This window comes from Paenibacillus sp. FSL E2-0201 (genome assembly GCF_037963325.1).
Lineage (GTDB): Bacteria > Bacillota > Bacilli > Paenibacillales > Paenibacillaceae > Paenibacillus_AQ.
On record NZ_CP150154.1, the window covers coordinates 2,825,899 to 2,883,569 of the forward strand.

Here is a 57,671-nt window from a genome sequence, read left to right on the forward strand (position 1 = left end):
GTGCCTGATGCAGAATCGGCTCAAGCCTTTTTCAGACAGTGATTTTAACGCGTATTTAATTGACGATGACTCTGTAGTAATCGCTGAGTTCACGGAATTGACAGGAGAAAAAGATATTTCAGGTCAGCCATTATATTCTATGATCATCGTTTCGTTTCTTGGGAGAATCTCTTCAACACCACAATTGAGAGATTTAAAGACTTACTTTTCGCTGCTGCGCAATTCCCGCCGCACTAAGCTAACGAAGAAGAAGCGTAAACGCAAATAGTGTATAAAGATCGGACTGAAGGCATGCAGCGGTGGCTGCATGTCCTTTTTAAAAATATAAGAAAACATAAGTTTCATACCACCATACATAATCCTTAAGTTTCTTCTAAAGATAGCACAAGGAGTTGCAGCACATGAACTTTCATCAGTTACATATCTTTTATACGGTCTCAGAGCGAGGGAGCTTCTCAGCGGCGGCGCAGACACTACACATGACTCAACCAGCAGTGACCATGCAAGTACAGGCGCTAGAGGATTATTTTGGAACCAAGCTCTTTAATCGTTCTACCAAAAAAATCATGCTCTCCGAAGCAGGACATACCCTAATGCCATACGCGCTGCGCAGCATTCAATTGATGCGTGAGACAGATCAAGCGATGTCGGCGTTTACGCATATGCTGGAGGGACGTCTGCAGCTTGGGGCAAGCCTTACGATTGGGGAGTATGTGCTGCCGCGCCTGTTAGGTCCTTTTGGAAAGCAATATCCGAACATTTCAATTATGATGAAAGTCATGAATACCTCGCAAATTATGGAGGAAATCCTAAAGCATCAGTTGAATTTCGGTTTAATTGAAGCGCCGGTGACACATCCTGATATGGTGATTGAGCCGGTGATGGGGGATGAGCTGAAGTTGATTGTACCCCATGGTCATCCACTTGCGGAGCAGCAGGAGGTTACTCTGGAAGATGTGCTTCAGCACCCTTTCGTATTGCGTGAACAGGGCTCAGGAACGCGGCGTGTGATGGAAGAGCAGCTGTTCTCGAAGGGGCTTGATCCGGGAGCCATGAAAATAGTGATGGAGCTTGGTAGCACGGGTGCTGTGAAGTCGGCAGTGGAGGCTGGACTTGGAATTACAATTATCTCAACCTCTTCTGTTAAGCATGAGGTGGCGCTTGGACTTTTGAAAATCGTGAATATCTCGGATGCCTCCTTTAAAAGACAGTTCTACGCTATTCATTTAAAATCGACACTGCTGCCGATTTCTGCAGTGACATTCTTGACTTTTTTACGTGAGCATTCGAATGATAACTAAAGCTTGAATGGCTAAAAGACGGAAACTTAGAAACTAGCGTTAGAGGTGATAGAAATGGAGAATGAAACTAGACTGGATGAACTGAAGGGCGAAAGATCGGAGCGTGTTAACGTCGGTCGATGCGATCTCCACACGCATACTCAAGCCTCGGATGGCATGCAGCCACCGGATGAAAATGTACGTCTCGCTAAAGAGAAAGGCTTAACCGCTGTTGCCATTACGGATCATGACACGGTGGCCGGTGTGAAGGAAGCCTGCGAAGCTGGAGAGAAGTACGGAATTACTGTTGTACCGGGTGTAGAGATCAGCACTCGTGCTGGAGGTAAAGATATTCATGTTCTTGGTTACTACGTAGATCCAACAAATGAATTGTTTCTATCCCGCTTGGAAGGGCTAAGGGATACTCGGGCAGTAAGGAATGAAGCGATAATCTCTAAGCTACGTGGGCTAGGAATTAAGATAACACTAGAGGCAGTGGTCGCGGGGATTGGGCGGGAACTGAAGCCTGATGAGAGTATTGGCCGGCCACATATTGCTGATGAGCTGGTTCGTCTTGGAGTCGCTACAGATATGAGAGATGCCTTTAACAAATTTTTAGCCGAAGGTGCAGCAGCCTACGTGTCCCCTCCACGAATCACACCCGAGGAAGCCTGTGATTGGATTATCGAGGCCGGTGGGTCTCCAGTATTGGCGCATCCAGTACTATACGGTGACGACCAGTTGGTGCGTGAGATATTGAAGCAGGGTGCTTTTAAAGGGATTGAGGTCTATCATTCGGATCACAAGTCCGCTGATTCAGAGCGTTACCTAACCATGGCTGAAGAATATGGCTTGATTGTAACCGGTGGCTCGGATTTTCATGGTGCCCGTCAAGGTGTTATATTTCATGGAGATATCGGTAGTGTTACGGTTCCTGTAAGTGTGCTGGAACAGTTGAAGAACTTAATAAGTAATTAGAGATCATGCACTCTTGCAAAATAAAAAAATCGGCTGTCATCCATACAAGGACGACAACCGGTTTTTTTATGATTTAGCTTCTTAACGTATTAGGGAGACTCTTAATACGATCCTCATCCGGTGTGACAAACAACGTCTTCTGATGATCATAGATCACAAATCCGGGTTTGGAACCACTCGGTTTACGTACATGGCGGATCAGTGTGCAGTCGACAGGAACACTGCTTGATTGCTTCGCTTGACTGAAATAAGCGGCAAGCTGGGCGGCTTCTTCTAATGTGGCATCTCCAAACTCCTCACTTCGGATGACCACATGAGAACCAGGGATATCCTTGGTATGCAGCCAAGTGTCATTAGGCGAAGCTAGTCGATTGGTGACGTATTCGTTCTGTAAATTGTTTTTTCCGACATAAATGTCGATGCCTTCTGAAGAGGTGAAGACTTGCAATGTAGGTCTGGTTGCTTTTTTCTTCTTTTTACCCTTTTTGCTTCGGTCACGTAGGTATCCTTGGCTTACAAGTTCATCACGGATTTCCTCTATGTCATTCAATGAAGCATGGGCAAGCTGCTGGAGTAAACTTTCCATGTAGGAAATTTCCTCATGTGTCTTAATCAACTGCTCATTAATAACAAGAAGGCTGTTCTTATACTTGTTGTACTTTTTAAAATAACGTTGTGCGTTATCTGATGGGCTTAATAAAGGGTCAAGCGGGATGACCATTTCAGCCTGATTTTCGTCATAATAATTGACCAAAGAGGCTTCTTTATCTCCTTTGGACACGGCATGTAACGATGCGAATAACAATTCACCCCAAATGCGATAACGATCTGCGTCTTGGGCTTCGTCTAGATCCTTCTGAAGATTGGCGAGCTTCTTTACGTTTTTGCTTCGTTCGTTGCTTAGGAAGCGGATCAAATCACTTACCCGTTGCTTCACCGTATCACGTTCAGCTTTATCCCCGTAATAATCCTCCATACACTCGCTTATCGAGTTATATTGCTTCGCGTGTTCACCTAATAGGGTTAACGGAATCGCGGAAAAAATCATTTTCCCTTTTGCATTCGCACCTGAAACAGGTGAGAATTCGCAATTATGCACAGGTCCCATTACAGACTGGAAGGCGTCCCATAATTTTATTGGAAATTCTGCTGCAGACCCCTGTGTATCACCTATCGCAAGGTTATTTCTGAGACGAAGAGCGATCTCTCCTGCAACAAGTGGACTCATTCCACTGAAGGCATGCACCATCCAGCCAACGGGATCAGCAGATGGAGAGGGACCACCTGATCCGTCTGGTTTCTGCTCAACTTCTTCTTTTGTAATCAGATTAGCGAGCTCACCTTCTATGATTTCTTCTGGTTTGGTCTCCTTCTCATCTTCTTTCAGTAGAGCGGCTTCTTCAGCTGCTGGGATCAAATGTAGAAATTGCTCTTTGTCGATTTCCAGAGGGTTGAGCTTGTGTTGCTGAGGAGGCTCTGTGTAAGCGACTCCGGGCATTACGATCCGGTAGCTACTGATTGATGGAGTAACGTGATGAATGCCGTCTATGATCGTTCCAGTGCTGAGATCTGTAAGGATGATATTACTATGACGTCCCATGAGCTCTATGATGATCTTTTTGGCAGAGACGTCTCCAAGCTCATCTCTAGTCCTAACATTTATGTGAATAATTCGTTCCATGCCTACCTGAGCGATACTCTCGATCGTCCCACCTTCACAATGCTTACGCATGAGCATGCAGAACATAGGTGCTTCTGAAGGATTTATGCTGTTTCTTTCTGTAAGATGCAGACGGGGATATGTTGGATTAGCGGAGAGTAATAGCTTGCCACCGCCGCCGGCGCCCCGTAGGTTGAAGATAAGATCGTGGTTGTTCGGTTGATATATTTTGCCTATGCGTGCACCGATGAATGATTGCAGTTCGTGCACGATAGCTCGGGTAACAATGCCGTCTAATGCCATGATAAAGCTCTCCTGTCGACGTGAAATGAATTTCTGAAAATATAAGAAAGTATAAGTTGTACACCATACTTTAGGTCTTATATTCTTCGCTTAAACGCTTACCGCCCTTATTAGAACACCGAAGACGTTAAAGCTTACCTCTCTATGATGCCATACTTTGGGACATTCGCGCAAAAGGGGAATTAGATAGGCGGTGATATTATTGGACGACCTTGAATACACTTGGTCATGAACAGGTGGAAAAGCTGTGCGCCGCCGGAAGTCAAGAAACGACCGGGAGGGAAAGAAAAGTCATGGAACAAAACAGTTGGCACCGGCTTGGTGCAGAAGAGCTGCAGAAAATGTTCAATGTCCATCCGAGGACGGGCCTCAGTGGAGAGGATGCCGCGGAGCGACGGAAGCAAAATGGGTATAACGAGCTTTCCGAAGGAAAGACCGTATCCCCGTTTACCCTGCTGTTGAACCAGTTTAAGGATTTCATGGTGCTTGTGCTTATGGGTGCGACGCTCGTATCCGGTTTGCTTGGCGAATATTTGGATGCCATCACGATCATCGCGATTATCCTTTTAAACGGAGCCCTTGGGTTTGTTCAAGAGTTCCGCGCCGAACGTTCGCTAAGAGCTTTAAAGCAGCTCTCCGCACCTTCTGCCAAAGTTCTGCGTGGGGGGAACAGCGAGGTTATTCCAGCAAAGATGTTAGTACCAGGTGATATTGTCTTGCTGGAGAGTGGTGATCGAATACCCGCGGATATACGATGGCTGGATTGCAGTTCTCTATATGTGGAGGAATCCGCGCTAACTGGGGAATCGCTGCCTGTCTCGAAGCATTCGGATGTGATCCGCGCGGAGGAGATTCCGCTCGGTGATCAGAAGAATCTTGGATTCATGGGCACAATGGTAACCAGAGGTACTGGTAAAGCTATCGTAATTCGAACGGGTATGGACACAGAGATGGGTAAGATTGCAGACCTGATCCAGAATACAGAATCTCAGGAAACTCCGCTTCAGCATCGTCTCGAGCAGTTAGGGAAAATTTTAATCTATGTATCACTAGGTTTAACTATTGTAGTTGTAGCAGCCGGTATTTTACATGGACAGCCTGCCACAGCAATGTTCTTGGCCGGGGTAAGCTTGGCGGTCGCTGCGATTCCGGAAGGGCTTCCGGCCATTGTGACCATCGCACTTGCGCTGGGCGTGCAGAGGATGATCAAACGAAAGGCCATCGTTCGTAAATTACCTTCAGTGGAAACCTTGGGCTGCGCATCCGTCATCTGTTCGGACAAGACGGGTACATTGACTCAGAATAAAATGACGGTGACCAGATTATGGACGGGCGGACGTGGCCTTGAAGTAACAGGTGAAGGTTATGCTCCGAACGGACAGGTTCTGGAGAAAGGTAAACCGGTAGATCTCAAAAATGATCAAAGTTTAAGACGGATGCTACAGGTGGGTGCCTTGTGCAGTAATGCGGAGATCATCGAGACCTTTCCGACTGAAGTACGGGGTAAGCGTAAAGGGAAGGATAAGGACATCGTAGTTGATAAGTCATCTGACAGCTCATCCATCTGGGAGCTTAAAGGAGATCCGACCGAAGGAGCCCTCGTGGCACTTTCAGGGAAGATGGGTTTGACTGCCCAGACACTAGCAGTAACATATACCCGTGAGAAGGAATTTCCATTCGATTCTGAGCGGAAGTTAATGTCAGTTATCATTGGTCATCCCGGAGGACGGATGGTATGTACGAAAGGTGCGCCTGATATTCTGCTTAATCGCTGTTCATATATGCTCTGGGAGGGCGGTGTTGTGCCTTTAACGCCAACATTGCGGCAGAAAGTACTCGATGCTAATGAGCAAATGGCATCAGGTGCTCTTCGTGTCCTAGGTATGGCTTATCGTGATATTCGTCCAAGTGAAAATATGGACAGTGAAAAGGATGCGGAATCCCAGCTCGTCTTTATCGGATTGGCAGGGATGATTGATCCGCCAAGACGTGAAGTCCGCGATGCCATTAGCGTCACACGTAGAGCAGGAATTAAGACTGTAATGATTACTGGGGACCACGGAACGACTGCAGAGGCCATTGCGCATCAATTAGGAATTCTGCAACGTGGAGGCACGGTACTAACAGGGGCTCAACTAACTCGGATGGATGATGATGAGCTGGATAAAGTATCGGACAATGTGTATGTATTCGCCCGCGTATCTCCTGAGCATAAGCTTCGTATCGTGAAATCCTTGCAGCGCCGTGGTCATGTAGTGGCTATGACCGGGGACGGAGTCAATGACGCTCCAGCCATTAAAGCGGCAGATATAGGAATATCTATGGGGATCACTGGTACAGATGTGACCAAGGAAGCCTCTTCTCTAGTCCTAGGGGACGACAATTTCTCAACCATTGTTGCTGCCATTGAAGAAGGTAGAAACATTTATGAGAACATTCGTAAATTCATTCGTTATCTACTAGCATCAAATGTGGGAGAGATCTTGACCATGTTCTTCGCTATGATGCTTGGTCTGCCTCTGCCACTCGTGCCTATCCAGATCTTATGGGTGAATCTGGTGACAGACGGACTGCCAGCGATGGCGCTTGGTGTTGACCAACCCGAAAAGGATTTGATGGAGCATAAACCGCGTGGGGCGAAGGAAAATATTTTTGCCCGCCGTTTAGGGTGGAAGATCATAAGCCGTGGATTTTTAATCGGTTTATGTACGTTAGGTGCATTTTGGCTAACCTTACGTGTGGCACCAGAGAATCCAGCGCAGCTGATTCGAGCTCAGTCCGTAGCTTTTGCGACACTCGTTATGGCGCAGTTGATTCATGTCTTCGATTGCCGCAGTTCACGTTCGGTGTTCCATCGAAATCCGTTTCAGAATAAGTACCTAGTTCTTGCTGTATTGTCATCCGTGATTCTGATGCTGGCTGTAATGTATATTCCGTTTCTACAACCTGTCTTCAAAACAGTGCCGCTTAATTTCCGTGAGTGGTGCCTTGTATTTGTAACAGCGGGGATTCCGACCTTCCTGATGGGCGCTGGCAGTGTTTGGGGTGGAAAACGTAATCGTGGTCGTAGCGGAAGCAATTCGATGATAAAAAGTACAAAAATTTCGGCATAAAGTTAATAGTATTGCTCCATTCCTAAAGGTATACTTGTTGCAGTTAACAGCTCGTATACTTGTGAAGGGCTACATTACACAGAATATTAAGCTTAAGCGATTGCTAACATAACATAACCTTTAGGAGTGGACTTTCAATGGAATTCACAAAAATGCACGGGCTCGGCAATGACTTTATCGTAGTTTTTGGCGAGCAAGAACTACCAAGCAATGCAACAGAGCTTGCTGTAACCCTATGCAATCGGTTCTTCGGAATTGGCGCGGACGGACTTGTATACATCCTACCGTCTGAACGTGGTGATTACATGATGCGAATTATGAATTCTGATGGTTCGGAGGCGGAGCAGTGCGGAAATGCTATTCGCTGTGTATCTAAATATGTATATGATCATGGCCTGGTAAACTCCGAGCAGATTGTAATTGAAACGATTGGTGCCGGAGAGCAAAAGGTTACCTTGAATGTGAAAGACGGTGTGGTGGAAACTGTAACGGTTGATATGGGCGAACCTATATTGTCCGGTCTTCAAATTCCGGTAGCTATTGATGCAGAACCAGTACTCTCAGAATCGATAGAATCGGACGGAACCGAATTTAAGTTTACAGCAGTATCAATGGGTAATCCTCATTGCGTTATTTATGTAGACGATGCAGTATCCTTTGATCTTGCGACATGGGGACCTAAGTTAGAAGTACATCCGTTGTTCCCGAGAAAGGTAAACGTCGAGTTCGCAACGGTTCTAGATCGAGGTAGAGTAGATATGCGGGTATGGGAACGTGGGGCTGGACCCACACTTGCTTGTGGGACTGGAGCTTGCGCAACCTTAGTGTCTTCAGTGCTGAATGGCCTGACAGATCGAGCGGCTTGGATTAGTCTAAAGGGTGGCGATCTCTTCATTGAATGGAATGAAGATGATAACCACGTGTATATGACAGGTCCTGCTGAGGTTGCATTCACAGGTAGTGTAGTGCTATAAAAAATAATGATTCGAATCGTATTACTGAATAAAGGGCAATTCAAGAGCTCATTCTTGGATTGCTTTTTTTTGTTTCGATGTTGTGCTGCATTTCAATCCGAATAATGGAAGACCTAACCGAAAATAATAGTCTTAATTATGAGAAAGAGGTGAACTTGCTGAACATGAAAGGATGGAATAAAAGAAATAAGTCCGGCAATGGCCTGCAAGGGAATCCTTCACAGTCAGGCAGACTAACAATAAATCTTACGCAGTCGATAGAACATATAATTACTGAGCTAGGTGATAGTCCTGATCTCAAAATAAGACAGGTAAAGCTAGGTGAACACATTCCTGTCCATGCAGCGGCTCTTCATCTTAGTGGTTTGGTTCAACCGGAGGCCGTTGACGAATTTATTGTCGGTTCTTTGCTCGGTGTTACTAATGAGATGTTAAACGAGCAAATCCCTGCCACAGGAAATGTGATGGATTTTATACTGAATCGTACCCTAGAAATTGGTGATGCTAAGGTACAGGACGAATGGAAAGAAATTCTGCTGGCAATCCTTTCGGGAGATACGGTGATTTTAATTGAGGGATATGCCAGTGCGATTGTGTGTGATACCCAAGGCGGGGAGACACGTTCGGTCACTGAGCCTACTTCTCAGCTTGTTGTTCGGGGACCCAAGGACAGCTTTGTGGAATCGCTTGCCACGAATATTTCCTTAATCCGTCGAAGACTAAAAACTCCTAATTTAAGATTGGAGTATATGAGAATTGGTGAGGTATCTCAGACGATTGTGGCGTTGATGTTCATTAAAGGCATTGTTGACGAAAAGCTGGTCGATGAAGTGAGGAAACGGCTGGGAGAGATTAAGATCGATGCGATTCTGGAATCCGGTTATATCGAAGAGCTGATTCAGGATAAAACCTTCACTCCATTTCCAACAATCAATAACAGTGAGCGACCAGATGTCGCGGCGTCAAATCTTTTAGAGGGAAGAATAGTACTTGTTGTAGATGGAACTCCCTTTATTTTGATTTTGCCGGCCGTTTTCACACTTTTTTTTCAATCCTCATCGGATTATGCTGAAAGGTTCGATATCTCATTTTTTATGCTGCTTATCCGGTATATCAGCTTTATAGTTCTAATCTTGGGACCTTCTATCTATATAGCATTAACCACGTTTCACTATGAAATGATCCCAACAACCTTATTAATCAACCTGTTATCGCAACGAGAAAATGTTCCATTTCCGGCTTTTGTGGAGGCGATATTAATGGAGGGGGCGTTTGAAATTATCAGAGAAGCTGGAGTGCGAATGCCCCGTGCGGTGGGGCAAACCGTATCCGTTGTGGGTGCTTTGATTCTGGGGCAGGCTGTGGTAGAGGCTGGGATCATCACGCCGGTTATGGTTATTGTTGTGGCACTAACAGGTATTGCGAGTTTTGCAATTCCCTCCTATAACATGGCAATTTCAGGGCGGATTATTCGATTTGCTTTTTTGATACTTGCAGGTATGTTTGGATTTTACGGCATTACACTTGGCTTAATCGTACTGGTTGCACATATGAACAGTCTGCGTTCATTTGGTATCCCTTACTTGTCACCCGTAGTTCCTCTATCGGTCAAGAGGCAAAAAGATACCTTTTTAAGGTTACCTGTATGGATTCATAATAAGGGACGTTCTACTTCTCCCGGTGAACACGGGGATAGTCCGGCGGGTGAGAAAATTAACACTGGACATGAAGCTAACCTTTCACCTGTCATCAATGGGATAGACGATGGTGGGGGTTCTAATAAGAAAGGAGCTTCTGATGAAAGTTAAAGGGAATGTTCTAATTCGTTCTGCGTGGCCTCTTATACTGCTTCTCGTGCTCACTAGCTGCTGGGACAGCGTTGAATTAAACAGAAGAGCGATTGTTACAGGTGTGGCCGTTGATAGAGGCTCTACGGAGGAGGAAAAATATGTCCTTACCTTTCAAGTCATTATTGCAGACGAAATTTCAGGAGAAAATGCCAGAGGGACCTCACCTGTTGCAGTTTATACAGGAAAAGGTCGCAGCATGTTTGAAGCATTGGCTGACAGCTCCCGTCAGACCGCCCGCTTTTTGTCACTTGGTCATATTCGAGTAGTCGTAATTTCGGAAAAATTTGCCCGTGAAGGAATCAAGGACATTATGGATGTATTGGAAAGAGAAAGTGAAACGAGATTAACCAGTCTTCTCTTTATATCTAAGAGACAACCAGCAAGCGACAGTATGACTACGATGACTGTTTTCGGAAGAATTCCTGCGAATGATTTGGTGGAAAAGCTTGAGACGACCTCCAAACAGTTTGGCTACAATTACCGAATGGAGGTAGATGATGTCGTACGCGGGATTCAAATTCCTAGTGGGGGGCCGATGATTAATGGGGTCGAAGTTACTGGTGATGTGGAGCGAAGAGACTCGAATGAAAATATTAAAACGATCAAACCGAAGGCTGCGCTGCGGGTTACAGAGCTGGCTGTTTTTAAAAATGACAAGCTGATCGGGTGGCTACACGGAGATCAAGCCATTGGGTCCGCCCTGTTAAAAAATAAAATCACACAAATGCCTGCAGTGGTTGCTATCGGTAAGAACGAATATGTGTCTTTTAATGTGTATCTCTCGCAGGTTCAAGTCAAGGTGAACGCAAAAGATGCAGAGAACCCAATATTTACCATAAGTATTACTCAACAAGCGGGTTTAAAAGAGTCGCCCAATAATTTGAATCTGAGGGACCCCAATGTGTTAAATGATCTGTCCAGGCTTATGGAGAAGCATACACGAGATCAAGTATGGGAAGCGATAAATGAATCAAGAGCGCTAAAGAGTGACTATTTGGGTTTTGGAGAAGTGGTAGAACGTGAGAATCCTCGTGGATGGAAAAAAGTCAAAGATCATTGGGAGGATATATTTGCGACCTGTGAGATTAAGATTGATGAGGATGTCGTGATTAGGCATACCGATATGCGAAGCGATTCTTTTCAGGTCAATAAGAAATAACGTTTAAGGAGGAGCGGGTATGAATAAAGGCAGTATAAAAATTGGTGTACTCCAAATCTTCTCCTTAACATTGTTGTTCGAGCTTGGGACAGCTTTGGTGGTGAATCTAGGGATGGAAGCGGGAAAAGATGCATGGATTTCCATTATGATCGGTGATTTTATTGGAGTAGCTGTTTTCGCGGGATATACCTTTCTCTATCGAAAGTTTCCTGATTTACCGCTAACGGCTTATGTCCGAAAGGTACTAGGCAGATATTTGGGATCGGTAATAGCGTTAGGTTACATCATCCTATTTCTGAATTTAGCGGGAAGGGATTTGCGAGATGGCAGCACCATGCTTGTTATGGCAACCATGCATCGGACTCCGTTATTCATTATAGCCATGCTGATGGTCTTATCAAGCGCTTATGTATTGCATAAGGGAATAGAGGTATTAGCCAGAACTTCGATGGTTTTCTTAACGCTTGTATTAATGATAGGTCTTTTTAGCTCGATGATGCTGATGTTTTCGGGTTCAATTAATCTCCATTTTCTTCAGCCCGTTTTCGAGAATGGATTCGAGCCCATCCTCGCCTCTGTAGTCAAACAAAATTATATGTTTCCTTTTGGTGAAATGGTCTGTTTTACTATGCTGATGCCTTATCTTGATAACGCAAAAAAAGGGCCCTGGATCATTGCAACGGGTATATTTGTATCAGGCATACTATTGAGTCTGACTATGGTCTTAAACATATCTGTTCTTGGATCTGATATTGTTAAAAGATCGCTACTTCCGCTGATGCCTACGATTAGTAAGATTTCTATTTCTGATTTTGTTCAACGGCTAGATATTTTAGTTGTTATGGTGCTTATCATTGGTGTTTTTTTTAAAATGGCAGTTTTTTTTGCAGCGGCCCTGATCGGTATATCAGAGTTATTTAAAATTCCTTATCGGAGGATGGTCTATCCGACAGCTTTGATTATCTTGTTTAGTTCTATGCTGGATGCACGAAGCTTCACCGAGCATATAGATGAGAGTGGAAAACTGCTGTATACGGTGTATCCCTTCTTTATGGTGTTAATCCCGCTGATCCTTATCCTTGTTACAGCGTTAAAGAGTCACTTTTCAGCTCCGCGTTCAGGTTGACGTCCGGTCTTCCAGGCCAGAATATCAGGACCAAGCAGACATAAGAGCAAGATGATGGCCGCGGTTTTCTCAGAGGCAGTGTATAGTAAGTAATTTAGAATGTACTGGATGTTGCCCACTCCATAACCAAATAGCCAATCCCCCAAATACAGATATGATAAACACAAAATGCTTAAGAGTAGGATAATTGCGTATTTTCGGATCAGAAGTTTTCTAGTTTTTTTCTTCACTGGATTTGCTCCTTTTCGCTAATTTAACGTTAGTATGAAGCTTTTAATACCCGATCATGCATACCCGGACCGGGTGTCTGATTGCTTTTCTTTTGAAAGCTTATCATCCATACCGATTTATGATACATTAGTATGAAACTAATGAGTCAGGGGAGGATTTTGCAGTGAAGCCGGATCTACGTTCCGCATGGGGAAACAAAGTATTGGTCGGAGACGGAGCGATGGGTACCTATTTATATCAGAAGGGTTTCCCTGTCGGCATTTCCTACGAAGAATTAAATTTGACCTCTCCAGGGGTTATCGAAGATGTACATCGCAGCTATATAGATGCAGGGGCAGTGCTGCTAGAAAGCAACACCTTCTCAGCGAATTTTGACAGGCTGTCCAAATATGGTTTGGAGTCCAAGGTTGAAGAAATTAATCGTGCCGGAGTAAGAATCGCTCGTAAAGCTGCTGGAGATACTGGTTATGTATTAGGTGCTGTAGGCTCCATTCGCGCCGGTAAGCGTGCAAATCTCTCATCAACAGAGTTGAAGAAGTATTTTACGCAGCAGATCACAGCATTGTTAGAAGAAGAAGTAGACGGTATTATGCTAGAAACCTTCTACGATGTCGAGGAACTTCACCTTGCACTAAGAACTGTACGTAAACATAGTACTCTCCCAGTCATTTGCCAATTTGCTGTCGATGAATCAGCTCGTACGTTGGATGGACTGACGCTGCCAGAGGCTTTTCGCATTCTTGAAGGTGACGGAGCAGATATCATCGGATTTAACTGTAATACGGGTCCAAATGGAATTAAGAGAGCGCTGAAAGCTTTACAGGGCAATCTGGTTCTACCGACCTCGGTCTATCCCAATGCAGGTGTTGCCGATTATGTAGACGGAGAATACCGGTATGGGGCTTCACCGGAATATTTCGGGCAGATGGCAGTAACTTTTGCAGAAATGGGTTGCAGAATTATCGGCGGCTGCTGTGGTACTACACCGCAGCATATTGCTGAAATTTCTTCCGCATTAAAAGGTTACGAACCTCAGCCACTTCCAAAACCGTCGCTTGTGACGGTGGAACGTGTATCGCTGCAAGAGCATTTTGGCGAAGATGAGGGAAGAGATGGCAGAGAGCCGAACCTGGTTGATCTAGTAAAAGAACGCCATACGGTTATCGTTGAGCTGGATCCTCCCCGTGATTTGGATATCGCCAAGTTTATGCAGGGTGCAGAAGCGCTGAGAAGAGCGGGTGCGGATGCGTTGACACTCGCCGATAACTCACTGGCTGTTACACGGATGAGCAATATGGCTTTAGGCCATTTGGTGCACGCTAAAACTGGACTTCGTCCGCTGGTGCATGTTGCTTGTCGGGACCGTAATCTGATCGGTACTCAATCGCATTTGATGGGTTTTGATGCGCTTGGCATTGATCATGTGTTGGCGGTGACTGGAGACCCCGCAAAATTCGGAGATCTTCCTGGCTCAAGTTCGGTTTATGATTTAACCTCTTTTGAGATTATTCGAATGATTAAGCAATTGAATGATGGCATTTCCTTCTCGGGTAAACCTTTGAAGCAGAAAGCGAATTTTGTAATCGGTGCTGCCTTTAACCCGAATGTTAAACATTTAGATAAGGCTGTACAGCGACTGGAGAAGAAAATTGCCTCTGGTGCGGATTATATTATGACCCAGCCTGTCTATGATCAGGAACTTATCGTGAAGATCGCAGAGGCCACTGCACATCTGGAAATCCCCGTGTTTATTGGTGTGATGCCACTGGCTAGTGGACGTAATGCAGAGTTCCTTCATAATGAGGTTCCAGGCATCCAGCTTACCGATGAAGTCCGGAATCGTATGAAAGGACTTGAAGGGGAAGCAGGAAGAGCTGAAGGTGTCGCCATCGCTAAGGAGCTGTTAGATGTTGCTACAGCTCATTTCAATGGGATCTATTTGATGACACCGTTCATGTTCTATGATATGAGTGCACAGCTGATGGAGTATGTATGGGAGAAATCAGGACGTAAATTATCCCCCTTGTTTCGCTAGTAATAATCAATTACAATAGTGTAATGGATGTGATTCCGTTGTCATTTAGCATGACCGGATACGGTCAATCGTCCCTGCAATTCGGCGGCTACAAGATTATGTTCGAAGTGAAATCGGTGAATCACCGGTACTGCGAAGTTGTACTGCGGATGCCCCGGGATTGGACGGGTTATGAGGATGTGCTGAGAAGAAAGGTTCAACAGCACGTCAAACGGGGAAGGATAGATGTTACCATCAATAGAGAGCATGATGAGTCGTCTTCCGGACCGGTTCTGAATCGCTCTGCTGTCATGACTTATCTTAAGGCAGCAGATCAGCTTAAGAACGAGTATGGTTTGTCCGGTGAGTTGACTCTTCGTGATATACTTTCTATACCCGGTATTATGGAAAGCAAAGATGAGGCTGCGGGTGCCGTGTCCGCGGCCTTAGAAGACTACTCTGAAATGTTGGAGACGGGACTTGAGCAGAGTTTGCAGTCTCTGCTGGAGATGCGTGCCCGTGAAGGCAGTTTTCTAGTCGCTGATCTTGAACAGCGTCTCACCTATCTTGAGACCATGCATGCTGAAATGGTTGAACTTGCTCCTGTTGTAGTCATTGAATATCGTGACAAGCTACGTCACCGATTGAATGAGCTGAATGATGGGACGTTCGCTTTTGATGAGCATAAATTCGGGATGGAAATCGCTATTTTTGCTGATCGCTGTAATATTGATGAAGAGTTGACCCGGTTGTATAGTCATTTCGAACAATGCAGAACCCTCCTGAAGGGGAAAGGGCCGGTAGGACGCAAGCTGGATTTTCTCATTCAGGAGATGAACCGGGAGACGAATACAATCGGGTCGAAATGCAATCATTTAACTCTCGTGGGTCTTGTGCTAGACATGAAAGCAGAGCTAGAGAAGATTCGCGAACAAGCGGCAAACATAGAGTAACCGGGAACAGGTAATAGCATAGAACTTTATGGGGGGAACTACCGGAACATGGCAATTAAACTTATCAACATTGGCTTTGGGAATATTGTGTCCGCCAATCGCATTATTTCCATCGTCAGTCCGGAATCTGCACCAATCAAACGTATTATCCAGGAGGCTCGTGATCGACATATGTTGATCGACGCCACCTATGGCCGACGGACTCGTGCCGTAATCATTACAGATAGTGATCATGTCATTTTGTCGGCTGTACAGCCGGAGACTGTGGCGCATCGCTTATCCAGTAAAGATGACGACAACGACGAATAACAACTAAATGGAGTGTATTATGTCAAAAGGATTGCTCATCATATTATCCGGACCTTCCGGCGTAGGTAAAGGTACTGTATGTACTGCGCTACGTCCGAAGATGCCCGAACTTGTCTACTCAGTATCAGCTACTACTCGTAGTCCGCGTGCGGGTGAGGAAGACGGTGTGAACTATTTTTTCAAAAGCAAAGAGCAGTTTGCGGCTATGATAGAAGCCGATCAACTGCTTGAATATGCGGAGTACGTAGGTAATTTTTACGGTACTCCACGTGATTTTGTAGAGAGAACTCTCAATAGCGGCAAAGACATTATTCTCGAAATTGAGGTTCAGGGAGCTCTCAAAGTCAAAGAGAAATTTCCTGAAGGTATTTTTGTGTTCCTTCTTCCACCTTCTATGGACGAGTTGAAGGACCGCATACGCGGACGGGGTACGGAACATCCAGATGTGATCGATCACCGCATGACCGTAGCGGAGGATGAGATAAATCTAATGCAGCATTATGATTATGCTGTTGTGAATGATGAGATTGATCTGGCTTGTAAGAGAATAGAAAGCATTATTATCGCCGAACATTGTAAAGTCAGATAATGTATGCTGAAAGATTGAATGTATTACCAGTAAACTATGAAGAGGTGTCCCTGTGCTATATCCATCCATTGATGAAATGATGACCAAGGTTGACAGTAAGTATTCGCTCGTTGTAGCCGCAGCACGTCGTGCTAGACAATTGCGTGAGGGTGGTAAGACAGATGTGAAGAACCCTAGATCGCATAAATTCGTTGGTGTTGCTCTTGAAGAAATTTACGAAGATCGCATTACGCTTACCCGCGGTGAAGAGTAGTCGCAAGCCTATTTAGATATTCCCTTTTGTAGAAACGGATACCGCCTAGTTGTAATTAGGCGATGCCGTTTCTTCTTGGGTTATGGAGCATTTATGGATCTTTAATGAATGATGATAGCCCAAAACCGGGCTGTTTCTGACAACCGGAAGGTTGTTATTTTTTTCTCAAAATATAAGAAGTAAAGTAATAGATCATTCGTTGTAAGAGTAGGGAACAGGGGGGAGATCATGTTGAAGAGCTTGAAGGGGAAGACTATTTTACTTGGGATTACAGGAGGTATTGCGGCCTACAAAGCAGCGTCCCTGACCAGTAAGCTTGTCCAAAAAGGAGCCGAGGTTCATGTCATTATGACAGCTTCGGCAAAGCAGTTCATTACAGAATTAACTCTACAGTCACTGTCGAAGCAACGAGTATATAGTGATACATTCCAGGAACGTGACCCATCTTCCATCTCGCATATTGATTTGGCCGATTCAGCGGATCTTGTAATAGTAGCGCCAGCAACTGCGAATATGATTGCCAAGATGGCGCATGGAATTGCGGATGATATGTTATCTACAACGTTACTCGCTACTACTGCACCTGTAATGGTGGCACCAGCTATGAATGTCCATATGTATCAGCATCCCGCTGTACTTAGCAATTTGGACACCCTCGCTAAACGTGGTATTCAGTTTATTGAGCCTGGGGAAGGTCTGCTGGCATGCGGTTACGTAGGCAAAGGCCGTTTAGAGGAGCCTGAGACAATCGTAAGTTATGTGGAGGATTTTTTTGCATTGCAAGAAAGTGCGAAGTCTAGTCCACTCAAGGGTAAAAAGATTGTCATCACAGCTGGCGGTACAGTAGAACGGATTGATCCGGTACGCTATATCTCCAATGATTCCTCTGGTAAAATGGGGTTTGCTGTGGCACGTGCTGCACGTGCTATGGGGGCAGAGGTGACCTTGATTGCTGCGCGAACAGATGAAGCGCCTCCGCAGGACCCGGATATTTCTGTTATTCGTGTTCAATCCGCACAAGAAATGTATGAAGCAGTTACTGCCCAGTGGGATAGCTGCGATATCATGATTAAGGCAGCGGCTGTATCGGATTACCGTCCGAAGCATAGCGAGCAATCCAAAATTAAAAAAAGTGGAGATACGCTGACTCTTGAGCTTATAAAAACAACGGATATTCTCGAAACACTAGGTAAGAACAAGGATAAGCAGTTCTTGATCGGTTTTGCAGCGGAGACGGGAAACACTGAATTTTATGCAAAGGACAAGCTGGTCCGAAAAAACTGCGATCTCATCGTTGCTAACAACGTAGCGGCTGCAGGAGCCGGATTTGGATCGGATACGAATATTGTATCGATTTATGATGCAGATGGATTGGTGCTTGAATTGCCACAATTGTCTAAGGATGAGGTCGCACGCCGTTTGCTGACACTCGTGGCAGAGCGCATTTCTGGAGCTTCATTATAATGGATATTGCCAAGGTCATTGTGGATGTGCCTGTACGCAGCACTGACCGGCCATTTGATTATAGTATTCCAGAATCACTGAAATTATGGATTGAAGTGGGCAGCCGAGTAGCAGTCCCGTTTGGACACCGTACGGTGCAAGGGTTTGTTGTTTCGTTAGAGTCAGGAGAAACAGTAGTGAATCCTGCGCTTAAGCCTATTCAAGAAGTACTTGATCTGCTTCCACCGTTATCCCCTGAATTAGTTGAGTTAGCAGACTGGATGAGTAAAAGATATGCATGCAGACGAATTTCTGCCCTTCAAGCGATGCTGCCCACCGCTCTTAAGGGGAAGGCAGAACGACTGATTTCATTAGGAGTTGTGGAAGAAGAGACAGCATTCCCTGATGATGAATTATTCCCTATGTTTGCTGAGACAGAGAATGAGGAACGACTAATCACTGAATTTATTGGACGTAATGGCGAAGTTTCCATGAAGCAACTTACCCGTGCGTTTCCGGAGGCTGCGGAAACGGTGAAGTTCATGCTGCGGCGCGGAGTTCTTGTAGAGAGCCAATCAATCAAAGATAAAATGGGCAAGAAAAAGCTGAAAGCGGTAGATCTGGCGATAGGCATTACGGCTGCGCGTGAGGCGCTGAGTAAGTTTCCTAAAAAATCTGCGCGACAGAAGGAAGTGCTAAGCTTTCTAATCGAAAGAGAAGCTACACTCCCTATGGCGCTTAAGGAAGTCTTGTCAGCCCTTCAAGTTACGGCAAGTACGGTAAAGGGTTTAGAGGAAAAAGGCTTCATCGAAATCAGCGAGATTGAAGTCTATCGCGACCCTTATCAAGGACGTGACTTTAAGCCTACTACGCCTCTGCCACTTACAGCAGAGCAAGAGATTGTATACACTCGAATTTCACGAACACTAGAAGAACAACTACATGAAGTGTTTCTGGTACATGGCGTTACGGGTAGCGGTAAGACAGAAATCTACTTGCAATGTATCAAACGTTGCTTGGATCAGGGCAGACAGGCCGTAGTGCTCGTTCCAGAAATTGCATTAACACCCCAGATGGTGGAACGTTTTAAAGGGCGTTTTGGAAGTGGTGTTGCGGTAATGCATAGCCGATTGTCTGTAGGTGAGCGTTACGATGAGTGGCGCAAAATTCGCGAAGGAAAGGCTACGGTTGCCGTTGGTGCCCGATCAGCAGTGTTTGCTCCGTTCTCTAACTTGGGTTTGATTATTATGGATGAAGAACATGAGACCTCATATAAGCAGGAGGAAAATCCGAAATATCATGCCCGTGATGCTGCGATTCGCAGAGCCGAGCAGTGTGGGGCAGCTGTGATTTTAGGCTCCGCCACGCCTTCGTTAGAAAGCTATCATGCAGCCAGAGCACAGAGTGATATTCATTTTTCACCAGTACTTTTAGAAATGCCTACTCGCGCACTTGGCAACGAGCTTCCCAAGGTGAATGTAGTGGATATGCGGGAAGAGCTTAAAGAAGGTAATCGCTCCATGTTTAGTCGGAAGCTGCATTCTGCACTGGCTGAAAGACTGGAACGTGGAGAACAGACGGTATTATTGCTTAACCGCAGAGGGTTCTCAACGTTTGTCATGTGTCGAAGTTGCGGATATGTGGCAGGTTGCCCGGAGTGTGATATTTCGTTAACGTATCATAGCCGTAGTGACAATTTGCGTTGTCATTATTGTGGTCATGCCGAGCCAGCACCTAAGCTTTGTCCAGAGTGTGGAAGTGAGCATATCCGATTCTTCGGAACAGGAACTCAGCGAGTGGAAGAAGAGCTTGGCAAGTTGTTTCCTGGTATACGTGTGATTCGTATGGATGTGGATACAACGACAGAAAAGGGCTCGCATGAGAAATTACTCAACCAATTCAGAGACAAAAAAGCGGATGTTCTGCTAGGCACACAGATGGTAGCGAAGGGATTGGATTTTCCCGACGTAACTCTTGTTGGTGTAATAACTGCAGATTCAGCGTTAAACTTGCCCGATTTTCGTGCAGCGGAAAAGACCTTCCAATTGCTTACACAAGTTGCTGGAAGAGCAGGCCGGCATCAGCTTCCGGGTGAGGTAGTTGTTCAGTCCTATACACCGGAGCATTATTCTATTGTTCATGCTAGCGGGCATGACTATCTCTCTTTTGTAAGGGAGGAGTTAAAGCATCGCAGAGGGTTACATTATCCACCTTATTGCAGATTGATACTCGTTACATTATCCCATGAGCAATTACCGCTATTACTCCGGATGGCAGAGAATTACGCTATGAATCTTCAGGGGAAGGCCAGACAGCTTAGATGGTATGGGAGTCTGGATAAGTTAACTACCGATGTACTCGATCTGTTAGGTCCAGTAGCTTCACCAATCCCTCGCTTGAAGGGTAGATATAGATTCCAGTGTATGATAAAATGGCGCGGCGCCATCGATGTGATTGGGCTTGTTCGGCAAGTGGCTGAGGAGTTGGAGGATTCTGTTCGGGATACAGGGCTCCAAATCAGCATTGATGTAGATCCGCAAATGTTGATGTAAATCGTTATCATGTTACAATGTAAAAAAAGAGCTAGATCAATAAACTCTAAATATAGAGATGTACAGAACGGGAAGGTGTTTGTAATGGCGATACGTATGATCGTTAAGGAACCGGATGAAGTGTTGCACAAAATAGCAAAAGAAGTAACTGTAGTTACACCTAATGTCAAAAAATTGTTAGATGATATGGCTGATACGATGTATGACGCTGAAGGTGTAGGGCTGGCAGCTCCACAAGTTGGTATTTTGAAGCGCCTAATTGTGGTGGATGCAGATGAAGAGCACGGGCTGATCAAAATGATTAATCCGGAAATCATCGGTACAGAAGGGGAGCAGCTAGGACCTGAAGGATGTCTTAGTATTCCCGGATTGAATGGTGATGTACGCCGTGCAGAGACAGTCACCGTACGTGGTCTTAATCGTGAGGGAAAAGAAATTACCATTACCGGCAGTGGTTTACTTGCTCGGGCTTTTCAACATGAGATTGACCATCTGAACGGAGTACTGTTTACAGATATCGCTGAAAAAGTATACGAGATGACAGCTGAACGCAATGAGACTGAGGAGTGAGGATATGAAGATTGTATTCATGGGAACCCCAGCCTTTGCGGTACCAAGCTTGCAAATGCTGATGGATGAAGGCTACGAAGTTGTAGCAGTCGTCACCCAACCAGATCGACCGCAAGGACGTAAAAAGATCTTGGCTCCTTCACCAGTTAAAGAAGCCGCATTATCTCTTGGTTTACCTGTGCTCCAGCCTGAACGGATGCGCAAACCTGAGGCTGTTGCAGAGTTAGCTGCATATGAGCCTGACCTGATTGTTACAGCTGCTTATGGTCAAATTTTGCCTAAAGCTGTATTGGATTTGCCCCGTAATGGTTGTGTGAATGTTCATGGTTCATTGCTTCCTAAATACCGGGGGGGCGCACCGATTCAACGTAGTATCATTAACGGTGAGAAGGTTACCGGCGTTACTTTGATGTATATGGCTGAAGGACTTGACACTGGAGATATGATCTCGCGCGTCGAGGTGGCTATCGAGGATGAGGATACTTCCGGCACGATGTTCGAGAAGCTGAGCCTTGCTGGACGTGATCTCTTGAAGTCTGAAATGCCGCGATTAGTAAACGGTCGTGTTCAAGCTACCCCGCAAGACGATAGTCAAGCAACCTTCGCACCCAACCTAAATCGTGAGGATGAGCGTTTGGATTGGAACGCTGGTTCTCGTGATAGCTATAATAGAATCCGTGGGCTGGTTCCTTTTTCAGGTGCGTTTACACTCTGGAATGGAGAGACCTTTAAAGTTTGGTCTTCAAAAATTCCCGCTGAACAGAAATCAACTGACAGCGCGCCAGGAACGGTGCTTTCGGTTACTGAACAAGGTGTCGAGGTTAAGACTGGAGACGGAAGTCTGCTGCTAACTACTGTTCAGCCTGCTGGTAAGAAAGCTATGAGTGCTGCGGACTTTAGCCGTGGCGGTGTCATGAAACCAGGGACGGTGCTAGGTTGAGCGCGGGCGGTAAAAAGGGCGGTGCCGGAAACAAAGGTAAAGCTAATACAGCCTCTGCCCGGGATATCGCACTCGATATTCTGGTAAAGGTCGAACAGCAAGGTGCATACAGCAACCTACTCTTGAACAGCAGTCTGCAGAAGTCTGCTCTTAGCAGAGAAGATGCTGGACTAGTTACTGAGCTTGTCTATGGCACCATCTCTCGTATGAACACACTTGATTATGTGCTAGAGGAATTTGTTAGCAAAGGGATCGCTAAATTGCAGCCCTGGGTGCGTAATTTATTGCGACTAAGCTTATATCAAATTATGTATCTGGACCGCATACCGTCTCATGCAGCTGTAAACGAGGCTGTTAATATAGCTAAGAAAAAGGGCCATCAAGGAATCTCGGGTATGGTTAATGGCGTGCTTCGTAGTGTGCTTCGCGCTGGAGATCTACCGGTTATACCTGATGAATTGAGCCCGGCGAAACGGATATCCATTCAGTATTCCCATCCTTTATGGTTAGTGGAGCGCTGGATTACCGAGTATGGTGTTGATACTGCGGAAGCTATTTGCACTGCTAATAATGAGCCACCTGCTGTTAGTGTACGTGTAAATACAACGATGATTAGCCGTGAAGCGCTACTGAGTCAGATGGTTGAACAAGGTCTGCAAGCTTCTGCTTCTGAAGTTAGTCCATATGGTATTGTTGTAAAAGGCGGCGGTAATCTCGCTCTTTCTTCTTGGTATCGGGATGGATTTATATCTGTTCAGGATGAAAGCTCCATGCTTGTAGCTGAAGCTGTTGCACCTGAGCCTGGAATGCGAGTTCTTGATTGCTGTGCCGCACCTGGGGGCAAAACAGCGCATATGGGCGAGCTGATGAAAGATGAAGGGTCTATTCTTGCTAACGATCTGCATCCGCATAAAGCTAAGCTTATCTCGGATCAAGCTGCGCGACTAGGTCTCGAAAGTGTAGTAACAGGCAGTGCAGATGCGCTGGAGCTAGAGCATACCTTAGAGCATCATTCCTTCGATAGAATTCTATTGGACGCTCCTTGCTCTGGGCTTGGGGTAATCCGCCGTAAGCCAGATCTCAAATGGCGTAAGCAGCCTGAGGACGTTACAAGCGTAGCGTCACTACAAGGTCAGCTCCTGCAGTCGGTCTCCAAACTGTTGAAGCCGGGTGGGGTTCTGGTTTATAGTACCTGTACGACTGAACAAGCGGAAAACCGTGAAGTTGTAGCTGCCTTTTTGAAGCAGAATCCTGATTTCACTTCTATAACGTTTGCTTCCCCGTTATGGGATAGATTGGAAGGTACTGCACTGGCTGAAGGTGAGGGAATTCAATTATTGCCGCATCACTATGGCAGCGACGGATTCTATATCTCTAAGCTTCAAAGAGTCTTGTAATATAGTAAATTTACTGACAATTGTTGTATCTTTTGCCCGCCGGGCTACCGTACGGCGGGCTATTTCTTTTACCGTCTCTGAAATTTGTGTTAAAATAGGAAGAATGAGAAATAATACGCATATCCTTATGAAAGAACAGGTGCTAATAATAATGAAACCTTTAATATATGATTTTTCTTTAGAAGAGTTACAGCAGTGGGCGAAAGATAACGGTGAGCCTGCTTTTCGTGGTGGACAGATTTTTGATTGGTTGTATGTAAAACGTGTAAGTGACTTCGAAGCCATGAGCAATTTGTCTAAAGGACTTCGTCAGAAGCTTAATGATCAATTCTCCATTGCAGCGCTCACTGAGATTACTAAAATGGAATCGAAAGATGGAACAGTAAAATTCCTGTTTGGATTGCATGATGATCATGCGATTGAGACAGTTATCATGAAACATAATTACGGTAATAGCGTCTGTGTAACTACCCAAGTAGGCTGCCGAATCGGTTGTACATTCTGCGCCTCTACGCTTGGTGGGTTGAAGAGAGATTTGACTGCGGGTGAAATTGTAGCCCAAGTGGTACGTTCCCAACAGATCTTGGATGCGCGCGGTGAACGTGTCAGCAGTATTGTTATCATGGGTACTGGCGAGCCGTTTGAGAACTATGATGCAACCATGAGATTCTTGCGTCTTATGATTCATGAGAAAGGCTTGAATATCGGACAACGGCATATTACTGTTTCCACTAGCGGTATTGTGCCGAGCATTTATAAATTTGCAGAAGAAGATACACAGATAAATTTGGCGATTTCGATTCATGCACCTAACGATAAACTTCGTTCAAAGCTAATGCCGGTTAACCGCCGCTTTCCTTTTGATGATGTGATTGAATCTTTACGCTATTATCAAGCTAAGACGGGACGACGTGTCAGCTTTGAGTATGCTTTGATCGGTGGGGTGAATGATCAGCCGGAGCATGCTGAGGAATTAGCAGGTGTGCTTAAAAACATGCTGTGCCACGTCAATTTGATTCCAGTAAACCACGTGCCAGAGCGGAAATATGTACGTACTTCACGCAATGATATCTTTGAGTTTCAACGTATTTTGGCTGACAACGGTGTGAATGTTACCATTCGCCGTGAGCAAGGCCATGATATCGCGGCCGCATGCGGACAGCTGCGTGCCAAACATATGGAGTTGGGGTGAGGATATTTGATCAGAACAGTTCATGCCAGCGATATTGGCCGAGTGCGCTCTGTCAATGAGGATTCGGTCTGGATCGGCACGACGCGCCACGGTTATACACTCGGCATAATTGCCGATGGGATGGGTGGACATCAGGCTGGTGAAACCGCGAGCAGGCTCGCTTTGGAGACGATGAGGAATACCCTGGAGGGGCTCCTGCCTGAGCTTCAAGACGAAGCCCTGCGTGATGCGTTATCAGCTGCTATTTTGGAAGCTAACAGCACTGTTTTTAAGGAGGCTTCCAGCGACGATAAGTATCACAATATGGGTACCACTGTCGTTGCTGCCTTGATGAATGGCTCAAGTGGTTATATTGGCCATATCGGGGACAGCAGAGCCTATTTAATAAAGGACAGTGCAGCAGTTCAATTAACCGAGGATCACACGCTAGTCAATGAGCTGTTCAAGAACGGTCAGATCAGTGTGGAGGAATTAGATAATCATCCGCGACGTAATGTGCTGACGAGAGCACTTGGAACAGATGCGGAGGTGGTAGCTGATTTAACTCCTGTTACTCTGCTACCCGGGGAACTTTTGCTTCTGTGCAGTGATGGTTTAAGTAATTTTGTTACCAATGAGCATTTGGGCAAGGTAGCGGGTATACATGAGATACCGTTAGAGGAAAGAGCGGACCGCTTACTTCAGTTGGCACTGCTTGCTGGCGGCGGCGATAATATTAGCGTCGCTTTGTTAGAACATCATGGAGAGGCCGCTGTGCCCGAAACAAAGGAGTGGGATTGATGATCGGTCACGAACTGGGCGGCCGTTACCAAGTCATCGAACGGATCGGCGGAGGTGGAATGGCGCTCGTCTATAGAGCACATGACATTCTTTTAAACCGAAACGTCGCCATTAAAGTATTGCGCAATCAATTTGTACATGATGAGGAATTTATCCGCCGTTTTAGGCGGGAGGCGCAATCAGCTGCATCTTTGTCTCATCCGAATGTAGTTAGTATTTACGATGTAGGACAAGAAGACGAAATTCATTATATTGTCATGGAATATATTGAGGGCAAGAATCTTAATGAAATTATTAAAGAACGAGCGCCATTACAAGTTGACGAATCCGTACGGATCGCTTCACAAATCTGTGATGCCCTCGATCACGCTCATCAGAATCAAATTATTCATCGGGATATTAAACCACATAATATATTGATTGGGCGCAATGGCCGGGTGAAGGTAACGGATTTCGGTATTGCTCGTGCGGTTACATCTACAACCATTACTCAGACAGGATCTGTAGTGGGCTCCGTGCATTATTTCTCACCAGAGCATGCAAAAGGTGTCTCTACAGGAGAGAAGTCCGATCTCTATTCATTAGGGATTGTACTCTATCAAATGCTTACAGGGAGTCTTCCATTCTTAGGGGAGAGTCCGATTAGCGTAGCTCTAAAGCATCTTCAAGAAGAGTTTGAAGAGCCAAGGCTCTTGAATCCACTTATCCCGCAAAGTGTCGAGAATGTAATTCTGAGATCGATGCGTAAGAATCCGGAGGAGCGCTATCAGTCTGCAAAGCAAATGCTGCAGGATTTAGAAACCTGCTTGTTGCCTGAGCGGCGTAGTGAAGCCAAGGTTCTTTTTAACGATGAAGAAGACGAGGATCGAACGCGGGTGATACCGGCGATTAAACCGATCCAAAGAAGCAATGGAAATCGTAATCATCGCCACGACCGGATGGATAATGATGAAGATGATGATGACGATCCGGTGCCTGTGAAAAAAGGTAAGAAACAATGGACAAAACCTGCATTATGGATTGGTTTAACTTTAGTGTTACTGCTGGCTATGGCCAGTCTCGTGTGGTACGTTAAATCCCAATTAGTTGTTCCTGAAGTATCGGTTCCATACGTGGTCGGTAAACAGCTGGAACAAGCGAAGACTGAACTTGAGGATTTGGGGCTTGAGGTTGCTGATCCTATACTGTATGACTACAGTCCGAATTTCGAAGAGAATGTGGTCATGAAGCAAAGTAGGGAAAAGGACGCCAAAGTGAAAAAGGGCGCCTCCCTAATTCTAACTGTGAATACGGCGAAACCTTTAACTAAGATGCCAGATGTAACGAATTACACTTTCGACGAAGCGGTTAAAATGCTGATGGCAAAGGGTGTACCCCAGACTCAAATTAAGAATGAACCTCTCTTCGATGAAAATACGGCGGTGGGTAAGGTTGTAAAATCAGACCCAGCCCTTGACAGCGAGTTTGATCCTGAGACGGTTTCAATCATCCTCTACGTCAGCAAAGGGGAAGAAAGTGTCACGATGCCAGATCTCATCGGTATGACGGAGAGTGAAGCAAAGGCAGCCCTCGAAGCCGCTAAGCTGGTACTTGGTGATGTGAAAGAAGAATCCAGCTTCACGGTTGAAGAAGGTAAAGTAACGAAGACTTGGGCTTATGAAAAAGGTATCCCTGTTCCTCCTGGAACTGCGATTACGATTTACTTAAGTACAGGTTATCCACCTGAAGCCCTGAATTATACCTTTAATGTGCCGGTAGCTCCTGCACAGGACGGGAAAAAGAGCAAAATTCGGATTGAGTATGTAGATGCGCGGAATAATGGAGAGAAACAGGATTGGGGAACGCGTACCATTGGAAAGAGTCAAGTATTGTCCGTTAATTTGGTGCTTGCTCCGAATAAAGATGGTTCTGTTATTGTTACCCGGGACGGTGTGCTTTTAGACACTTATGTGATTCCATATATTGATGCGAAGAATGGCACGGTGCAAGAACCTGAACCACCAACGGTTCCCACTCCGCAGCCGACTGAGACACCAATAGAACCGACTCCTACTGCTGAACCGACCATTGAACCAGAGATCCTGCCTCCAAGTTCAGACAACGAAGGTTCTACTAATACTGGATCAGCCAACCAGACGGGATTCCTTACAAACAGTTCACTGAATAATGAATCGACCAATAATGGCAACAACAAGAACAATAATAAAAATAATGATAAGCACAATAATAAAAACAACAATAAATCTAAAGATAAAAGCGATAACTAATCAGGGGAGAAGTGCTTGAACAGTTGTAGCAGCGAAGTGACCCGGGGATTTCAAACTTGGGTCATTTTCGCAAAATCAGGAGAGGAAGGCTCACTATGTATGCCTGAAGGAATAATAGTAAAGGCGTTAAGCGGGTATTATTACGTAAAACCGCTTCGTGAAGGATTAATAGCGGCAGAGGAAGATTCTGTCCAATGCAGAGGAAGAGGCATACTTAAGAAAAAGGGGATCGCTCCCCTTGTGGGTGATCGCGTAATCTATATGCTGACTGAGCATGGAGAAGGGATGGTGGATGAGCTTCTTCCAAGAGAATCTGAGCTAATCCGTCCACCTGTAGCGAATGTAAGTCTTGCCGTTCTGCTATTTTCTGTGCGGGAGCCTGATATGAACCTGAACCTATTGGACAAGTTTCTGGTTCATATTGAGCATTCAGGACTAGAACCCTTAATTGTTCTGACCAAACAGGATTTGGCTAATGATGATGGTGAAGCTACTAAGTATGTTAAAGAGCTCTATGAGGACATTGGTTATGAAGTGATGGTTACAAGCTCGCTTACAGGAGCAGGCAGTGATGAACTAAGAAAGCGACTTACGGGCGGCATCAGTGTATTTGCGGGTCAATCTGGGGTAGGAAAGTCGACCTTATTGAATCGTATTGTTCCAGGTCTTAAGCTGGAGACAGGCGAGATCAGTCTACGGCTAGGCCGTGGCCGTCATACTACTCGCCATGTAGAATTGATGGATATTGGCGGGGGCGGCTTTGTGGCGGATACCCCTGGGTTTAGTCAGCTTGATTTTCTTGAGCTTGGTGTTGAAGAGCTCTCTACTTGTTTCCGTGAATTTTCCAACTACGCAGGAGATTGTAAATTCCGTGGTTGTAGTCATCAGCATGAACCAGGCTGTAGAGTCATCGAGGCATGGAAAGCTGGGAAAATCGCCGATAGCCGGTACGAGCATTACAAATTATTTTTTAATGAAATGAAAGATAAAAAGCGGAGGTACTAAGTCATGATACGAATAGCACCATCTATATTGTCAGCCGATTTCGCAAGTTTAGGCTCAGAGGTTGCAGAAGCTGAGATCAGTGGTGGAGATTGGATCCACGTGGATGTAATGGACGGTCATTTTGTTCCGAATATAACGCTTGGTCCACCCATCGTAAAAGCGGTCTCGGTACATACCAAGCTTCCACTTGATGTTCATTTGATGATTGAGTCTCCAGAACGATATATTTCTGATTTTGCTGCCGCAGGCGCTAGTGTAATCACTGTACATGCTGAGGCATGCGTTCATTTACACCGTGTGGTGCATCAGATCAAGGAATTGGGTCTTAAGGCAGGAGTAGCTATTAATCCTGGCACTCCGGCATCAGCGGTGCGTGAGGTGCTTGAGGATGTGGATATGGTTCTCGTGATGACCGTCAATCCAGGCTTTGGAGGTCAAGCATTCATTCCTAACACTTTGCGCAAAATCACTCAAATTAGAGAATGGGCAAATGAAGTCAATCCGAATTTGCTTATTGAAGTTGACGGTGGCGTTTCGGAAGCTACAGCGCCATTGGTTGTCAGTGCAGGGGCAGATGTTTTGGTTGCAGGAAATGCAGTTTTTGGCCGGAGTGATCGTGCTGCAGCCATCCTTGAAATTCGTGAAGCAGCGGAAGCGGCACTTCGTTAAAAAAAATAGGCTGTTACGACTAAAGGTATAGGCCAAGTCCTTGACGCATAAATATGGTTACATGAGCAGAAATCTCATGTAGCCTTTTTTTGTTTTGGCAGGGAGGACTGCAGTACGTTAACGATAGAACAAGAAGAAAGTCTCCTGCGTACGGCATGAATTGATGGGAGGGTAAACCATGAAATTTTACACGTTTAAGCTGCCTAGGTTTTTAGGAGGTTTTGTTAAAGCGATTTTGAACACATTTCAGAAGAGTTGAGCTTGAAACAGAACAGCAAACATGAAAAAAAGCACCTTACAAATGTAAAGGGTGCTTTTTGCTTCATATGAGTGATCGCTCGGTCTTTAAAATTGCAAAAGACTAAACGCGTTCAACTTTACCGGCTTTCAAAGCACGGGTGCTGACGTACACGCGTTTTGGTTTACCGTTCACGAGGATACGGACCTTCTGAACGTTAACTCCCCAAGAACGACGGTTGCGGTTATTGGCGTGAGACACGTGGTTGCCGCTGCTCGGTTTCTTGCCTGTTACTGCACATTTGCGGGACATAGATTACACCTCCTTATTCCTAACACCTGCATAAACAATACTTATCTATAATATCACAGCAAATTTTGCTACGTCAACCGATTCAAAAACATTTATTTCTTTTAATACTTATAGTACAATGTAAATTAGTGCATTATGTCCTGTTAATCATAGAATGATTAGGCATGAAGTTAGGAAGGGGAATTCTCAATTGAGTAAGCGTTCTATAAACGGAACAGATTTTACCGCTATGGTATTGGCTGGAGCGGATAAGCTGCAACAGCATGCAGAACACGTCAATTCCCTAAATGTTTTTCCGGTTCCAGACGGAGATACCGGAACAAACATGAATTTGACGATGACCGCAGGTGCGAATGAATTGAAGAAAAATAATACTACGTCTGTTGGTCAATGTGCAGGTGTACTCTCTAAGGGCTTATTAATGGGCGCTCGGGGGAACTCCGGTGTTATTTTGTCCCAGTTGTTCAGAGGTTTTAGCAGATCTGCAGCTCAACATGATGAGCTGAACACACAGCAATTCGCTGCTGCACTGCAAAACGGAGTGGACGCAGCCTATAAAGCGGTTGTGAAGCCTGTAGAGGGAACTATTCTTACAGTGGCTAAAGAGGCTGCAAGACATGCTGTCTACTTTGCTCGCCGAACCACGGATGTTACAGAGCTTATGACAGAGGTATTGGCCAAAGCAAAAGAAGCCTTAGCCTATACACCTGAACAATTGCCTGTCTTGAAGCAAGTCGGTGTAGTAGATTCAGGCGGTCAAGGTCTGGTCTACATTTATGAAGGGTTTCATCAGCATCTAACGAGCGGAAGCTCCAGTGTGTCTGAACCTGTAAAAGGACAACCTCAGGCACCAGTTGTGCCAGCATCTATACCGGTGTTAAAGAAACCTGAAAGTGAACTGTCTTCTGTACAGTCTTCTGCGCAATCTCAGCTTTCTACAGAGGACATAGAATTTCTATATGATATGGAGTTCTTCATTAATCGTCAGTTAGGCGGCAACGTGAGAACGGATTTTGATGAGGAAACCTTTAGGAAAGCGTTGTCAGTAAATGGTGATTCCATCATTGTAATTTCGGACGATGAAACGATTAAAGTGCATGTGCATTCCAAGTCTCCAGGTGAAGTCTTGAATCTGGCACTCCTCTATGGGGAGATTACGCAGATTCACATTCTTAACATGCGTGAGCAACACCGTGACTTGCTAACCGCAGGCATGGATATTGCACCTATGCCCGATGTTTTTGCTGATATGCCGGATGAGAAGAGTCGAGTGCATTCATCTCCAGCTGAACCACCAGCAGATGATTTAGCCCCTTACGGCTTCATCGCAGTATCATCAGGCGCTGGGATTGCCGATATTTTCAAGAGCCTCGGTGTGGACGTTGTCCTTGCTGGAGGTCAGACTATGAATCCTAGTACAGAGGATTTCGTGAACGCGATCTCTTCTATATCTGCAAAGCATGTTTACATTCTTCCGAATAACTCCAACATTGTGCTTGCCGCTCAGCAAGCTAAAGATCTCTTGGAGGGCGAACGTGAGATTACAGTTATTCCAAGTAAAAGCATTCCTCAAGGCATTGCTGCAGCCTTCGCATTCCAAGAAGAGGATTCCGTGGAGACTAATTCAGGGAATATGCTAGAAGCAATTACTCATGTTAAATCTGGACAAGTAACGAATGCTGTCCGTGACACAAGCTTCGATGATCTGGAGATTAAATCCGGACAATTTATCGGGATTTCTAACTCCAAAATTGTCGCGGCCGCAGATGATCTCTTGGCTGCAAGTCAGGCACTGCTGTCCAATATGCTTGAGAATGGTGATGAAATTGTTACGATCCTTATTGGAGCTGAGACCGATTCTGAGGTCACAGATTCATTAAGTGAGTGGCTGGAAGAGACTTACCCTAATGTGGAAGTAGAGATTCATGAGGGTGGCCAACCCCTTTATTATTATCTTTTCTCCGTAGAGCCATAGATAGTTACTGAGGGCTCTATAATTGATCAAGGGCAACCTGTTAATTACGTAGTTGGCAAAATTATAGTATGGGGGAGATAATCCATGAATCGTACCATCATCGTCACCGACAGCACATCTGATATCCCGCCAGCAATGGCGGAAACGTATGGCATTGAGGTCGTCCCTTTGACCTTAATGTTCGGCGAAGAGGCTTTCCGGGACAATCTGGATATGACTCCGGAGCAGTTCTATGAGCGCCTTCCCCGCTCGTCACAGTTGCCGACTACTTCTCAACCTTCACCGGTTGAATACATGAATGTGTACCGTGATATTCTGGTACGTTATCCGGGAAGTCCTATTCTTTCGTTTCATATTTCTTCAGGACTGAGCGGTACGTACCAATCTGCACTTTTAGCTAAATCGATGTTGGAGGAAGAGGGAGAAGGAATCACAGTGGTTGATTCTCTCTCCGCTTCTTACGGTTTTGGATTTATGGTGGTGGAAGCCGCCAGATTGGCTGCAGAGGACAAGAGTCCAGAAGAGATTCTTGAAGCTGTAGAGAGTTTACGCCAATCGCGCAAGCTTTACTTCTTGGTAGATACACTTGAATATTTACAAAAAGGCGGGAGAATTGGAAAAGCCTCGGCCATTCTGGGAACGCTTCTTAATATTAAACCGATCCTGTCTATTGATGCAGAAGGAATAATTTATGCAGTGGAGAAAGTTAGAGGCCGTAAGAAGGCAATTGCCCGTATGATTGAACTGTTCAAGAAGGATATTCAAGGCGTAGACAAAATCAATGTGGCCGTGGGTCATACGGCTGAACCGGCTTCCGGTGAAGAGTTCTTGCAAGAGCTGTCAGGACACTTCACATTAGAAGAGAAAGTGCTGACGAACGTTGGCCCTGTCGTGGGTAGCCATGTCGGAAACGGTACGTTAGCTGTATTCATTTGGCCTGCAAAATGAGGGATGGATATGACACTGTCATTAAATCAAATTGAAGTAAAAAACATAACTGGCGTGAGTGCTCAAAAGCAAAGCGAGCTTCACGCCTTTGGCGTCTTTACGGTAAAGGATTTATTAGAATATTATCCGTTCCGTTACGAGGATTATCGACCACGATCGCTGAGTGAAATCAAACATGGGGATAAAGTGACTACAGAGGCTAAAGTGATCGGTATTCCTGTGCTGCAGCGTTTTGGAGGCAAATCACGACTAAGTTGTAAAATGGTTGCGGAGCCTTGGATGTTCACAGCAACATGGTTTAATCGTCATTACGTACGAGAGCAGCTTACTGTGGGGAGAGAAATTGTACTCACAGGTAAATGGGACCAGAAGCGAAATCAAATTACAGTGACGGATTATGAATTCCCCGATCGCGGGGAAGGGAAGACAGGAACACTGCAGCCTGTTTATTCTGTCGGTGGCAAGATCACGCAGTCTTGGATCCGGAAAAGCATTAATCAGGCACTTCAGCAATATGGAGATCTAATTCCCGAAATACTACCGCATTCTATTATGCGACAATATGATTTTATGCCCCGTAAACGGGCGATTGCTACCATTCATAGGCCAGAGGACACACGTGAAGGCCAGCAGGGACGCCGCAGGATGGTGTATGAGGAGTTATTTCTGTTCCAGTTGAAGATGCAGGCGTTCCGGGTACTCAATCGCGGTAGGATGGATGGTGTAGTTCATACTGTGGATAACGCAACCGTTCGTCAGTTTGTTCGCAGTTTACCTTTTGAGCTTACAGATGCTCAGAAACGTGTGGAGCTGGAGATTTTACATGACCTGCGATCGCCATATTGTATGAATCGTCTGCTTCAAGGTGATGTGGGTTCTGGTAAAACGGTGCTAGCGGCCGTGGCGCTTTTTGCTACCGTACGATCCGGTTTTCAGGGGGCGCTTATGGTGCCTACTGAGATATTAGCGGAGCAGCATATGCGCTCTCTCACAAAGATGTTTGAGCCGTTTGGGATTACGGTTGGGCTCTTGACGGGTAGTGTAACTGGACGGAAACGTAAAGAATTGCTAGCTTCTCTACAAATGGGGATGCTCGATATCGTTGTAGGTACGCATGCTTTGATTCAGGAGGATGTATTTTTCCGTGATCTGGGTCTCGTAGTAACGGACGAGCAGCATCGGTTTGGTGTAAACCAGAGAGGTGTATTGCGGCGTAAAGGATATAATCCGGACGTACTTACGATGACTGCAACGCCTATTCCGCGTACACTTGCGATCTCAGTTTTTGGAGATATGGATGTTTCTACTCTATCGGAAAGACCGAAAGGCCGAGTGCCAATAACCAGTTATTGGGTCAAGCATGATCTCATGGATCGTGTCTTGAATCTGATTAAGCGTGAAATAGAGCTGGGACGCCAAGCTTATCTAATCTGTCCGCTCATTGAAGAATCGGAAAAACTGGATGTGCAAAATGCAATTGATTTGCATATTCAGATGAGCCAAGCTTTTCCTAACTATAAAGTTGGTCTCTTGCATGGGAAAATGTCTCCTGCTGAAAAAGATGAAGTGATGAGAGCATTCTATAACAATGAATTGCAGCTCCTAGTGTCTACAACAGTTGTAGAGGTGGGCGTAGACGTCCCTAATGCCACGCTGATGATTATTATGGATGCAGACCGGTTCGGATTATCTCAGCTACACCAGCTGCGTGGACGGGTTGGTAGAGGGCAGCATGCCTCTTATTGCGTACTGGTAGCTGATCCGAAATCTGAAATCGGGCGTGAACGAATGACTGCGATGACCGATACAGATGATGGATTTGAGATTTCTCGGAGAGATTTGGAGCTGCGAGGTCCTGGTGACTTTTTTGGAACTAAGCAGAGTGGATTACCAGAGTTCCGCCTTGCGGATATGACGGCTGATTTTGAAGTGCTGGAGCAGGCGCGTGATGATGTGGCTGAACTGCTTAAGGATGAGAAGTTCTGGACATCTCCTGAATATGCTCCGCTACGGCTTTATTTACAAGGTGAGCAAATATTCCAAGGGGAATTAATTGACTAAGTAGGCACATCTAGCACCTCAGCCTCATATACTGTGAAAGATTGGATATGACGGGAGGTGCTACACTTGGGTTATCAACAATTCGGAATTAGCCCTCAGCTCGTGGAACGCATCAAGCTGAAGATGAAAAATTCGACTGTCAAAGATCGTATCAAAAATATGATTAACGGCATCTCGAAACAGGAGTTACAGGACCCGGCGGTTGTCCGCAGGCTGGTACGGAATGCGTCAGGTGTACTGAGCGAGAAATTGACCTCGACGCAGGAAGACCAAATTGTGAAATTTATAATCGCTCAGAAAATTGATCCGAACAACACCTTCCATTTGATCCGTTTGTGGGGAATGTTCCGTTAGGAAAGTCACTAACGAGTATAGGGTGGATTTGAGGTTGATCCCCAGCTTACTAAAGGAGGAGAAGCTGTCTCAAAAGTAGTGAATGCTACTTATGGGCAGTTTCTTTTTTTGCTGCTAAAGTCTTGAGAGTAATTAGGGAAAAGCTCCCTGAAATTAGCCGATAATTGCTCAAAATGAATTAAATCAGGGAATTTCTCCCTATAAATCGGAGTAATATCTATAAATATCACCAAATTAGGTGAATTATAGGGAGGAATTCCCTAATTATTGATCTGGTGAGCAATAATGGCTGAATTATAGGGAGATTTTCCCTAATTGTATATGAGAACCCGATCCGGTATCCAACCCAGCCTAAAACATAAAAAGAAGCGCTTCTCAGGTTATTGGGAAGCGCTTCTTCACTTACGCGGCTCTTAGAATAATAAAGGCTGTCTTCGAACAAAGAAGATAAACTTATCGAATAGCTCTATATGTTATTAGTGCTGGTTAACCTGTCTTTGATCAACAGTAGCTGATTTGAATACAATTTGGCTGTCGGGATCACAATCAAGGACGATCGTCCGCAACTGATGTTCTTCCATTCTGTTGATCAGACAGAATAATGTACTAAACTCTCCATTTTCCCCTGAGCCTTCAGCAAGCCCAACTTCTCGACCTAGTGAAGCTTCGAGCGCTTCTTGGATATCCATACAACGACTGCTGGTAATCCATGCAGCGCGAGAAGCGGATAACCCTCGGAGTGAGAATCTCACACCTTCGAAGGCTAATAAGTAAGCCAGAATGGAGTACATTGCTTGCTCCCAGCCAAATAAGGTGCCTGCAATAAGCAAGATAGCACAGTTCAGAATCATGATGACGATTTCGGTTGACTTTGGCGGTCCGCCGCTCAGAAGTGAATATCCTTGGTCACTGGCATGTTTGTTCAAACCACCGAATCGGACAGATATTCCGATACCAAGCCCTAAACAGATCCCGCCTGCCATTGCAGCAGGTAAAGGATCGCTAATGACTGCAGGAAAACGGTGTAGAGCAAGTGAAGCAATGGTCAAGCAAGTTAATCCTAGAACGGTATACAGCGCAAAGCGAACATTCACTTGCTTTCGAGACATAAATATAAAAGGGAGATTGAATAGAAACAGAAACAATCCAAGCCGCATTTCAGTGGTATGAGCGAATAATGCTGATAAACCTGTGATTCCTCCAACCACAAGCCCATGTGGTATAAGAAATAACTCTAATCCTACAGCGGCAAGTAGTGCTCCCGCAATAACAGTGAGAACTCGTAATATAGAATTGTTACGTAGCTGTTGATGTTGCTTTGTCTTGATTTTCAATTTTTTCCCTCCTTTAACAGGGGAAACAACTTTATTCATGTATGCATGCTACGTCAGTCTTTTTGGACATTTTTGCAGCATATCGTTTCTCGAATTTGAATAATATATCCAATATTTTATAATCCATTTAGATTCCTTCGTTAGAAGGGGTCCGAAGATAAAGGATGAAGCACTCGGGCTGAGACCGGCACTGCGTCCGGTTAACACGCCTGCGACAAAGTTCCTGATTAGTGTAACAATGACTGCTGCGAGAGAGAAACAGAGCGCCTCAACACCCAAGGTGAGTGGATCTATTGTCAGTCCGAAGCTAAAGAAGAAGATAGCCCCAGAGAAATCACAATAAATGTAGTCGTTTAATATTCACGAAATGAGAAGTGAATTTTAGCACGTACAGCCGCAGTCGAAGCATGAATTTATAAATTACCGGACGAAATATAATTGAAAGTAAAGGGAGCATTGCGGTTAATGCTATGGAGCGCTGTCCCCACTGTTCAATTATTTTGATAGCTCCAATTTGTGGAATGATTTTGGGAGTTGTCCGCACAGGAGGTATAGATTTGCGTTCATAGTGTTCAATTTCAGGAGTTGTATGTTCTTGTTTTGTAGTCGTTAAGCTTCCAGACCAAGTTATTGGAAATGAGGAAATCAAACCCAAAACTAAAAAGATCCGAAGAAGCCAAAGTAAGGACATACGCGCTATATATTGCACTAAAATAACACCTCCCAACTGTATGTAGTATAAAAAGCATAACATACCTTTTTACATGAATCCAAATTTTTTTGTGAAAAATATTCTTTGAAAGGTAAAGAAAATAAGAAACTGACGGGGATAATTGAAGTAATTCGCAGTAAATATATCTTTTATTATCAAGTTTAAGTCAGCAGGGATAAATTTGAGCAAATCGCGCGATTTTAACGGTTTTTTCTAGCGCAGTCCTATATGATCATTCTATTCGAAAAATGCATCGATTTGTGAGCAGCGACCAGTTATTTTGTTACGTTCCAGTTTGATGATCGCAATCGTTTGGAGCTACATGTAATAGAGCTTGAAGTCTGAACAACCGAATTTCTAAAATTGTACATAACGTTCTAGAATCACCATGCCTTTTTTGGGTAAGACTCATATGAGAGGTTTTACCAGAATCTCAATCCCGGAAGGAGGCAATGGTCTTGAATTCAAATGAAACAAAATCGCAGGGGCAGGTTCCTTTTCATACACTGAGCGAGGAAGAAGTGCTCAAAAGGCTGGAAACTCGGAAAGATGGCTTGTCTTCCGGTGAAGCCGCTAAACTTCAGGAGAAGTATGGGAAGAACGTACTTCAAGAGGCAAAGACCAAATCACTGTTAGGAAAATTTATTGAGCAATTTAAAAATGTCATGATCTTTATTTTGCTCGTGGCAGCTGTATTGTCTGGGATTTTGGGAGAATGGACAGATACAATCATTATTTTGTTAGTAGTAGTCCTGAATGCGGTGCTTGGCGTTATTCAGGAAAATAAAGCAGAGCAAGCTTTAGATGCCCTAAAAAGTATGTCCTCTCCGCATGCCAGGGTGCGGCGTGGAGGTCAGGTTTCTGAGATTAAAAGTGAGGACCTCGTGCCAGGGGATATCGTATTGCTCGAAGCTGGAAACGTGGTTCCGGCAGATATTAGGCTGTTAGAAGCTGCTTCTTTGAAAACAGAGGAGGCCGCATTAACCGGAGAATCATTACCTTCAGAAAAAAAGGTAGGTGTGCTTGAGGGAAGCGATATTGTTATCGGGGATCGTACCAATATGGCTTATATGAGCAGTAATGTAACTTACGGTAGAGCGGTTGGTGTAGTCACATCTACAGGAATGCAGACTGAAGTCGGCAGAATCGCCGGATTTATCTCGGAAGAAGAGAATGATGTCACACCGCTGCAAAAGAAACTGGACGAACTAGGAAAATATTTTACTTTTATTATTCTTGGTGTTTGTGTAGTCATCTTTGCCGTCGGTATATTTGAGGGTAGAGAACTGCTGGATATGCTTCTCACCTCAATCTCACTTGCAGTAGCGGCGATTCCTGAAGGGCTGCCAGCCATTGTCACCATTATCTTAGCACTCGGAGTGCAGCGGATGGCTAAACGTAAAGCGATCATTCGCAAGCTCCCCGCTGTAGAGACGCTTGGAAGCACCGAAATTATATGTTCTGACAAGACCGGAACATTGACACTGAACAAGATGACTGTCGAAAAAGTGCATGTCAATGGAACTACGAAAGAAGCTGCAGAAGGGCTTGAGGGGACGCCAGGCGGCGAACTTCTGCTTCAGGCCATGACGCTTTGTAATGATTCCAGTATTGACGAAGGGAAGTCTCCTAAGGATTCTGGAGGGAATGAAGGAGCCAAGGACCCGCAAACCAAGAGTGGTAAAGCGATTATTGGCGATCCCACAGAAACTGCATTAGTGGACTACGCACTCAGTGTTGGTACTGACAAAAGGGATTTAGAAAAGAAATTCCCGCGTAAAAACGAACTACCATTTGACTCCGATCGGAAGTTGATGACGACGATTCATGAAGTTGAAAATGGACGTTATCGTGTATTAACGAAAGGTGCTCCAGATGTACTTTTATCCAAATGCAGCCATATCTTTGTGGATGGAGAAATCGTCCCTTTTAAAGAGGAACATTCACGACAAATCATGGAAAGTAATAAAATGCTTGCGAACGATGCACTCCGGGTTTTGGCATTTGCTTACAGAGATGAAGAGCAGCTACCGTCCAATATCTCACCGGATACTACAGAGAAAGAACTAGTATTTATCGGTTTAGTCGGTATGATTGATCCGCCGCGTGAGGAAGTGCGGGATGCGGTAGCCATCTGTCGAAAAGCAGGGATAAGACCTGTAATGATTACAGGAGATCATCGAGATACAGCAGCGGCCATAGCCAAAAGATTAGGGATTATCGAAGATGAAACAGGTGTATTAACTGGTAGTGAGCTGGATAAATTTAGTGAAGAGGAATTTGCTGAGAAAGTCACTGATTATTCGGTTTATGCACGGGTATCTCCTGAACATAAAGTTCGGATTGTGAAGGCGTGGAGGAAAAAAGAAAAGATTGTTGCCATGACTGGTGATGGAGTGAATGATGCTCCTGCGCTTAAGTCATCAGATATCGGTGTGGGAATGGGAATCACAGGAACAGATGTGGCTAAGGGCGTCTCTGACATGGTGCTCGCAGATGATAACTTCACGACCATAGTTGTTGCTGTTGAAGAAGGACGGAAAGTATATAGCAATATCCGTAAGGCAATCCAGTTCCTGCTCTCTGCCAATCTTGGTGAGGTTCTTACGCTATTCATTGCGACAATGATCGGTTGGCGTATTCTCGAGCCGATTCATATCCTGTGGATTAATCTTGTTACTGACACCCTGCCTGCGCTTGCCCTAGGGCTTGAAAAAGCGGGGGACGATCTGATGTCAAAAAAACCACGAAAAGCCAGCAGCAGTATCTTTGCTGGTGGTGTGGGAATCGGGATTATCTACCAGGGTATATTAGAGGCTGCGCTTACACTGTTCGTGTACCAATGGGCACATACGCATTACAATGAGGGAATTGCGGTTACGATGGCATTCGCCACATTAGGATTACTGCAAATCTCTCATGCGTTTAACGTCAGATCCAATACGAAATCGTTGTTTCAGATAGGCTGGTTCAGCAACCGGTATATGCTGTGGGCATCACTGATCTCTACATTAATGTTGGTGCTGGTAATCATCATCCCTGGACTGAATGATTGGTTTGGTGTCTCGCATTTAAGCGGATCACAGTGGGGAATCGTAGTTGCTGCAGCATTGGCGATTATATTGATCGTAGAGCTTGTAAAACTGTTTGTACGTTTAAGCGGTAGAGGCAAGAACTGGGACTAAAAATTCCACTTTTTGTTGCAACAAAGAAAGCCTGAACCCTCCAGAACGGAGGATTCAGGCTTTCTCAATATGTGGCCTTTTGGCTGTAAATGTGGATTACAGAATGCGCTGCATATGCAGGATTACGTTGCTCCAATACCCTGAGTCGAGCTCACTGATCTGAACCCCGGGATCTCCCCATGTGTGAATGAATTTCCCATCCCCAATGTAAATACCGACATGCCCAGGGATAGCGTCACTTTCAAAGCGACCTGGGACAGTGAAGAAGATCAGATCGCCCACATCTAGCGCACTGCGTTGAACGCGATTACCTAAATTATCTTGATCCTTGGCTAGGCGTGGTAAGTTTACTCCGAATTTTTTGAATACATGCCTTGTAAAAGAAGAGCAATCAAATTTCTTGGTTTCTTCATAAGGTCCGGTGCCGAATTCATAAGGCACACCCAAGAATTTTTTGGCAAAAGAAACTAATTCCTTCTTGTCAGCTTCAGAAATACTTTGGATGCGAATGGGTTTAGATCCATTCTTTGTTTTAGCAGATGGTGATTTTATAATACTTTCATGATCGGTCGGTGTGGCAATGTTGATTTCCCCAGACTGTGGATTCCAACCCACTTCTGTTTGAAGAAATTTAGATAATGCTAAAGGTGTGATATAGATTTGTCCTTCTTGTCGTCTAGGTGCCTGCGGTAGCGTGATTTTTTCACCTAAGGAGAAGACCTGAGTAGAGCCAGGACGTAGCATATACATAACATCACTGTAGCCAATCTTGGTGTATCCTCCATGAGTAGCATCATCTTTCATTCGATATCCGAGTGAAGCAATTGCAGGTTTGAGTGGAATCCAGTACTTTCCTTGAGCATCTGTGATGGAGGACTTTTCATAATAACTAGAGGCTTGCATGCCATCAGGTGTTACAGCGTTTATCTTGGGTTTTTGTGATTGTGATGAGTAACTACACGCAGTACTTGATAAAACAACAGCAAGCAATACAGTAGCAGTGGACAGTATTTTTTTGTGGTTACCAGGCATATGACACGCTCCATATTCAAACTGTAGGTTAAGTTTGTGCAGGGGACTTTTTTTTATGTAATGCGGCTCAAGGCAATCACTGTAAGACACAACCAAGTCCTTCCTATATTGGTGAGTAATGCGCTATGAAATTTGTAATCTATGGAAGTTGGATAAGTGATTGACGGATAAACAACCTCCATATAATATAGGTTTAATAGATTTCTATCATTATTGTGAGGTACGTGTAAGCTTATGCTTTAATGCTTTTATCGATAAAAGTGATAATGCTGAGTCGCTCACTTTGATGCACGCGTTAATATTCTAATGAAATGGGGTACTTTAATGAAAAAGAGAAACATTTTGGCGGGTTTAAGCTTATGCTTCATGCTGGTAGCTGCTGGCTGTGGTAACAATAATGCTGCAGTAGACTCAGGTAATGCAACAAACACCGGAAATAAGTCAACAAATGCAGGAGCCGCAGATTCTAAAACTTACAAAATCGCAATTTCGCAATATGTAGAACATCCGTCACTTGATGCTACACGCGAAGGAATTCTCGCTGCTTTGAAGGATGCTGGACTTGTTGAAGGAGAGAACTTGAAGGTTGATCTTGAGAATGCTCAAGCTGACCAAGCGAATAACTTGTCAATTGCTCAAAAGATTGCAGCAGACACGAATGATTTGGTATTGGCGATTGCGACACCTTCCGCTCAATCCGTTGTTCAAGCGCTCAGCAAATCAAGTAAGGATACTCCGATTCTGTTCGCAGCGGTGACTGATCCTATCGATGCAAAAATCGTTACTGATCTTGAGCATCCTGGTGGTAATGTTTCTGGTGTATCTGATACGAATCCTGAAGCTATCAATAGATTAATGCAATTCATCGCTACTCAATTTCCTAATGTGAAAAAGCTCGGCATTGTTATAAATGAAGGTGAACCGAATGCTGTAATTATGGCGGATATTGCCAAGAAAGAGCTGGATAAACATGGTATTGAACTTGTGAAGGCAGCTATCACGAATACTTCTGAAGTTAAGCAAGCTGCTGAGTCACTTGCTGGTCGTGTAGATGCATTCTACATTACTTTGGATAACACTGTAGTGAGTGCTGTGGATACCATTATTCAAACGGCTAATGATAAGAAAATTCCGTTCTTCTCCAGTGATCGAGATACCGTTGAAAAAGGCGCATTTGCTACCGTGGGCTTTAAATACTTCGATCATGGTTACCAAGTTGGACAAATGGCAGTGGATATTCTGAAAAATGGTAAAAAACCAGGAGATATGAAGGTTACAATGCAAGAAAAACTCGATCTTATCCTAAACCTCAAAGCTGCTGCTGCACAAGGCATAGAAGTAACAGATGCAATGAAAGCAGAAGTAGCCGATCAAGCTAACAATATTATTCAATAAGACATTATATTGGGGCGATTCCGTAAGGACGCCCCTTGCCGCTTGAAGGAGGAAAACTTCTATGTATGATTCAATGCTTGGGGCCGTGGAAATGGGTCTGCTTTACGCATTTATGGCTTTAGGGGTATATATTACTTTTCGCATTTTGGATTTTCCTGATTTGACTGTGGATGGTAGCTTTACTACAGGCGGTGCCATTGCCGCTGTTATGATTACTAATGGCTATGCACCGTGGTTGGCCACACTCGCTGCTATTGCTGGTGGGATGTTGGCAGGAATGTGTACGGGTCTACTACATACGAAAGGCAAGATTAATGGATTGTTATCCGGGATTCTAATGATGATTGCACTTTATTCCATTAATTTGCGAATATTTGGCGGTAAGCCTAACTGGTCACTTATGGGTGATACTACGTTGTTCTCGTCCATTAATCCACTTCTTGTTCTTCCTTTTGTTGTTTTATTTGTGAAAATCCTAATGGATTTATTCTTGCGTACAGATCTTGGGCTTGCTTTGAGGGCTACCGGAGATAATGCAAGAATGATCCGCAGTCTGGGTGTAAACACGGATAATACAACCATTCTCGGTGTCAGTCTATCTAATGGAATGGTGGCACTCTCGGGTGCGCTGATTACTCAGTATTCTACTTTTGCGGATTCCTCAATGGGCATAGGGATGATTGTTATCGGCTTAGCTTCGGTAATCATAGGTGAAGCTATTTTCGGGGCTGGAAATGTGTTCCGTGCAACTTTGGCAGTTGTTCTGGGATCTATTGTTTACCGAATCGTAGTTGCACTTGCTTTGTATGTTCCATGGTTGAGACCTTCGGATCTTAAACTGATCACAGCAATTATCGTTATTTTCGCACTTGTATTCCCATCGATTCAGCGTTTCTTGAAGCAGAAGAATTTAGCGCGCAAGCGTTCAGTGGAATTAGCTGAACAAGCGCTTAGCAGCAAGAGAGGAGGCACTATCGATGCTTAAGCTTGATAACGTATCTAAGCTGTTCAATCCTGGCACTCCGGATGAGAAGATTGCGCTGCTCGGTATTGATTTGGAGCTTCGCCCCGGCGATTTTGTCACCATTATTGGCAGCAACGGCGCAGGTAAATCTACACTGATGAATATCATTTCTGGTGTAATGAAGCCGGATCTCGGTTCAGTTAGCATTGAAGGGAATTCTATAAGCCATTTAGCAGAGTATCAGCGCAGTCGCTGGATCGGAAGGGTCTTTCAGGACCCTATGGCAGGTACGGCTCCACGGATGACGATTGAAGAGAATTTAGCGATGGCATATAAAAGAGGAAAGAACAGAGGATTATCCTTCGGTGTAAATACAGTGAGACGCGCGAAGTTTCGCGAGGAGTTAAGCCGGCTCGGGATCGGATTGGAGAACCGTCTACGGGCTAAGGTGGGGTTATTATCCGGCGGGGAAAGACAAGCGCTGAGTTTGCTAATGGCAACCTTCACCCAACCGCAGATTTTGCTACTAGATGAACATACAGCTGCACTTGATCCTTCTCGTGCGGAGCTGATAACTAAACTGACAGAGTCAATCGTCCGCGAGATGAAGCTGACTACACTTATGGTTACCCATAACATGGAGCAGGCAATTCGCCTTGGGAATCGTCTTATCATGATGGATAAGGGACGTATTATCCTTGATATTGACGAAACACGCAAACAGGATCTTACGGTAGAACGCTTACTGGGAGAATTTGAGGCCATCAGTGGTCATAAACTGGCAGATGATCGAATGGTGCTTGGTTAGTCTTTTGTAAATGTGACATAGGCTCATGATAAGGGCTTAAAGTGAAGTCTGACTTTGGATTTCACTTTAAGTCCTTTTTGTTGCAGTTTTTCCCAAATGCTTCAATATCATTTATGATAGGATAGAGTGATGATAAATATTACTTCCCATAATAAGGGTTTGGAGTGAATTGGAGGATGCTTATGTTTTGGAAAAATGTCAGCGCTTACAGAAGTTCGGGTATTTTTAATAAAATGATATTGATCATTTCCTTTTTACTGCTGTTGTCCTTTCTATTCTCTTTAACCGTCCTGCAGTATGTTTATCGAATTTATGACAAGCAAATCTATGAAAAGGCATCCGAAGTGCTGGGGATGTCATCGATCAGTATAGAAAGTACTTTAAGAGAGTTGGAACAACTTTCTTTTAACGTGGTCTCTGATGAGCAAATACAGGAATGCCTTCGTCAGTTGCAGGATGATCCTCAGCCGTATGAAAGACAGGTTCTACATAACAAGATCATTAACAGGTTAGTTGCCTTTGCAGGAGCTGAGAAATATGTCTATTCTATGATGCTGTTGGATACGAATGGCGGTGCTATGACCGCAGGAAATCGTGAGGGTGTATCACAGGATCTTCAGGATCAATTAAAACCTCTGGCTAAGGAAGCTGGGGGTAGCATAGTGTGGTATCCCCAAGGAAATAAAAATTCACTCTTGGCTGTTCGGCAGATTAAATCTTATACAGGGTCAACCTTTACGCTGGCCGATCTAGGGACGTTAGTTATCCGTATTCGAATTGATCGCATTATAGCCGATAGCACAAGTAATACTTCGGATGGCGATCAGTTGATTGTTGTTGATGCGATGTCAGGGCAGGCGGTTTATCCTCAAGCTCCAATATTACTGCCAACGGAGCTTAAAGAGGAAACGGAACGTTCTGAGCTCTATCGGACAGCCAAGTATGAAGAAGGAACTTATTTTATCACGAAGACTAAATCATCTTATATGGAATGGATGTATATCAATGCCACCCCATTCAATGAGATGTTCAAACATATTACTTTTGTTAAAAAACTGGTCGTCATCATTTTCGCGCTCATACTATTAATTGGACTGCTCTTAGGTTATCGATTAGCTCGAAGTATTGTTCGTCCGATTTCAAAGCTGACTAAAAAAATGAAACAAATCGAAAAAGGAGATCTGGATAATCTGGAGGAACAATCTCTAGGTGTAGTTTCGCAAACTGCGCAGGACGAAGTAAGTCAGCTTAACCGTACCTTTAAAATGATGATCCGCAGAATTAGAGAACTCATCGATGAGAATTACGCGAAGCAGCTCATTATTAGAGAGACCGAGCTTAAAGCGCTGCAGGCACAGATTAATCCGCATTTTTTATACAATACCCTTGAATCGATCAATTGGTTAGCGAAGATGAACAAGCAAGCGAAAATTTCTGAAATGGTTGAGGCTCTTGGGTACTTGTTCCGCAGTTCGATCGGTCTTAAAGACCCTTTGATTACGATTGAAAAAGAGCTTACTATCGTGCGTAATTATGTCATTATCCAAAAAACACGGTTTGACGATAGACTTGATTTCCGGATGGATTTTCCTGAGCATTTACATGATGCTTTAATACCGAAGCTGACACTTCAGCCATTGATCGAGAATGCGATCCGATATGCATTAGAACCTAATATTGAACCCTGTACTATTTCTATAACCGTGAGTGAGGAGGAGCATGGACTTGATATTCGTGTTAGTGATAATGGGCCGGGAATGAGTGCGGAGTTCATCAAAGATTTGCAGCAGGGTAGAGTCAAGACACGTGGCGAAGGCATCGGGTTAGCGAACATCGCAGAGCGTATTCAAATCGTGTTTGGTTCAGAATGGGGTACAGTGATTGAAAGTGAGCCAGGCCAAGGAACGATAATACATGTACGTATACCTTATTTAAAAGGAGTGCTAGAGAATGTATAAGTTACTGCTGGTTGATGATGAACGGTTGATACTAGAAGGCATATCGCAGGTAGTAGACTGGGCACAGGCAGGAACTGAGCTGGTGGGTACGGCGCGAAACGGGATAGAAGCCTTGGAGAAAATAGAGGAGCTTCGTCCTGACATAGTGATCACTGATATTTCTATGCCCGGTTTGGATGGATTAGGCTTGGTACAGAAATGTAGTGAACGATTTCCTGATTTGAAGTTCGTTATGTTGACGGGGTATAAGGATTTTGACTACGCCTGTATCGCTATGCAGCACGGCGTTAAACATTACTTGCTAAAGCCTTGCAACGAAAATCAAATTCATGATGCACTAATTGAACTGGTAGCAGAGCTCGATGAACTAAAGGGCCGGACAGATTTTGTAAATGACATGAAACAACGGTTTACCAAAGTCCTACCACATGTGAAGGAACAATTTTTGAAGGAATGGATCTCTAACAAAACATACGGAAGTCAAGATCTAGAGTACTATCAGGAGCTGCTAGGTATCGAATTAAATGACAAAATGGTGCGGTTGATCTTGTTCAGACTGGAAGGTTCTTATGAATATGAACAACTTTTTGCTTTGCAAAATATTGCACAGGATATGCTTCAAGAAACGCTACTTAGTACAAGGATCGGGGGATTTATTCTGATACTAATGGAAGTCAAAGGAGAGACCGCGCTGAATAGTACATTGCTTGAGCGAATTTCAGAAGTAAGGAAAATGTTCTACAAGTTTTACAAAGTGGATGTAACCATTGCGATTAGTGACGCGGACTTCATGATACATTCACGAAGATTGTATCGTCAGACCCTGCAGTACCTTAACCACTGTTTTTATATGGAAGAGGGAGGTCTGATCACAGGTAGTGATCTACCTAGTGATGAACTAAGCGGAAGAAATGATATCGAACTAGACGAAGAGCAAATCTGTCTGCTGATTAAGGCGGGCGAACAAAGTGCAGTAGAGTTAGAATTAGAGCGTTTATTTAACCTGCTTGCTGAACAGCGTGTGGATATAAATGTAACGCGATCTTATGTTTTGCAATTGTATTCTGCGATGATACGGTTAGCCGTCCCTGAAGAAAGAAATAACTTTACTTCAAGTATGGCAGAATTAGCGGAGATCAGGACCTTAGGCGGCCTTAAAGCCTATGTAAAAGATGCGGCGGTTCGTTTGACCGCGATGTACGATCGTCATTTCCGCTGTCGCCAATCCTTAATCGTAGATAAAATGTTCAAAATTATTGCGGATGATTACAAGAATGCGGAGCTGTCACTTAGCTCAGTCGCTGCTGAGATGTTATATATGAATCCTGATTATCTTGGAAAAATATTTAAGAAAATCACTGGGGAGAAGTTCTCTAATTACGTTACCAATTACCGGATTACTAAAGCATCGGAACACATTTTGCATAGTGGTGATGTAAGAGTATTTGAACTCGCTGAAATGTTCGGCTTTGGTGGGAATGCACAGTATTTCAGTCAAGTGTTCAAAAAAGTAACTGGGCAGACACCCACTGAATTTATGAAACCCTCACAAGGGAACTGATTATTGAACAAACAAGACGGTTTTTTGTATTCATAAATCACTAAATATTTGAGAAAATTTAACCATGAAAGCGCTACCTAAAGGGATCAGAGCCTTTACACTATTATAGGAAAAGGGGACATGAATTTGAAAAAGAGATTCGCTTTACTAGCCGTACCATTGTTGCTGTCATCTATATTAGCGGGTTGTGGTGGAGGTAACAACAATAACAGTGCTGCCGCTACGGACTCAGCTACAAATGCTCCTTCGGAAACGAAGCCTGCAGCTACGACCTCAGCAGAACCTGTAACCCTGCGTATTGCTTGGTGGGGTGGAGATACACGACATTCCTATACACAACAAGTGATTGATATGTATGAAGCCAAATACCCGAATGTAACGATTGAACCAGAATATGCGTCCTTTGATGATTACTGGAAAAAACTTGCTCCGCAAGCAGCAGCAAATAGACTTCCTGATATCGTTCAAATGGATATTTCTTATATTAATCAATATGGATCTAACGGACAGCTCGAAGATTTGAAGCCTTATTTGAACTCTCAGATACAAGTCGGCGATGTGAATGAGAACGTACTTAGTACCGGGGTGATCAATGAGAAGCAATATGGAATTCCACTAGGTGTTAACGTACTTGGTTTTCAATATGATTCAGAATTGCTAAAGAAGGCAGGAGTGGATTCTATTCCAGAGAACTGGACTTGGGATCAATACAAAGAAATCGCTGCGAAAGCTAAATCGGCTGGACTATACATCGACGGTTCCATGGCAGCTGACGTATTCTTCAACTATTATCTTCGCACAAAAGGGCTGGCGTTATATAACAATGATGGTTCAGCGCTTGGATATGAGGACGATGCTTTATTCACTGACTTTTTCGGAATGCTGTCTGGTTTAATTAAAGATGGTGCGGTTCCAACCCAAGACAAACTGAGCCAAAACAAAGGCGTTATCGAAGAGTCGGATATTGTTAAAGGCACAGGTATCGGTGTATGGCAATGGTCGAACCAATATGTTGCTTTGCAAATCGCTGTAAATCGTCCTATGGCACTGGCACAAATGCCTGGTCCAGATATGGAAAAAGGTCTTTACATGCAACCAAGTATGTACTGGTCGGTTACTTCTAATTCCAAAGTGAAGGAAGAAGCAGCGAAGTTCGTTGATTTCTGGATTAATGATCCTGAAGCCAATAACCTGATCAAAGGTGAACGTGGTGTGCCAATTTCAAGTAAGATTAAGGAATCTGTTTCTTCACAATTAACGGATTCTGGTAAACAAGTATTCAAGTTCGTTGCTGACATGGAGCCTACTACTTCTCCAATGAGTCCGCCAGTGGGATCGCCAGAGGTGGTAGCACTCCTTACAGACCTTGCTGAACAAATGAACTTCGGCAAAATTGACCCAGCAGCTGCAGCAGCGCAGTTCCGAAAAGAAGCGAACGCCATTCTCTCCAGCCGGTAGTAGTAAAGTAACAGATAGCTATACTGCGTCTAACATGGGAAACGGCATGCCATTTAGTTAGGCGGCAGCCCGTTTCCCTTATTATTCACATAAAAAGGAGTTGGAGACCCTTGGCATCCACGAATCCCCTTCCTTCGAATCCGCTGGCTTTTAAGAAAAAGAAGCTAACAGGCCGGAGTTTGCGAAGCAACCTTACAGGATATGCCTTCATCAGTCCGTTCGTCATTGGTTTTCTTTGCTTCACACTGATTCCGATGATCATTTCTCTTTATCTTTCTTTTACTAAATATAATTTATTCGCTCCACCTAAATGGATCGGATTTGATAACTACATCAAAATGTTCTCGAATGACCCGAAATATTTACATTCACTTAAGGTGACGCTGCTTTATGTATTTATTGGTGTGCCTTTACGGCTCACCTTTGCATTATTTGTGGCTATGATTCTAAATACAAAATCGCGTATGATCGGAGCCTATCGTACAACTTATTATTTACCTTCTATTATAGGTGGCAGTGTGGCGGTATCCATCATGTGGCGTAATATTTTTAGTGATACGGGAATTATTAATGGCATGCTCGGTTTTTTCGGCCTTGGTCCAGTAAGCTGGTTCGGTAATCCGAGCGCTGCGCTTATTATGTTGATCACCTTATCCGTGTGGCAGTTTGGTTCATCCATGTTGATTTTTCTGGCGGGTCTAAAAAATATTCCTGGTGAAATGTACGAGGCAGCTAGTGTAGATGGAGCAGGTTTTTTCAGAAAGTTTTTTAAGATTACAATGCCCCTCTTAAGCTCAGTTATTCTGTTCAATCTAGTCATGCAGACGATCAGTGCATTTATGACCTTTGTTCCAGCTTATATTATCTCTAAAGGTGAAGGCGGACCAATGGACGGTACGATGTTGTATTCTCTATATCTATTCCGTCAGGCCTTTATGTTTAATAACATGGGTTATGCTTCGGCTATGGCGTGGGTAATGTTGTTGCTAGTTGGCATCATGACCGGAATTTTGTTCAAGACATCCAAATCGTGGGTCTTCTACGAATCGGAAGGAGGAAAATAATCCATGGCGAAAATGAAACTGAAATGGCCGCTGTATCACATTCTTATCGGTGGCCTCGCTATCATTATGCTGTATCCGATTTTGTGGATGATCATGAGCTCTTTTAAAGAGAGCCGGCTTGTATTTGTTACCGCTCAGCAGCTTCTTCCCGATCCTTGGGTATGGGGGAATTATGCTAAAGGCTGGGAAGGGATTGCAGGATACTCCTTTGGTGTCTTTATAAAGAATTCATTAATTATCGTCGTTGTAGCCACTCTAGGAGCGGTGGTTTCTTCTTCACTGGTAGCCTTCGGATTTGCACGTAATAAGTTTGTAGGGCATGGCTTATGGTTCGGTATCATGATGATGACGCTTATGCTTCCTTCAGATGTAGTGCTTGTCCCGCAATATATTATCTATGCAAAATTGGAATGGCTCGATAGTATCAAGCCGATCGTGGTTCCACAGTTCTTCGGAGTTCCGTTCTTTATTTTCCTAATGCTGCAGTTTATTCGGACAATTCCTGTTGAACTTGACGAAGCGGCTACGATTGATGGTTGCGGGAAATTTGGTCTATACTTCAGAATCATTCTCCCACTCATCCGTCCATCTATGGCTACTGCAGCGATTTTTTCCTTCTATTGGCGCTGGGAAGACCTGCTTGGGCCAGTGTTGTACCTGAACTCTCCATCTAAATATACAGTTTCTATGGGACTAAAGATGTTCCTCGACAGTGAGTCCGTGTCCAACTGGGGACCAATGTTCGCCATGTCCGTTCTTAGCTTGGCACCCGTCATGATTATTTTCTTTATCTTCCAAAAGCAGATTGTAGAAGGAATCAGCACCAGTGGTTTGAAAGGATAATATCTCTAATGAAGAAAGGTGCGGCTGAATTTGGATAGCTATCATTTTGACTTTGGGATTAAAGATACAGAGCCTGGCTACACCAAAATTCGGCCGGATACAAGGTACTCTCCGGAGACGAGATTTGGGTTTACTTCAGACTCGACAGTATTCGGGCGCTCCAGAGGAGGATCGGATACATTACGAAGTGATTTCTGCATTCCGCAAAGAGCTGTCCTCCTATTGGATATTCCTGATGGGATTTACCGCATTTCTTTGTTACTCGGTGACGCTTTAGCAGATACCAGTACAGTAATTCGAGCAGGTGATGGTAAGTACGTATTAGATACTTTAAACGTCCCGGCAGGTCAATATGTACGAGAATCATTTGCGATGCGAATCATGGGTGGTCAGCTAAAGCTCACGCTCTCGGGTGCTGCACCTCGAATAAATGCAATGGACATTGAGCCTGATAACGAACCACTCGTGTTATATTTGGCCGGTGATTCTACGGTAACCGATCAAGGAGAAGCGGGTTATCCTTATGCTGGCTGGGGGCAGTTACTGCCACGCTGCTTCAAAGCAGGACTTGTTGTGGATAATCGGGCTATTTCTGGACGTAGCTCCAAGAGCTTTATTGAGGAAGGGCATTTGGATAATCTTGCCGCAGCTATCAGACCTAGAGATTATATGTTCATTCAATTTGGACATAACGATTCCAAGGGTGATGATCTAAGACACACCGACCCCTTTACTACATATAAAGAGTATTTGCTAAGGATGATTACAGTTGCTAAGGAAGCGGGAGCCTACCCGGTATTGGTGACCGCTGTACATAGGCGGAGATTTGATATTAATGAAGCAATCTTAGACACCCATGGGGACTATTTAGTAGCTATGCGGGAGCTCTCAGAGACTGAGCAGATCCCTCTGATCGATTTGGCAGAGAAGAGTCGTAAGCTTTTTGAAACCTATGGAGTGGAAGGAACGAAGGATCTGTTCATGTGGAGTTATCCCGGAGAATATATCTTGCATCCAGTTGGCGTACAGGACAATACGCATTTTCAGATTCTAGGTGCAAGACTTCTAGCTGAACTCATTATTGAAGGTATTCGTGAAGCCGGATTAAATGATCTCATGATTCATCTTCGGCAGGGAGAATAGACACGCCCTTAGGAAAAGTAAATATCTGTCGATTCAACTTCTGTATGCGAGGTTAAGGTTAGGGAAAGAACTTAACTGTAAGGCTTGCATGACAAGAAGGAGGATATTTAGACATGGCAGATAAGAAGCTGGAAGGCAAGGTAGCAATTGTAACAGGAGGAGGTTCCGGTATTGGACGAGCGACCGTGCTTGAGTTCGCTCGAAACGGGGCCAAAGTTGTATTACTAGATAGAACGGTTGAGAACGCAGAAAAGGTTAGAAAACAAGTTGAGAAAGAAGGCGGAGAAGCCCTCGTAATAGAATGCGACGTTGCTGAACCCCCGCAAGTGGAAGCAGCAATAAACAAGGCTGCCGCGAAATGGGGGCGTCTTGATATTGTTTTTGCTAACGCAGGGATCAATGGAGCCATGACGCCCATTGAAACGATGGATATTGATTCTTGGGATCAGACCATTCATATTAATTTGCGTGGAACCTTCGCGACTGTTAAATATGCGATACCGCATCTAAAAGATAGCGGGGGCAGCATCCTGATTAACAGCTCCATTAACGGAAACCGTGTATTTTCCAACGTCGGTTTTTCCGCATACAGTACGACAAAGGCAGGCCAGGTTGCTTTTATGAAAATGGCAGCATTAGAGCTGGCACAATTTCAAATTCGCGTAAATGCGATCTGTCCCGGCGCTATAAAAACCAATATAGATGACAACACTTTTCCATCTGAAGATCTCAAAGAGGTAAAGATCCCTGTTGAATTTCCAGAGGGGGATCAACCGTTGGAGGAAGGACCTGGGCGTCCTGATCAAGTTGCAAAGCTGGCACTTTTTCTGGCATCCGAGGATTCAGATCATATTACAGGAACTGAGATCTATTGTGACGGTGCAGAATCGTTGCTCCATGGTTAAATTTTCGTAAATCATCTCTTCCATCAAAACGGATTCTATCCTCTTTGTTATGCGGGATCAAATTGATCGAGTGCGCATATACATTGAGGATAGGAATGCCGTTTTTTGTTGTAAAATAAAGCTAATCTTTATCTTCGTTTTCCGTTATAATGGAGTATCTGTGGAGAAAGGAGAATGAACTATGGATTTTCATATTGAATCATTAATTAAGCTATTAGTGGCCATGCTGTTCGGGCTGTTCATCGGGATTGACCGACAGATCAAGCAGAAACCGCTGGGGATTCGGACCAGTATGGTCATTAGCATTGCCTCTTGTCTTGTAACAGTAGTGTCTATTCATGCCTTTGATAAGTTTGCAGGTCCAGAGCATCCGAATATGGATCCGATGCGCCTCGCTGCTCAAATTGTCAGTGGGATAGGGTTCTTGGGTGCTGGTGTTATCCTGCGTAGAGGCGGTGATGCGATATCAGGTCTGACCTCGGCAGCACTCATCTGGACAGCTTCGGGGATTGGTATTGCTGTGGGAGCAGGATTTTATATTGAAGCAGCATATGCGGTTATTCTTCTAATGTTTGCGGTGAATTTGGTTCCTCATTTAATTCGTTCTATTGGCCCTGAAGTGCTTAACAAGCATGAAGTTTCGGTGAGAATCATCATGGAAGCTAATTTTGTACTTACTGAAGTGATCCAAAAAATTGAGAGACCTCAGGTTAGTACTCAACGAAGTACTAGAAGTCCATCCCGGTCGATCCGCAGAATGAAAATTAAGGATTTAGAAGATGGAAGACAAATGATCGATATGGTGATCTCAGCACCGGATAAAGATTACGCAACAGAGATCTATTATGATGTGAAGAAAATTGATCATGTAATGAGCGTTGAAGTGGAACAGCTGTAAAAAAGGGCATGTCACGTCATGACCAGATGTGGTAATCTATCAAGTAGAGACAATTATCAGACACTGGAAGGGAGAACACATTAATATGTCTATCACAGCATATGAAGGACAATATAAAGGAGAAGCAGCCATCTGGTTGAAAGCTGGCCGTTATGAGGCAGCTTTACTACCAGGTATCGGTGGCAACTTGATCTGTTTCCGAGATACCGAAAACGGTTACCGTTTCTTGCATGAACCGGGAGCTGAGGAAATGGAAGCCTTCAAGGCAAGTCCAGGCATCCATGGTATTCCTGTATTATTTCCTCCGAATCGTTATGAAGATGGCAAATTCCCATGGAATGGTCAAACTTATCAACTACCAGTAAATGAAGTCGCAACGGGCAACCATTTACATGGATTTTTACATACGGCAGCTTGGGAAGTAGAAGAGTTCGGTAGTGGTAAGACCGAAAGCTTCGTAACCGTATTCATCAAGGTGGATGAGAATCATCCTTCTTATCAATACTTGCCGTTTAAATACACAATGAAACTGCGATACACCCTTGGTGAAGGTGGATTATCTCAACAGGTGCAAGTGCATAATGATGGAGATGAAGTGATGCCTTGCTTGCTGGCATTCCATACCGCGATTAATGCACCATTCGCACCAGGAAGCACACCACAAGATTATCTTGTGAAAGCTACGATCGGTAATCGCTGGGAACTGAATGACCGTATGCTGCCGACTGGTAAATTCCAAGAGCTGGAGCCGGGCGAAGCTCAGCTTCGTGATGAAGGTGTGAATCCTTATTTCGCACCGATGGACAACCATTATACGGCTGTAGCTCAGAACGGACGTAACCGGATGGAGCTTACCGACAGCAAAGCTGGAGTCACTTTAGTTTATGATGTAGGGACTTCGTACAAGCAGTGGATGATCTGGAATAATGGTGCTTCTGAACAATTCTTCTGTCCTGAGCCACAAATCAACTTGGTAAATGCGCCAATGGTGGATCTGCCGGCGGATGAGATCGGCTTGTTTAGCCTCAAACCAGGCGAATATTGGGAAGAAAGCAGCCGTCTGTACGTGAAATAGCATGATTGTGAATTATCATATGTGATAAAGAAAGGGCAGTCTAATCGTAGTTTTCTACTCTTAGACTGCCCTTTAACGTTTGAACTAGGAACAGGACCTTATTTTTTACTAACTATTTCTTCATTAATCTGCTCAATAATCTCTTGGATGCTTCTTGAACCAAGATCACCCTCACCACGTTTTCTTACAGATACACTACAAGCGTTCTTCTCATTCTCACCGAGAACGAGCATGTAGGGTGCTTTTTCCAGCTGAGCTTCACGAATTTTGTATCCCAGCTTCTCATTTCGGATATCAACTTCTACACGAATGCCGGCTTGCTCTAAGGATTTCTTCACCTGAAATGCATAATCAACGTAGTTCTCAGAGACGGGCAATAACTTCGCTTGAACAGGTGCTAGCCATAGCGGGAACGCTCCGGCATAATGCTCCGTAATAATCCCCATAAAACGATCGATCGACCCATATACAGCACGATGGATTACGACCGGGCGGTGCTTAAGATTATCCTCCCCGATGTAGGTAAGATCGAATTTCTCTGGCATTTGCCAGTCTAGTTGGATGGTTCCACATTGCCAGCTTCGTTTTAGCGCATCTAAGATATGGAAATCAATCTTTGGTCCGTAGAACGCGCCATCACCTTCATTCACACGATACTCAATCCCGAGATTGTCTAATACATTCTGCAGAGATTGTTCAGCCTGATCCCATAGTTCTTCTGATCCCATATAGTCTGCCGGGCGAGTAGATAATTCAATCTTATACTCAAATCCAAACACTTGATAAATATGGTCAATCAGTGAGATTACACGGCTTATTTCACCCTCAATCTGATCTGGCAAAACGAATAGATGGGCATCATCCTGACAGAAGGTACGAACACGCATCATTCCGTTAAGCGCCCCAGAGAACTCATGGCGATGAACTTGACCAAATTCCGCAATACGGATAGGCAGCTCACGGTAGGAATGCAGATTGTTTTTGTAGATCAGCATATGACCTGGACAGTTCATTGGCTTGAGCGCAAATTTTGTTTCGTCTACATCTGTGAAATACATATTGTCTTTGTAATGATCCCAGTGCCCGGATTGCTCCCAAAGCCGATTGTTCATCATCAGCGGTGTACGAACTTCATCGTAATCTCTCTGTCTTTGTAATTCACGGGCGAAATTCTCAAGCTCTGTTCGGATAGTCATTCCCTTGGGAAGATAGAAGGGCATGCCTGGAGCTTCTTCAGAGAACATAAACAATTCCAGTTCCTTGCCGAGCTTACGATGATCACGTTTTTTAGCTTCTTCAAGAAAGAGTAAGTGCTCTTCAAGTTGAGCTTTCTTAGGAAAAGCAGTTCCGTAAATACGTTGCAGCATTTTATTATTGGAATCCCCACGCCAGTAGGCACCTGCGACATTCAATAACTTAAAGGCCTTAACCAAGCCAGTAGAGGGAAGATGTGGCCCTCGGCAGAGATCCGAGAATTCACCTTGATCATAAATAGATAATACTGTGTCTTCTGGCAGATCATGAATAAGCTCTAGCTTTAAGGGCTCGTTCAGCGTTTCAAAAAGCTTAATTGCTTCAGCGCGGGAAACCACACGGCGGACAATCGGGTGATTCTCTTGAATGATTCTCGCCATCTCTTGTTCGATTGCAACAAGGTCATCACTGGATAAAGGTGTCTCAATATCAATGTCATAATAGAACCCATCTTCGATTACTGGACCTATGCCAAGCTGTACACCCTTGTCTCCATATATACGTTTTATGGCTTGCGCCATGATATGTGCTGTACTGTGTCTATAAATTTCCAGGCCGTCTTTGCTATCCAACGTAACAATTTCGAG

47 protein-coding genes (2 of these 47 only partly in view) are annotated in these 57,671 nt (G+C 44.5%); 41 read left to right on the plus strand and 6 right to left on the minus strand.

The annotated features are described in order from the left end of the window. From NSU15_RS12445 to NSU15_RS12455, 3 genes are all read left to right on the plus strand, one after another. Positions 1–268 carry the 3' portion of a hypothetical protein gene (locus NSU15_RS12445; RefSeq protein ID WP_042132104.1) on the plus strand. The gene continues 170 nt to the left of window position 1, outside the view, so 268 of the gene's 438 nt are visible here — the last part of the coding sequence; its start codon lies beyond the left edge, outside the window; the stop codon is at positions 266–268. A 133-nt stretch (positions 269–401) separates the two neighbouring features. Beyond that, positions 402–1,301 carry a selenium metabolism-associated LysR family transcriptional regulator gene (locus NSU15_RS12450; protein ID WP_076117628.1) on the plus strand — a complete coding sequence of 300 codons (900 nt, stop codon included), beginning with the start codon at positions 402–404 and terminating at the stop codon, positions 1,299–1,301. Between the two features lie 54 nt (positions 1,302–1,355). Next, on the plus strand, positions 1,356–2,258 hold the full coding sequence (locus NSU15_RS12455) for a PHP domain-containing protein (RefSeq protein WP_339290642.1): 903 nt from the start codon (positions 1,356–1,358) through the stop codon (positions 2,256–2,258). 73 nt (positions 2,259–2,331) lie between these two features. Here NSU15_RS12455 and NSU15_RS12460 read toward each other — a convergent pair whose 3' ends face one another. Continuing rightward, on the minus strand, positions 2,332–4,221 hold the full coding sequence (locus NSU15_RS12460) for an NFACT RNA binding domain-containing protein (RefSeq protein ID WP_339290644.1): 1,890 nt from the start codon (positions 4,219–4,221) through the stop codon (positions 2,332–2,334). A gap of 293 nt (positions 4,222–4,514) precedes the next feature. On the opposite strand from NSU15_RS12460, the gene NSU15_RS12465 reads away from it, so the two are divergent. From NSU15_RS12465 to NSU15_RS12485, 5 genes are all read left to right on the plus strand, one after another. Continuing rightward, entirely contained in the window at positions 4,515–7,334 is a 2,820-nt protein-coding gene (locus NSU15_RS12465) for a calcium-translocating P-type ATPase, SERCA-type (protein ID WP_339290646.1), read from the plus strand. A 137-nt stretch (positions 7,335–7,471) separates the two neighbouring features. Continuing rightward, positions 7,472–8,308, plus strand: a complete 837-nt coding sequence (gene dapF / locus NSU15_RS12470) for a diaminopimelate epimerase (RefSeq protein WP_339290648.1) — start codon at positions 7,472–7,474, stop codon at positions 8,306–8,308. Between the two features lie 164 nt (positions 8,309–8,472). After that, positions 8,473–10,116: a spore germination protein gene (locus tag NSU15_RS12475; protein WP_339290650.1), complete on the plus strand. Its 1,644-nt coding sequence runs from the start codon at positions 8,473–8,475 to the stop codon at positions 10,114–10,116. After that, a complete protein-coding gene (locus tag NSU15_RS12480; protein ID WP_339290652.1) occupies positions 10,106–11,317 on the plus strand; it encodes a Ger(x)C family spore germination protein in 1,212 nt (403 codons plus the stop codon). Before NSU15_RS12475 ends, NSU15_RS12480 begins: the two co-directional genes overlap by 11 nt. 19 nt (positions 11,318–11,336) lie before the next feature. After that, positions 11,337–12,443, plus strand: a complete 1,107-nt coding sequence (locus NSU15_RS12485; RefSeq protein WP_339290654.1) for a GerAB/ArcD/ProY family transporter — start codon at positions 11,337–11,339, stop codon at positions 12,441–12,443. On the opposite strand, the gene NSU15_RS12490 is transcribed toward NSU15_RS12485, so the two are convergent. Next, a complete protein-coding gene (locus tag NSU15_RS12490; protein WP_042126868.1) occupies positions 12,416–12,673 on the minus strand; it encodes a hypothetical protein in 258 nt (85 codons plus the stop codon). The genes NSU15_RS12485 and NSU15_RS12490 overlap by 28 nt on opposite strands. Positions 12,674–12,837: 164 nt before the next feature. Between NSU15_RS12490 and NSU15_RS12495 the strand changes: the two genes are divergently transcribed. The 16 genes from NSU15_RS12495 (at position 12,838) to spoVM (ending at position 29,866) form a co-directional block, all read left to right on the plus strand. Continuing rightward, positions 12,838–14,709: a bifunctional homocysteine S-methyltransferase/methylenetetrahydrofolate reductase gene (locus NSU15_RS12495; protein WP_339290656.1), complete on the plus strand. Its 1,872-nt coding sequence runs from the start codon at positions 12,838–12,840 to the stop codon at positions 14,707–14,709. A 38-nt stretch (positions 14,710–14,747) separates the two neighbouring features. Then, the gene (locus NSU15_RS12500) at positions 14,748–15,641 is read left to right on the plus strand and encodes a YicC/YloC family endoribonuclease (protein ID WP_042126872.1); all 894 of its coding nucleotides are present in this window, start codon (positions 14,748–14,750) and stop codon (positions 15,639–15,641) included. A gap of 48 nt (positions 15,642–15,689) precedes the next feature. Further along, entirely contained in the window at positions 15,690–15,950 is a 261-nt protein-coding gene (locus tag NSU15_RS12505; RefSeq protein ID WP_006209218.1) for a DUF370 domain-containing protein, read from the plus strand. A 19-nt stretch (positions 15,951–15,969) separates the two neighbouring features. Continuing rightward, positions 15,970–16,539, plus strand: coding sequence for a guanylate kinase (gene gmk, locus NSU15_RS12510; RefSeq protein WP_042126879.1), 570 nt, complete (start codon positions 15,970–15,972; stop codon positions 16,537–16,539). 52 nt (positions 16,540–16,591) lie between these two features. Continuing rightward, a complete protein-coding gene (gene rpoZ, locus NSU15_RS12515; RefSeq protein ID WP_036686188.1) occupies positions 16,592–16,792 on the plus strand; it encodes a DNA-directed RNA polymerase subunit omega in 201 nt (66 codons plus the stop codon). A 228-nt stretch (positions 16,793–17,020) separates the two neighbouring features. Further along, a complete protein-coding gene (coaBC, locus tag NSU15_RS12520) occupies positions 17,021–18,256 on the plus strand; it encodes a bifunctional phosphopantothenoylcysteine decarboxylase/phosphopantothenate--cysteine ligase CoaBC (RefSeq protein WP_339290659.1) in 1,236 nt (411 codons plus the stop codon). Then, a complete protein-coding gene (gene priA, locus NSU15_RS12525; RefSeq protein WP_339290661.1) occupies positions 18,256–20,787 on the plus strand; it encodes a primosomal protein N' in 2,532 nt (843 codons plus the stop codon). The genes coaBC and priA overlap by 1 nt, the downstream gene beginning before the upstream one ends. An 84-nt stretch (positions 20,788–20,871) precedes the next feature. After that, positions 20,872–21,357: a peptide deformylase gene (gene def, locus NSU15_RS12530; protein ID WP_042126884.1), complete on the plus strand. Its 486-nt coding sequence runs from the start codon at positions 20,872–20,874 to the stop codon at positions 21,355–21,357. Between the two features lie 4 nt (positions 21,358–21,361). After that, the gene (gene fmt, locus NSU15_RS12535) at positions 21,362–22,297 is read left to right on the plus strand and encodes a methionyl-tRNA formyltransferase (protein ID WP_339290663.1); all 936 of its coding nucleotides are present in this window, start codon (positions 21,362–21,364) and stop codon (positions 22,295–22,297) included. After that, positions 22,294–23,694 (plus strand): 16S rRNA (cytosine(967)-C(5))-methyltransferase RsmB, encoded by a 1,401-nt coding sequence (gene rsmB, locus NSU15_RS12540; protein ID WP_081954061.1) that lies wholly within the window; start codon positions 22,294–22,296, stop codon positions 23,692–23,694. The genes fmt and rsmB overlap by 4 nt, the downstream gene beginning before the upstream one ends. Positions 23,695–23,845: 151 nt before the next feature. Further along, entirely contained in the window at positions 23,846–24,886 is a 1,041-nt protein-coding gene (gene rlmN, locus NSU15_RS12545; RefSeq protein ID WP_042126887.1) for a 23S rRNA (adenine(2503)-C(2))-methyltransferase RlmN, read from the plus strand. 6 nt (positions 24,887–24,892) lie between these two features. Further along, positions 24,893–25,666 carry a Stp1/IreP family PP2C-type Ser/Thr phosphatase gene (locus NSU15_RS12550; protein WP_042126889.1) on the plus strand — a complete coding sequence of 258 codons (774 nt, stop codon included), beginning with the start codon at positions 24,893–24,895 and terminating at the stop codon, positions 25,664–25,666. Continuing rightward, positions 25,666–27,933 (plus strand): Stk1 family PASTA domain-containing Ser/Thr kinase, encoded by a 2,268-nt coding sequence (pknB, locus tag NSU15_RS12555; RefSeq protein ID WP_042126891.1) that lies wholly within the window; start codon positions 25,666–25,668, stop codon positions 27,931–27,933. Before NSU15_RS12550 ends, pknB begins: the two co-directional genes overlap by 1 nt. A 99-nt stretch (positions 27,934–28,032) precedes the next feature. Continuing rightward, the gene (gene rsgA / locus NSU15_RS12560; protein ID WP_042126893.1) at positions 28,033–28,938 is read left to right on the plus strand and encodes a ribosome small subunit-dependent GTPase A; all 906 of its coding nucleotides are present in this window, start codon (positions 28,033–28,035) and stop codon (positions 28,936–28,938) included. A gap of 3 nt (positions 28,939–28,941) precedes the next feature. After that, positions 28,942–29,607: a ribulose-phosphate 3-epimerase gene (gene rpe / locus NSU15_RS12565; RefSeq protein ID WP_042126895.1), complete on the plus strand. Its 666-nt coding sequence runs from the start codon at positions 28,942–28,944 to the stop codon at positions 29,605–29,607. Between the two features lie 178 nt (positions 29,608–29,785). Further along, positions 29,786–29,866, plus strand: coding sequence for a stage V sporulation protein SpoVM (spoVM, locus tag NSU15_RS12570; protein WP_020431362.1), 81 nt, complete (start codon positions 29,786–29,788; stop codon positions 29,864–29,866). Between the two features lie 102 nt (positions 29,867–29,968). Here the strand turns inward: spoVM and rpmB are convergent, their stop codons facing one another. Then, complete coding sequence (gene rpmB, locus NSU15_RS12575) at positions 29,969–30,157, minus strand: 50S ribosomal protein L28 (RefSeq protein ID WP_036686205.1); 189 nt, start codon at positions 30,155–30,157, stop codon at positions 29,969–29,971. A 190-nt stretch (positions 30,158–30,347) separates the two neighbouring features. Here rpmB and NSU15_RS12580 point away from each other — a divergent pair, with 190 nt between their 5' ends. The 4 genes from NSU15_RS12580 to NSU15_RS12595 all read left to right on the plus strand — a co-directional run bounded on the left by NSU15_RS12580 (position 30,348) and on the right by NSU15_RS12595 (position 35,495). Continuing rightward, positions 30,348–32,132 (plus strand): DAK2 domain-containing protein, encoded by a 1,785-nt coding sequence (locus tag NSU15_RS12580; RefSeq protein WP_042126898.1) that lies wholly within the window; start codon positions 30,348–30,350, stop codon positions 32,130–32,132. An 84-nt stretch (positions 32,133–32,216) separates the two neighbouring features. Continuing rightward, on the plus strand, positions 32,217–33,080 hold the full coding sequence (locus tag NSU15_RS12585; protein WP_042126899.1) for a DegV family protein: 864 nt from the start codon (positions 32,217–32,219) through the stop codon (positions 33,078–33,080). Positions 33,081–33,089: 9 nt separating this feature from the next. Beyond that, complete coding sequence (gene recG / locus NSU15_RS12590) at positions 33,090–35,141, plus strand: ATP-dependent DNA helicase RecG (protein ID WP_339290669.1); 2,052 nt, start codon at positions 33,090–33,092, stop codon at positions 35,139–35,141. A gap of 66 nt (positions 35,142–35,207) precedes the next feature. Next, positions 35,208–35,495, plus strand: a complete 288-nt coding sequence (locus NSU15_RS12595; protein ID WP_042126904.1) for a stage VI sporulation protein F — start codon at positions 35,208–35,210, stop codon at positions 35,493–35,495. Positions 35,496–35,971: 476 nt separating this feature from the next. Here NSU15_RS12595 and NSU15_RS12600 read toward each other — a convergent pair whose 3' ends face one another. After that, positions 35,972–36,829, minus strand: a complete 858-nt coding sequence (locus NSU15_RS12600) for a YitT family protein (protein ID WP_339290672.1) — start codon at positions 36,827–36,829, stop codon at positions 35,972–35,974. Positions 36,830–37,999: 1,170 nt separating this feature from the next. Between NSU15_RS12600 and NSU15_RS12605 the strand changes: the two genes are divergently transcribed. Continuing rightward, positions 38,000–40,726 carry a calcium-translocating P-type ATPase, SERCA-type gene (locus NSU15_RS12605; RefSeq protein ID WP_339290674.1) on the plus strand — a complete coding sequence of 909 codons (2,727 nt, stop codon included), beginning with the start codon at positions 38,000–38,002 and terminating at the stop codon, positions 40,724–40,726. Positions 40,727–40,822: 96 nt separating this feature from the next. Here NSU15_RS12605 and NSU15_RS12610 read toward each other — a convergent pair whose 3' ends face one another. Next, positions 40,823–41,758: a C40 family peptidase gene (locus NSU15_RS12610; protein ID WP_042126914.1), complete on the minus strand. Its 936-nt coding sequence runs from the start codon at positions 41,756–41,758 to the stop codon at positions 40,823–40,825. A gap of 324 nt (positions 41,759–42,082) precedes the next feature. Between NSU15_RS12610 and NSU15_RS12615 the strand changes: the two genes are divergently transcribed. The 12 genes from NSU15_RS12615 to NSU15_RS12670 all read left to right on the plus strand — a co-directional run bounded on the left by NSU15_RS12615 (position 42,083) and on the right by NSU15_RS12670 (position 55,830). Then, entirely contained in the window at positions 42,083–43,153 is a 1,071-nt protein-coding gene (locus NSU15_RS12615) for an ABC transporter substrate-binding protein (protein ID WP_339290676.1), read from the plus strand. Positions 43,154–43,214: 61 nt separating this feature from the next. Continuing rightward, positions 43,215–44,138 carry an ABC transporter permease gene (locus NSU15_RS12620; RefSeq protein ID WP_042126916.1) on the plus strand — a complete coding sequence of 308 codons (924 nt, stop codon included), beginning with the start codon at positions 43,215–43,217 and terminating at the stop codon, positions 44,136–44,138. Further along, the gene (locus NSU15_RS12625) at positions 44,131–44,925 is read left to right on the plus strand and encodes an ABC transporter ATP-binding protein (RefSeq protein WP_042126919.1); all 795 of its coding nucleotides are present in this window, start codon (positions 44,131–44,133) and stop codon (positions 44,923–44,925) included. The genes NSU15_RS12620 and NSU15_RS12625 overlap by 8 nt, the downstream gene beginning before the upstream one ends. Before the next feature lie 182 nt (positions 44,926–45,107). Beyond that, on the plus strand, positions 45,108–46,883 hold the full coding sequence (locus tag NSU15_RS12630) for a sensor histidine kinase (protein WP_081389742.1): 1,776 nt from the start codon (positions 45,108–45,110) through the stop codon (positions 46,881–46,883). Then, positions 46,876–48,444: a response regulator gene (locus NSU15_RS12635; protein ID WP_339290679.1), complete on the plus strand. Its 1,569-nt coding sequence runs from the start codon at positions 46,876–46,878 to the stop codon at positions 48,442–48,444. The genes NSU15_RS12630 and NSU15_RS12635 overlap by 8 nt, the downstream gene beginning before the upstream one ends. A gap of 120 nt (positions 48,445–48,564) precedes the next feature. Continuing rightward, positions 48,565–49,902, plus strand: a complete 1,338-nt coding sequence (locus NSU15_RS12640) for an extracellular solute-binding protein (protein WP_076117596.1) — start codon at positions 48,565–48,567, stop codon at positions 49,900–49,902. A 143-nt stretch (positions 49,903–50,045) separates the two neighbouring features. After that, entirely contained in the window at positions 50,046–50,966 is a 921-nt protein-coding gene (locus NSU15_RS12645; RefSeq protein ID WP_042132108.1) for a sugar ABC transporter permease, read from the plus strand. Between the two features lie 3 nt (positions 50,967–50,969). After that, positions 50,970–51,809 (plus strand): carbohydrate ABC transporter permease, encoded by an 840-nt coding sequence (locus tag NSU15_RS12650; protein WP_042126927.1) that lies wholly within the window; start codon positions 50,970–50,972, stop codon positions 51,807–51,809. Between the two features lie 30 nt (positions 51,810–51,839). Beyond that, positions 51,840–52,952, plus strand: a complete 1,113-nt coding sequence (locus NSU15_RS12655) for a rhamnogalacturonan acetylesterase (RefSeq protein ID WP_339290681.1) — start codon at positions 51,840–51,842, stop codon at positions 52,950–52,952. Between the two features lie 113 nt (positions 52,953–53,065). Beyond that, the gene (locus NSU15_RS12660) at positions 53,066–53,857 is read left to right on the plus strand and encodes an SDR family NAD(P)-dependent oxidoreductase (RefSeq protein WP_339290682.1); all 792 of its coding nucleotides are present in this window, start codon (positions 53,066–53,068) and stop codon (positions 53,855–53,857) included. 181 nt (positions 53,858–54,038) lie between these two features. After that, the gene (locus NSU15_RS12665; protein ID WP_060622296.1) at positions 54,039–54,755 is read left to right on the plus strand and encodes an MgtC/SapB family protein; all 717 of its coding nucleotides are present in this window, start codon (positions 54,039–54,041) and stop codon (positions 54,753–54,755) included. 85 nt (positions 54,756–54,840) lie between these two features. After that, the gene (locus NSU15_RS12670) at positions 54,841–55,830 is read left to right on the plus strand and encodes an aldose 1-epimerase (protein WP_339290685.1); all 990 of its coding nucleotides are present in this window, start codon (positions 54,841–54,843) and stop codon (positions 55,828–55,830) included. 98 nt (positions 55,831–55,928) lie between these two features. On the opposite strand, the gene thrS is transcribed toward NSU15_RS12670, so the two are convergent. Continuing rightward, positions 55,929–57,671 carry the 3' portion of a threonine--tRNA ligase gene (gene thrS / locus NSU15_RS12675; RefSeq protein WP_339290687.1) on the minus strand. The gene runs 171 nt beyond the window's last position, so the window shows 1,743 of its 1,914 coding nt (coding positions 172–1,914); the start codon falls outside the window, past its right edge; its stop codon occupies positions 55,929–55,931.

Bases quoted from the DNA above. Each gene is read 5' to 3' on its own strand.
- NSU15_RS12670 (WP_339290685.1), top strand. From the start codon at position 54,841: ATGTCTATCACAGCATATGAAGGACAATATAAAGGAGAAGCAGCCATC.
- NSU15_RS12585 (WP_042126899.1), top strand. From the start codon at position 32,217: ATGAATCGTACCATCATCGTCACCGACAGCACATCTGATATCCCGCCA.
- priA (WP_339290661.1), top strand. From the start codon at position 18,256: ATGGATATTGCCAAGGTCATTGTGGATGTGCCTGTACGCAGCACTGAC.
- NSU15_RS12455 (WP_339290642.1), top strand. From the start codon at position 1,356: ATGGAGAATGAAACTAGACTGGATGAACTGAAGGGCGAAAGATCGGAG.
- NSU15_RS12610 (WP_042126914.1), bottom strand. From the start codon at position 41,758: ATGCCTGGTAACCACAAAAAAATACTGTCCACTGCTACTGTATTGCTT.
- NSU15_RS12450 (WP_076117628.1), top strand. From the start codon at position 402: ATGAACTTTCATCAGTTACATATCTTTTATACGGTCTCAGAGCGAGGG.
- rpe (WP_042126895.1), top strand. From the start codon at position 28,942: ATGATACGAATAGCACCATCTATATTGTCAGCCGATTTCGCAAGTTTA.
- NSU15_RS12665 (WP_060622296.1), top strand. From the start codon at position 54,039: ATGGATTTTCATATTGAATCATTAATTAAGCTATTAGTGGCCATGCTG.
- dapF (WP_339290648.1), top strand. From the start codon at position 7,472: ATGGAATTCACAAAAATGCACGGGCTCGGCAATGACTTTATCGTAGTT.
- rlmN (WP_042126887.1), top strand. From the start codon at position 23,846: ATGAAACCTTTAATATATGATTTTTCTTTAGAAGAGTTACAGCAGTGG.
- NSU15_RS12635 (WP_339290679.1), top strand. From the start codon at position 46,876: ATGTATAAGTTACTGCTGGTTGATGATGAACGGTTGATACTAGAAGGC.
- NSU15_RS12620 (WP_042126916.1), top strand. From the start codon at position 43,215: ATGTATGATTCAATGCTTGGGGCCGTGGAAATGGGTCTGCTTTACGCA.
- NSU15_RS12660 (WP_339290682.1), top strand. From the start codon at position 53,066: ATGGCAGATAAGAAGCTGGAAGGCAAGGTAGCAATTGTAACAGGAGGA.
- NSU15_RS12465 (WP_339290646.1), top strand. From the start codon at position 4,515: ATGGAACAAAACAGTTGGCACCGGCTTGGTGCAGAAGAGCTGCAGAAA.
- gmk (WP_042126879.1), top strand. From the start codon at position 15,970: ATGTCAAAAGGATTGCTCATCATATTATCCGGACCTTCCGGCGTAGGT.
- def (WP_042126884.1), top strand. From the start codon at position 20,872: ATGGCGATACGTATGATCGTTAAGGAACCGGATGAAGTGTTGCACAAA.
- NSU15_RS12505 (WP_006209218.1), top strand. From the start codon at position 15,690: ATGGCAATTAAACTTATCAACATTGGCTTTGGGAATATTGTGTCCGCC.
- recG (WP_339290669.1), top strand. From the start codon at position 33,090: ATGACACTGTCATTAAATCAAATTGAAGTAAAAAACATAACTGGCGTG.
- coaBC (WP_339290659.1), top strand. From the start codon at position 17,021: ATGTTGAAGAGCTTGAAGGGGAAGACTATTTTACTTGGGATTACAGGA.
- NSU15_RS12630 (WP_081389742.1), top strand. From the start codon at position 45,108: ATGTTTTGGAAAAATGTCAGCGCTTACAGAAGTTCGGGTATTTTTAAT.
- fmt (WP_339290663.1), top strand. From the start codon at position 21,362: ATGAAGATTGTATTCATGGGAACCCCAGCCTTTGCGGTACCAAGCTTG.
- NSU15_RS12625 (WP_042126919.1), top strand. From the start codon at position 44,131: ATGCTTAAGCTTGATAACGTATCTAAGCTGTTCAATCCTGGCACTCCG.
- NSU15_RS12485 (WP_339290654.1), top strand. From the start codon at position 11,337: ATGAATAAAGGCAGTATAAAAATTGGTGTACTCCAAATCTTCTCCTTA.
- NSU15_RS12615 (WP_339290676.1), top strand. From the start codon at position 42,083: ATGAAAAAGAGAAACATTTTGGCGGGTTTAAGCTTATGCTTCATGCTG.
- NSU15_RS12480 (WP_339290652.1), top strand. From the start codon at position 10,106: ATGAAAGTTAAAGGGAATGTTCTAATTCGTTCTGCGTGGCCTCTTATA.
- NSU15_RS12460 (WP_339290644.1), bottom strand. From the start codon at position 4,221: ATGGCATTAGACGGCATTGTTACCCGAGCTATCGTGCACGAACTGCAA.
- NSU15_RS12475 (WP_339290650.1), top strand. From the start codon at position 8,473: ATGAAAGGATGGAATAAAAGAAATAAGTCCGGCAATGGCCTGCAAGGG.
- pknB (WP_042126891.1), top strand. From the start codon at position 25,666: ATGATCGGTCACGAACTGGGCGGCCGTTACCAAGTCATCGAACGGATC.
- rsgA (WP_042126893.1), top strand. From the start codon at position 28,033: ATGCCTGAAGGAATAATAGTAAAGGCGTTAAGCGGGTATTATTACGTA.
- spoVM (WP_020431362.1), top strand. From the start codon at position 29,786: ATGAAATTTTACACGTTTAAGCTGCCTAGGTTTTTAGGAGGTTTTGTT.
- NSU15_RS12640 (WP_076117596.1), top strand. From the start codon at position 48,565: ATGAATTTGAAAAAGAGATTCGCTTTACTAGCCGTACCATTGTTGCTG.
- NSU15_RS12650 (WP_042126927.1), top strand. From the start codon at position 50,970: ATGGCGAAAATGAAACTGAAATGGCCGCTGTATCACATTCTTATCGGT.
- rpmB (WP_036686205.1), bottom strand. From the start codon at position 30,157: ATGTCCCGCAAATGTGCAGTAACAGGCAAGAAACCGAGCAGCGGCAAC.